Origin of the sequence: [Erwinia] mediterraneensis, assembly GCF_900604315.1 — a bacterium.
GTDB lineage: Bacteria > Pseudomonadota > Gammaproteobacteria > Enterobacterales > Enterobacteriaceae > Pantoea > Pantoea mediterraneensis_A.
Window position 1 is genome coordinate 1 of sequence record NZ_LR026979.1, and the last position, 57,671, is coordinate 57,671.

43 protein-coding genes and 3 pseudogenes (1 of these 46 running past the window's edge) are annotated in these 57,671 nt (G+C 51.8%); 29 read left to right on the forward strand and 17 right to left on the reverse strand.

Annotation, left to right across the window (positions count from 1 at the left end):
* The first annotated feature begins 168 nt into the window (after positions 1-168).
* The 6 genes from E0E17_RS18300 (at position 169) to E0E17_RS18325 (ending at position 4,807) form a co-directional block, all read left to right on the forward strand.
* Positions 169-804 (forward strand): hypothetical protein, encoded by a 636-nt coding sequence (locus E0E17_RS18300; RefSeq protein WP_130835611.1) that lies wholly within the window; start codon positions 169-171, stop codon positions 802-804.
* 45 nt (positions 805-849) lie between these two features.
* A complete protein-coding gene (locus tag E0E17_RS18305) occupies positions 850-1,686 on the forward strand; it encodes a cytochrome b/b6 domain-containing protein (RefSeq protein WP_130835612.1) in 837 nt (278 codons plus the stop codon).
* Positions 1,683-2,459 carry a molybdopterin-binding protein gene (locus E0E17_RS18310; protein WP_130835613.1) on the forward strand — a complete coding sequence of 259 codons (777 nt, stop codon included), beginning with the start codon at positions 1,683-1,685 and terminating at the stop codon, positions 2,457-2,459. Before E0E17_RS18305 ends, E0E17_RS18310 begins: the two co-directional genes overlap by 4 nt.
* A 94-nt stretch (positions 2,460-2,553) precedes the next feature.
* Entirely contained in the window at positions 2,554-3,090 is a 537-nt protein-coding gene (locus E0E17_RS18315; RefSeq protein WP_130835614.1) for a nuclear transport factor 2 family protein, read from the forward strand.
* An 11-nt stretch (positions 3,091-3,101) separates the two neighbouring features.
* Positions 3,102-3,425 (forward strand): hypothetical protein, encoded by a 324-nt coding sequence (locus E0E17_RS18320; RefSeq protein ID WP_130835615.1) that lies wholly within the window; start codon positions 3,102-3,104, stop codon positions 3,423-3,425.
* A 224-nt stretch (positions 3,426-3,649) separates the two neighbouring features.
* Complete coding sequence (locus E0E17_RS18325; protein ID WP_130835616.1) at positions 3,650-4,807, forward strand: epoxide hydrolase family protein; 1,158 nt, start codon at positions 3,650-3,652, stop codon at positions 4,805-4,807.
* Positions 4,808-4,846: 39 nt separating this feature from the next.
* Here E0E17_RS18325 and E0E17_RS18330 read toward each other — a convergent pair whose 3' ends face one another.
* A complete protein-coding gene (locus E0E17_RS18330) occupies positions 4,847-5,587 on the reverse strand; it encodes an SDR family NAD(P)-dependent oxidoreductase (RefSeq protein ID WP_130835617.1) in 741 nt (246 codons plus the stop codon).
* 216 nt (positions 5,588-5,803) lie between these two features.
* Here E0E17_RS18330 and E0E17_RS18335 point away from each other — a divergent pair, with 216 nt between their 5' ends.
* On the forward strand, positions 5,804-6,457 hold the full coding sequence (locus E0E17_RS18335; protein ID WP_130835618.1) for a TetR/AcrR family transcriptional regulator: 654 nt from the start codon (positions 5,804-5,806) through the stop codon (positions 6,455-6,457).
* On the opposite strand, the gene E0E17_RS18340 is transcribed toward E0E17_RS18335, so the two are convergent.
* Together E0E17_RS18340 and E0E17_RS18345 are read right to left on the reverse strand one after the other, a co-directional pair.
* On the reverse strand, positions 6,454-6,795 hold the full coding sequence (locus tag E0E17_RS18340; RefSeq protein ID WP_130835619.1) for a Rossmann-fold NAD(P)-binding domain-containing protein: 342 nt from the start codon (positions 6,793-6,795) through the stop codon (positions 6,454-6,456). The genes E0E17_RS18335 and E0E17_RS18340 overlap by 4 nt on opposite strands.
* Positions 6,796-6,934: 139 nt before the next feature.
* The gene (locus E0E17_RS18345) at positions 6,935-7,237 is read right to left on the reverse strand and encodes a hypothetical protein (protein WP_130835620.1); all 303 of its coding nucleotides are present in this window, start codon (positions 7,235-7,237) and stop codon (positions 6,935-6,937) included.
* A gap of 125 nt (positions 7,238-7,362) precedes the next feature.
* On the opposite strand from E0E17_RS18345, the gene E0E17_RS18350 reads away from it, so the two are divergent.
* The 8 genes and pseudogenes from E0E17_RS18350 to E0E17_RS18385 all read left to right on the forward strand — a co-directional run bounded on the left by E0E17_RS18350 (position 7,363) and on the right by E0E17_RS18385 (position 19,608).
* On the forward strand, positions 7,363-7,668 hold the full coding sequence (locus tag E0E17_RS18350) for a hypothetical protein (protein WP_130835621.1): 306 nt from the start codon (positions 7,363-7,365) through the stop codon (positions 7,666-7,668).
* A gap of 479 nt (positions 7,669-8,147) precedes the next feature.
* Entirely contained in the window at positions 8,148-8,360 is a 213-nt protein-coding gene (cspE, locus tag E0E17_RS18355) for a transcription antiterminator/RNA stability regulator CspE (protein ID WP_130835622.1), read from the forward strand.
* A gap of 275 nt (positions 8,361-8,635) precedes the next feature.
* Positions 8,636-9,652 carry a zinc-dependent alcohol dehydrogenase family protein gene (locus E0E17_RS18360; protein ID WP_130835623.1) on the forward strand — a complete coding sequence of 339 codons (1,017 nt, stop codon included), beginning with the start codon at positions 8,636-8,638 and terminating at the stop codon, positions 9,650-9,652.
* Positions 9,653-9,834: 182 nt separating this feature from the next.
* A pseudogene (locus tag E0E17_RS18365) lies at positions 9,835-10,742 on the forward strand (Rpn family recombination-promoting nuclease/putative transposase); the annotation flags it as partial.
* Positions 10,743-11,122: 380 nt separating this feature from the next.
* Positions 11,123-12,910, forward strand: coding sequence for a malto-oligosyltrehalose trehalohydrolase (treZ, locus tag E0E17_RS18370; protein WP_130835624.1), 1,788 nt, complete (start codon positions 11,123-11,125; stop codon positions 12,908-12,910).
* Positions 12,907-15,441 carry a malto-oligosyltrehalose synthase gene (gene treY / locus E0E17_RS18375; RefSeq protein WP_130835625.1) on the forward strand — a complete coding sequence of 845 codons (2,535 nt, stop codon included), beginning with the start codon at positions 12,907-12,909 and terminating at the stop codon, positions 15,439-15,441. Before treZ ends, treY begins: the two co-directional genes overlap by 4 nt.
* A 71-nt stretch (positions 15,442-15,512) precedes the next feature.
* Positions 15,513-17,588: a glycogen debranching protein GlgX gene (glgX, locus tag E0E17_RS18380; protein ID WP_130835626.1), complete on the forward strand. Its 2,076-nt coding sequence runs from the start codon at positions 15,513-15,515 to the stop codon at positions 17,586-17,588.
* Positions 17,589-18,003: 415 nt separating this feature from the next.
* Positions 18,004-19,608 carry a methyl-accepting chemotaxis protein gene (locus E0E17_RS18385; RefSeq protein ID WP_237680840.1) on the forward strand — a complete coding sequence of 535 codons (1,605 nt, stop codon included), beginning with the start codon at positions 18,004-18,006 and terminating at the stop codon, positions 19,606-19,608.
* A gap of 118 nt (positions 19,609-19,726) precedes the next feature.
* On the opposite strand, the gene E0E17_RS18390 is transcribed toward E0E17_RS18385, so the two are convergent.
* Positions 19,727-20,641 (reverse strand): AraC family transcriptional regulator, encoded by a 915-nt coding sequence (locus E0E17_RS18390; RefSeq protein WP_130835627.1) that lies wholly within the window; start codon positions 20,639-20,641, stop codon positions 19,727-19,729.
* Between the two features lie 123 nt (positions 20,642-20,764).
* Here E0E17_RS18390 and E0E17_RS18395 point away from each other — a divergent pair, with 123 nt between their 5' ends.
* On the forward strand, positions 20,765-21,652 hold the full coding sequence (locus E0E17_RS18395; RefSeq protein ID WP_130835628.1) for an SDR family oxidoreductase: 888 nt from the start codon (positions 20,765-20,767) through the stop codon (positions 21,650-21,652).
* Positions 21,653-21,708: 56 nt separating this feature from the next.
* Here E0E17_RS18395 and E0E17_RS20655 read toward each other — a convergent pair whose 3' ends face one another.
* From E0E17_RS20655 to E0E17_RS18430, 7 genes are all read right to left on the reverse strand, one after another.
* Positions 21,709-21,930 carry a hypothetical protein gene (locus E0E17_RS20655; protein WP_439654642.1) on the reverse strand — a complete coding sequence of 74 codons (222 nt, stop codon included), beginning with the start codon at positions 21,928-21,930 and terminating at the stop codon, positions 21,709-21,711.
* A 184-nt stretch (positions 21,931-22,114) separates the two neighbouring features.
* Positions 22,115-22,930 (reverse strand): N-formylglutamate deformylase, encoded by an 816-nt coding sequence (gene hutG, locus E0E17_RS18405; RefSeq protein ID WP_130835629.1) that lies wholly within the window; start codon positions 22,928-22,930, stop codon positions 22,115-22,117.
* 2 nt (positions 22,931-22,932) lie between these two features.
* The gene (locus E0E17_RS18410) at positions 22,933-24,324 is read right to left on the reverse strand and encodes a formimidoylglutamate deiminase (RefSeq protein ID WP_130835630.1); all 1,392 of its coding nucleotides are present in this window, start codon (positions 24,322-24,324) and stop codon (positions 22,933-22,935) included.
* A 27-nt stretch (positions 24,325-24,351) separates the two neighbouring features.
* Positions 24,352-25,128 carry an amino acid ABC transporter ATP-binding protein gene (locus E0E17_RS18415; protein WP_130835631.1) on the reverse strand — a complete coding sequence of 259 codons (777 nt, stop codon included), beginning with the start codon at positions 25,126-25,128 and terminating at the stop codon, positions 24,352-24,354.
* A complete protein-coding gene (locus E0E17_RS18420) occupies positions 25,128-25,802 on the reverse strand; it encodes an amino acid ABC transporter permease (RefSeq protein WP_207302101.1) in 675 nt (224 codons plus the stop codon). Before E0E17_RS18420 ends, E0E17_RS18415 begins: the two co-directional genes overlap by 1 nt.
* 31 nt (positions 25,803-25,833) lie before the next feature.
* Positions 25,834-26,589: a transporter substrate-binding domain-containing protein gene (locus tag E0E17_RS18425; RefSeq protein WP_207302102.1), complete on the reverse strand. Its 756-nt coding sequence runs from the start codon at positions 26,587-26,589 to the stop codon at positions 25,834-25,836.
* 21 nt (positions 26,590-26,610) lie between these two features.
* A complete protein-coding gene (locus tag E0E17_RS18430) occupies positions 26,611-27,402 on the reverse strand; it encodes an IclR family transcriptional regulator (RefSeq protein WP_130835632.1) in 792 nt (263 codons plus the stop codon).
* A 687-nt stretch (positions 27,403-28,089) separates the two neighbouring features.
* Between E0E17_RS18430 and E0E17_RS18435 the strand changes: the two genes are divergently transcribed.
* Positions 28,090-28,950: a DMT family transporter gene (locus E0E17_RS18435; protein WP_130835633.1), complete on the forward strand. Its 861-nt coding sequence runs from the start codon at positions 28,090-28,092 to the stop codon at positions 28,948-28,950.
* Positions 28,951-29,010: 60 nt separating this feature from the next.
* Here E0E17_RS18435 and E0E17_RS18440 read toward each other — a convergent pair whose 3' ends face one another.
* Positions 29,011-30,354 carry an MFS transporter gene (locus E0E17_RS18440; RefSeq protein WP_130835634.1) on the reverse strand — a complete coding sequence of 448 codons (1,344 nt, stop codon included), beginning with the start codon at positions 30,352-30,354 and terminating at the stop codon, positions 29,011-29,013.
* Positions 30,355-30,994: 640 nt separating this feature from the next.
* Here E0E17_RS18440 and E0E17_RS18445 point away from each other — a divergent pair.
* The gene (locus tag E0E17_RS18445; RefSeq protein ID WP_130835635.1) at positions 30,995-33,019 is read left to right on the forward strand and encodes an acyltransferase family protein; all 2,025 of its coding nucleotides are present in this window, start codon (positions 30,995-30,997) and stop codon (positions 33,017-33,019) included.
* A gap of 197 nt (positions 33,020-33,216) precedes the next feature.
* Positions 33,217-34,044, forward strand: coding sequence for an MBL fold metallo-hydrolase (locus E0E17_RS18450; RefSeq protein ID WP_130835636.1), 828 nt, complete (start codon positions 33,217-33,219; stop codon positions 34,042-34,044).
* 35 nt (positions 34,045-34,079) lie between these two features.
* On the opposite strand, the gene E0E17_RS18455 is transcribed toward E0E17_RS18450, so the two are convergent.
* A complete protein-coding gene (locus E0E17_RS18455) occupies positions 34,080-36,623 on the reverse strand; it encodes a putative bifunctional diguanylate cyclase/phosphodiesterase (protein ID WP_272940802.1) in 2,544 nt (847 codons plus the stop codon).
* A gap of 651 nt (positions 36,624-37,274) precedes the next feature.
* On the opposite strand from E0E17_RS18455, the gene bla reads away from it, so the two are divergent.
* The 4 genes from bla (at position 37,275) to E0E17_RS18475 (ending at position 43,533) form a co-directional block, all read left to right on the forward strand.
* A complete protein-coding gene (bla, locus tag E0E17_RS18460) occupies positions 37,275-38,168 on the forward strand; it encodes a class A beta-lactamase (RefSeq protein ID WP_237680841.1) in 894 nt (297 codons plus the stop codon).
* Between the two features lie 854 nt (positions 38,169-39,022).
* Positions 39,023-40,144, forward strand: coding sequence for a lactonase family protein (locus tag E0E17_RS18465; RefSeq protein WP_130835637.1), 1,122 nt, complete (start codon positions 39,023-39,025; stop codon positions 40,142-40,144).
* Between the two features lie 2,482 nt (positions 40,145-42,626).
* Positions 42,627-43,247, forward strand: coding sequence for a ParA family partition ATPase (parA, locus tag E0E17_RS18470; RefSeq protein ID WP_130835638.1), 621 nt, complete (start codon positions 42,627-42,629; stop codon positions 43,245-43,247).
* A gap of 52 nt (positions 43,248-43,299) precedes the next feature.
* Complete coding sequence (locus E0E17_RS18475; protein WP_130835639.1) at positions 43,300-43,533, forward strand: plasmid partition protein ParG; 234 nt, start codon at positions 43,300-43,302, stop codon at positions 43,531-43,533.
* 1,006 nt (positions 43,534-44,539) lie between these two features.
* Here E0E17_RS18475 and E0E17_RS18480 read toward each other — a convergent pair.
* Complete coding sequence (locus E0E17_RS18480) at positions 44,540-45,520, reverse strand: RepB family plasmid replication initiator protein (RefSeq protein WP_130835743.1); 981 nt, start codon at positions 45,518-45,520, stop codon at positions 44,540-44,542.
* Positions 45,521-46,539: 1,019 nt separating this feature from the next.
* Between E0E17_RS18480 and E0E17_RS18485 the strand changes: the two genes are divergently transcribed.
* Both E0E17_RS18485 and E0E17_RS18490 read left to right on the forward strand, forming a co-directional pair.
* Complete coding sequence (locus tag E0E17_RS18485) at positions 46,540-46,749, forward strand: hypothetical protein (protein WP_130835640.1); 210 nt, start codon at positions 46,540-46,542, stop codon at positions 46,747-46,749.
* A 1,008-nt stretch (positions 46,750-47,757) separates the two neighbouring features.
* Positions 47,758-48,783, forward strand: a complete 1,026-nt coding sequence (locus tag E0E17_RS18490) for a RepB family plasmid replication initiator protein (RefSeq protein ID WP_130835641.1) — start codon at positions 47,758-47,760, stop codon at positions 48,781-48,783.
* A gap of 439 nt (positions 48,784-49,222) precedes the next feature.
* On the opposite strand, the gene E0E17_RS18495 is transcribed toward E0E17_RS18490, so the two are convergent.
* Both E0E17_RS18495 and katG read right to left on the reverse strand, forming a co-directional pair.
* On the reverse strand, positions 49,223-50,086 hold the full coding sequence (locus E0E17_RS18495) for an alpha/beta fold hydrolase (RefSeq protein ID WP_130835642.1): 864 nt from the start codon (positions 50,084-50,086) through the stop codon (positions 49,223-49,225).
* Positions 50,087-50,576: 490 nt separating this feature from the next.
* On the reverse strand, positions 50,577-52,757 hold the full coding sequence (katG, locus tag E0E17_RS18500; RefSeq protein WP_130835643.1) for a catalase/peroxidase HPI: 2,181 nt from the start codon (positions 52,755-52,757) through the stop codon (positions 50,577-50,579).
* A gap of 462 nt (positions 52,758-53,219) precedes the next feature.
* Between katG and E0E17_RS18505 the strand changes: the two are divergent.
* The 3 genes and pseudogenes from E0E17_RS18505 to E0E17_RS18515 all read left to right on the forward strand — a co-directional run.
* Positions 53,220-53,519 (forward strand): annotated as a pseudogene (locus E0E17_RS18505) (SDR family oxidoreductase); the annotation flags it as partial.
* Entirely contained in the window at positions 53,516-53,866 is a 351-nt protein-coding gene (locus tag E0E17_RS18510; protein ID WP_130835644.1) for an L-rhamnose mutarotase, read from the forward strand. The pseudogene E0E17_RS18505 and the gene E0E17_RS18510, both read left to right, overlap by 4 nt.
* A gap of 13 nt (positions 53,867-53,879) precedes the next feature.
* A pseudogene (locus E0E17_RS18515) lies at positions 53,880-55,128 on the forward strand (sugar MFS transporter).
* 55 nt (positions 55,129-55,183) lie between these two features.
* Here the strand turns inward: E0E17_RS18515 and E0E17_RS18520 are convergent.
* Positions 55,184-56,200, reverse strand: a complete 1,017-nt coding sequence (locus tag E0E17_RS18520) for a LacI family DNA-binding transcriptional regulator (protein WP_130835645.1) — start codon at positions 56,198-56,200, stop codon at positions 55,184-55,186.
* A 330-nt stretch (positions 56,201-56,530) separates the two neighbouring features.
* Here E0E17_RS18520 and ascF point away from each other — a divergent pair, with 330 nt between their 5' ends.
* Positions 56,531-57,671 carry the 5' portion of a PTS cellobiose/arbutin/salicin transporter subunit IIBC gene (gene ascF, locus E0E17_RS18525; RefSeq protein WP_130835646.1) on the forward strand. 311 nt of this gene lie beyond the right edge of the window, so the window shows 1,141 of its 1,452 coding nt (coding positions 1-1,141); its start codon is at positions 56,531-56,533; its stop codon lies beyond the right edge, outside the window.

Consider the following 57,671-nt stretch of genomic DNA (forward strand, 5'->3'; position numbering starts at 1 on the left):
AACCTACCAACTAATAGGTAGATATGCCAGGATACAAAAACGTGCTGAAAAGATGAGCTGTTTTTCAGCCATAGCGAGATTGAGCCTGGGGTTTTCCGGGGCAGCACTGTCCGGAAACCTCACTGACCCCCTGTAACCCCGCCGTAAGGCGATAAAGAGGAAGTTGCTATGTCTATGTTATCCCGTTCCCGTCTGCTTTCCTGCGCTCTGACCGGTTCGTTACTGCTGGCCGGAAGCCTGAATTATGCGCTTGCTGATGATGCCATGTCACAAAGAGTGCAGGTGCGCGGCACCGTTGATTCTCTCAATGGCGATCAACTTACCGTTCAGTCGCGCGAGGGCAATAAGGTCAGGATTCAAATGAAACAAGGATCGATGGTTTCTGGCGTCGCGAAAGCCAGCTTTAACGATATCAAACAGGGAGATTATGTGGGTATCGCTTCTCTGCCCAAATCAGGTGGAGGTGACGGCGCGCTGGAAGTGCTGATCTTTCCTGCCCAGCTCAAAGGAGCCAACGAAGGCAGCTTTGGCTGGGATCTGAAACCTGGCAGTTCCATGACCAACGCGACAGTTGCCAATACCGTGAAGTCGGTGAATAACCGCATGGTTACCGTTACGTACCATGGCCACGAGAAGAAAATCGCTGTTCCTGAAGGCACCCCAGTAGTGACACTGTCACCGGCCACCATGGACGATGTTAAACCGGGCGCTACCGTCTTTGTTCCGGCCCAAAAAGGCGAAGGAGATACGCTGATGGCCAATACGCTGATTGTCGGCAAAAACGGCGTGGTTCCGCCGATGTAATCCGGTGCCAGCCGGTCTCGCTTCCGGCTGGCCATGGAGGTCACGATGAAAAATCGCCAAAAGCCTGAACGCCAGCTGATCTATCGCCACTCGCTGGTGGTGCGGCTGACGCACTGGATTAACGTGCTTTGTCTCTCCTTCCTGCTGATGAGTGGCTTACAGATTTTCAATGCGCACCCCCGCCTCTACTGGGGAGAGTATGGGGCTGACACGGATCGGCCAGTGATAGTGATTGGCAGTGAGCAGCAGCATCAGGACCTGCGCGGCTATGTGCAGGTTGGGCCGCTACGTCTCGCGACCACCGGCGTGCTGGGGGCTTCAAAAGAGGAGGGCGAAATGCGCGCACGCGCTTTTCCCGCCTGGCTGACCCTGCCTTCCTGGCAGGATCTGGGGGCGGGTCGCCACTGGCATTTCTTCTTTGCCTGGCTGCTGGTGCTGAATGGGCTGATTTATTTGCTGCATGGCGTCTGGCGCGGCCATTTCCGTCGCGATCTGCTGCCTGAGCGTCGTCAGCTCAGGCTGCGTCATTTATGGCAGGAGATCATTAATCACGCCCGCCTGCGTTTCGCCAGGGGGGAAGAAGTTCGCCACTACAATGCCCTGCAGAAAATCACCTATCTGCTGGTGATCTTTATTCTGCTACCGCTGATGGTGCTGACCGGGCTGACCATGTCGCCAGCCCTCGACGCGGCCTTTCCCTTGCTGCCCGATCTGTTTGGAGGGCGCCCTTCGGCACGCACGCTGCATTTTATTGTCGCCAGCCTGCTGGTGCTGTTCGTACTGGTACATCTGGCGATGGTTCTGGCTTCCGGCGTCTGGAATAACCTGCAAGCCATGATCAGCGGTCGCTACGCCATCGAAGAGGAAGGAGATAAGCGATGAAATATGCCCTCTCACGCCGTCGCCTGCTGGCAGGCCTGCTGGCCGGAACCGGCGCGTCGCTGCTTTCAGGATGCGATCAGCTGACGCAAAACGAGAGCGTCACGACATGGCTGGATCAGACGGAAAAGCTGACACTGCTTAGCCAGCGCTGGCTATCAGGGCGGCACGCTATGGCTCGCGAATACAGCGAAGCCGACTTATCACCCGTTTTTCGTGCCAATGGCACCGTTATGCCCGATTCCGCAGAGTACGCGCGACTGCTGGCAGGAGGATTCAGTGACTGGCGCCTGCGGGTAGAAGGACTGGTACAACGTCCGCTCAGCCTGTCGCTTACCGATCTCAAAGGCTTCCCCGCCCGAACGCAAATTACCCGCCATGATTGTGTGGAGGGCTGGAGCGCGATTGGCAAATGGCAAGGGGTGCCGCTGGGCCTGGTGCTTGATGCTGCAGGGCTGAAACCCGGCGCGCGCTTTGTGGTTTTTCACTGTGCCGATGAACTGGAGCAGACCCTGGATGGCAGCGGACGCTACTACGAAAGCATCGATCTGAATGATGCGTACCACCCACAAACCCTGCTGGCTTATGGCATGAACGGCCGGGATCTCCCGGTGGCGCACGGCGCGCCGCTCCGGCTGCGGGTTGAAAGACAGCTGGGTTATAAGCATGCCAAATATCTGATGCAGATTAAGGTGGTGAGTAGTTTTGACGATCTCTGGGGCGGCAAAGGCGGCTACTGGGAAGATCGTGGCTATGAGTGGTATGGCGGTATCTGACTACGCTTTATCTGTGAATTCAGGTAAGCCCACAGATAAAGTGAAGAGGACTTCACCACTATTTTTTGTAACCCTGTACCTGTGGAGTAAACACATGAATACAACGACCTCACCCGATCTGGAAACCCGGCTACGCATCATTGAAGACAAGCTGGCTATTTATGAACTGATTGCCGCCCATCCTCCCAGTGCTGACAGCGGACATGACGACTATACCTTGTCCGTTTACCAGGAAAATGGCATTTTTGATCGCGGTCCGACACTGGATGGCGCACAGGGCGCACAGGCCATCGCCGCATTTATCAAAAGACCGGAGCACGATGAAGCGATTCGCGGCGGTCCCGCGCATTTTACCGGATTGCCGCTGGTGAATCTGCGCGGGGATAGCGCCGTGGTCACCTCCTATCTGATGATTGTTCATCTGGATCATCAGGGAGAGCCGCGCGATCTGCCTAACCATGGCATCTCAACCGGTTATCGCATTCACCGCACCGTGGTGAATCGCTGGGAACTTGAACGACACCAGGGACGCTGGAAAATTGTAAAACGCACCCTGTTGCCGGTAGATGGTTCAGTGCACCATCAGAACCTGCTGCGTTCGGGGCTGAACGCGCTGTTTTTTCCTGACTGACAGGCAGGCTGATGCGTACCACCCCTGCAGACGCAGATCCCCGTCTGGTCAGACGCAGGATTTTCGCTGCGGGAGGCGCTGATCAGCATCATCACCACTTTATCGACGAGCAAGGGGGCAGTCTGATTAAGCTCAGCATCTCTGAAGATTTTTTCTGCTATCCGCAGGGCAAAACGGCGTACAGCGTCGTTTTCGCCCGTGAGTGCAGACTGAACGCCAGGCACCGGCTGTACGTAACCAACAAGTTTAATTACCGTCATGCCGCCTTCCTCTGTCTGCCCGGCTTGCCAGCACGCGGCATCCACCATGCATGTCTGACAAGCAATACTGAGTGATAGCTGTTGACAACAGGTGTCACAGCATTTATTGAACTGCAATCAACCTACCAGTAGATAGGATTATTGTCAAATAAACAACACGCTTGTCCGGAAAAGCGTGGGTCTTTGTAGCGGGTACTGCCGTGCGGTCCCGACAAAGGTGCAAGCGCGGAGAATGCTGTACCGCGCCTTGCGTTGCAGGTACCGGTTGTTTTCCGGCACCATCTGTATGGGGGAAGATAATGACCATCGCGCGTTTTACAATTGATATTCCACAAGCCCGGCTTGACGATCTTCATCGCCGACTGGAAAACATTCGCTGGCCCGCTGAGCCAGGCGGGACGAACTGGAACAAAGGGGTGCCAGCGGATTTTCTGCAACCGCTCATTGCATACTGGCAGAAAGAGTATGACTGGCGTACACAGGAAACTGCACTCAACCAGTTTGACCACTATCGCAGCGAGATCGATGGATATCATATCCATTTTATTCATATGCGCGGCCAGGGCCCCTCTCCTCTGCCGCTGATTCTCACCCATGGCTGGCCCGACTCTTTTCTGCGTTACCTGAAAGTGATCCCTTACCTGACCGATCCCGCCCGCTTTGGTGGCGATCCTGCTGACGCCTTCGATGTAATCATTCCCTCTGTTCCGGGATTTGGCTTCTCGTCAGCGCCTCAGACGGCGGGACTTAACAACGCCCGGGTCGCCAGGCTGTGGTTCGAACTGATGCATCACACTCTGGGCTATACCCGTTTCGCCGCCGCAGGCGGAGATTTAGGTTCAGGCATTACCCGCTTTCTGGCCGCGCTGTATCCGCAACAGGTTGCGGCAATACATCTTACCGACGTGGGTATTCTGCGGGACCTGATGATGCACAGCCAGCCAGAAGCGCTGACAGAAGAAGAACGGCTGTATCGCCAGACGGCGGCCCGCTGGATCAATGAGGAAGGCGGCTACATGGCGATTCAGGCAACAAAGCCGCACACCCTCGCGTGGGGGCTAAATGACTCCCCGGTCGGACTGGCTGCATGGATCGGTGAAAAATTCCGGGCATGGAGCGACTGTGGCGGGGATTTATTCAGCCGTTTCAGTCGGGATGAGGTGCTGACCAACATTATGCTGTACTGGCTGACAGAATCGGCAGACAGCGCTGCCAGCATTTATTATGAAAATACTCACTCCCTTCCTCAGCTGCCCAAAATCAAGGTACCAACGGGTGTGGCCTGTTTCCCTGCGGATATTCTGTTACCTCCACGCAGCTGGGCAGAAAAAAATTACCCCATCAGCCACTGGCGTGAAATGCCCGCTGGCGGCCATTTTACGGCGATGGAAGAGCCCGAACATTATGCTGCAGATATTCGGGCCTTCTTCCGCTCTTACCGGCACGCAGAACAGTAAAGAACTGGCCCCTCACGCCACCACGCGAGGGGCCGCTCATCAGGCGTTAAAACCGCCATCGGCAGTGATCATCGAGCCGGTCATAAAGCTGGCTGCCGGGCTGGCAAGGAATGCCACGATGGCGCCCATTTCTTCTGTCGTGCCATAACGACCCAGCGCCGTCAGCTGGCGAATGCTGTCTGCAAATTCGCCACTGTCCGGGTTCATATCCGTATCAACCGGGCCTGGCTGCAGCAGGTTAACGGTAATATCCCGAGACCCCAGATCGCGCGCCAGTCCGCGAGTAAAAGAGAGCAGCGCCGATTTGGTTAACGCATACATTGTCAGCCCGGCCAACGGAACACGCTCAGCGGTATTCGAACCAGTCGTAATAATGCGCCCCCCTTTCCCAAGATGGGGAATGGCCGCCTGCGAGGTCAGTATCACCCCCCGGATATTAACATTCAGCAGCGCATCGATATCCGCAAGACTCATTTCCCCGAAGTTGCCCTGCCGGGCGATCCCCGCATTGTTCACCAGAATGTCCAGCCCCCCGAGCTGACTCACCGCTTTTTCAACGGCATCTTTTACCGCTGCCGCATCAGCGCTGTCCGCCTGGATAGCAAAACCACGCTGGCCTTTATTCTCGATCTCTCTGACCACTTCCGCTGCACGATCAGCGGAATGTTCATAAGTAATGGCAACGTCAGCCCCCTTTGCCGCCAGTGCCAGTGCGATACCGGCACCTATACCACGCGACGCGCCAGTGACCAGCGCACGTTTACCTTGCAGCTCACTCATTGTTCAACCCTCATCTGTTTTGACCCGGCCATGGCCGTTTCAGCCCGTTCTGACGATCGGTTTGCCATGATGACGGTCTTTAGATAACCGCAGAAGCGTCGTTCACCGCAGCGCCAGCCACTTCACCAGCTCCGATACGCATAGGTATTTCTGTGTCGATCGATACAAAAACTAGAGAGCTTGCAGAGAAGAGTCAATGGGTTTATATAACGATCCATGCAGAATTCAGAAGATAAGGCACACGCCGTTAAAAACTCGCCCGCCCGTACACGTGGACGTCCCCGTGCATTTGACCGCGAAGCCGCACTGGCCAAAGCAACGCGTCTGTTCTGGCAAAAAGGGTACGAAGCCACCTCTGTTTCCGAACTGACTGAGGCGATGGGCATCAATTCACCCAGCCTTTATGCCGCGTTCGGTTCAAAAGAGGCGCTGTATGCTGAGGCGTTACGCTATTACTGCGAGAATTATGAGTCGCTGGTCTGGGCCAACTTCTTTGCGGCCCGCTCGGCACGCGAAGCCGTGCAGGCATTTCTGCTCGATTCCGCCCGCTCACTCACCGGCAACGCCGGCAACATCCCCTGCGGTTGTATGATCACGCTCTCCGCAGTGGGAAGTGAAGGGCATGTGGAACTGGGAGAAAATGTGCAGGCCATCCGGGCGGTGACTTTTGAGCGCATGAAAAGTTGCCTGCAGCAGGCTGTCGACAAAGGCGAGCTTCCGGCAGCGACCAATGTCTCTGCCCTGGCACGCTTTGTACAGAGCGTGCAGAATGGCATGTCGATTCTGGCGCGTGATGGCGTCAGCTATGATGAGCTGGAGGCGATGGTGCAGGTCACCATGGCGGGCTGGGATGCCAGAACGCGCGGTTAAATATTGCCGGGTGTATGAGCTCTGCCAGCAATAACGCTCGCGCTCAATAAAGCTTCCAGCGATCCCGGCGGCATGCCTGTCGACGCCTGCGGATCTTCGCTGCCTGAGGCAATATCGCCATCAAGAGAGGCAAACACAGAAACATACTCTTTATCTGTCCCCGACTGCTGTAGCTGATGAGTAAGTTCATCGATTGTCAGATTGAGATGGCGAATTTTCCGGCCCACAGTGTGGCTTAATCGCGCTGCCACTTCACCATAGCTCAGGGCTTCAGGGCCGGTAAGAATGAAATCTTTATTCAGATGCTGCTCTGCCAGAGTGGTGAATGCGGATAGCACAGCGCGTGCTGGAAAAGTGGCGATCTATCGCAGGTGGCCTTCAAAGCTGGCATTTGCGGCGGAAGCGCTGGAAACCATGCCGCTCAGACTGACGGGTACCTCAGACTAGGGTGCGTTGCCGGAAGATATACAGAGCTTTTTAATGATGCTGCGTCGTGTCCTTCGCCATCCTCTGGTAAAGCGCATACTGCCTGATCTCTTTGCCGAACAGGCCCGGGCGGGCGAAAGCGCTCCCCTGCTGTAACGCATGGCTTATGTGCGTCGGCAACAGGCGCTCGCCATACGGGATCGCGCTGTCGCCTGCGGGGAATTGCCAGCAAACAGGCATCGCGAACTGGCACTGGATATTATTCCCTCTGCCCTCTACTGGCGTACGGCGATACGAATAAGCCGCTGAGCAGAGAAGATATCGGCATTCAGGCACATGCTGTTGTTGCGGCATTAAAAACCCTTTGATTAGATGTTGTCTGCCAAAACACAACAGTTGCCGGACGCGCCTGTTGATTCTGACAGGCGTTGTAAACTTCAGGCTGGTGATTTTTTTAACGAGTGATATCAGGAGTCAAAATGCATTTCACAAAAATAGCGATCTTCTTTTGCGTCCTGGCTTTCAGCACAGCATCCGGGGCTGAGGTAAAAATTGTGCAAGGCGATGACGGCAATAAGCAGATGACTCTCTCTTTAACCGGCAGTGATGCTAAAAAAGCCTGGGATTTTTTGGCTGAATCACAAACCTACGAAGGATATGTGGTTTCATCTGGCGCAGCAGGCACATTATATCGTTCAAGCCCGGTAATAACCTGTAAGAAAAACCAGAACGACTACCGTTGTGAAGTAAAAGTCGGCATTAATGGTTTGCCGGTTAATCCCTGAATTAACAGTACGCCTCAGTGAACAATTTTCTCTCAGAATGCTGTTTTATAAAATAAAACCTGGCCTGACCCTCACAAATGTGAGTTATTTTGTTATATTAAACAACGGGTTATAATTTATTTATTTTTCAAGCGCATTTCAGCCACCATAGTTCTTCCCTTCTGCGCCATTACGGCTTCGTTTATCCATAACAGAAAAAGACGAACAACGTTCAACAGAAAAAAGCAGCCGCAGGCGCGGGCGGAAAATAATTTCATAAATAAAGGTTGCTATACTCACTGTGGTATGTCTTAATGTCGTCAGCGGTTTGAAAACAGACCTTATGAAAGCAATTTTAGTAAAGCAGTCCTCAGTTCAAGGTTATCCCCAGATATTCTTCTTCGTGAGCTCCTCCTAAGTGCCGGGTAAGTTATCCTCTGTTCCACAGGCCTCCTTCGCCGCATTTAGTGGCTCATCAATTAAGAATTAAGGAAATATCTATGTCTGTTAAAATGACTGGTTTAGTAAAATGGTTTGACGCGGGTAAAGGTTTTGGTTTTATCACGCCTCAGGATGGCAGTAAGGACGTCTTCGTCCATTTCTCTGCGATTCAGAGCAGCGCTTATAAAACACTCGACGAAGGTCAGCACGTTGAGTTCACCATTGAAAATGGTGCGAAAGGCCCGGCAGCTGCTAACGTGACTGCACTGTAATCCGCGATCGCTGCGCTGATGTTTACAATAGCGATGATGGCAAAAGCCTGAGCAGTTAAACAACAGCGATATCGCCCAAAACCCGCCCTGTGCGGGTTTTTGCTTTTCTGCGTACATCACCACGTCATCGGACATTATCTGTCATCACCCTTCAGTAAAATCTGCTAATTTGCCATTTTGTGTGTCCGGCTTGAGTGAACGCTGGCTGGCATCCACACTTAGATGCTCTGTTTCAGCAATCGCACCTCCACTTACAGAACAGGACATAATTCACCATGAAAGCAATGACGTTAGCCGCTCCGGGCGGACTGGATAATCTTCAGCTTACCGATCTGCCTGATCCGGGCGACCCTGGCTATGGCGAAATCCGGGTTGCCATTCACGCTACTTCACTTAATTTTCATGATTTGCTGGTGGCTAACGGCACGATGCCGACCGCCGATCAGCGCATTATGATGGCCGATGGCGCTGGCGTGGTTGAAGCCGTGGGCAACGGCGTGACGGAGTTTCAGGTGGGCGACCATGTGGTCTCCTGTTTTTTCCCACAATGGCAGGATGGACAGCCCTCTGACACCGTGGGGGATTTCGCCATGACGCCCGGTGATGGGACACACGGGTTCGCTGCCGAATATGTTGTACGCCCCGCCAGCCATTTTACCCTGGCGCCTGCAGGCTGGAGTCATGCCGAGGCTGCCACCATCACGACGGCGGGCCTGACCGCCTGGCGCGCACTGGTCGGTGACGCCAGCCTTAAAGCGGGGGATACGGTACTGACGCTGGGTACTGGCGGAGTGTCTGTTACCGCCCTGCAGATTGCCAAAGCGATGGGGGTCCGGGTCATTATCACCTCCTCCTCTGACGAGAAACTGGCGCGCGCAAAACAGCTGGGTGCGGATGAGATCATTAATTATCGGGCGCAGCCCGACTGGGGCAAAACCGTTCGGGATCTGACTAACGGCAGAGGCGCGGATATTGTGATTGAAGTGGGCGGCCCCGGTACGCTGACGCAATCCATTGATGCCGTTCGGGTCGGTGGTCATATTGCGCTGATTGGCGTACTGACGGGGGTTGAGGGGAATATTCCGACCTCCGCGCTGATGGCTAAACAGGCGCGTCTGCAGGGTTTGATCGTTGGCAGCCGCCGTCAGCAACGCGATTTTGTCAACGCGCTGAATCAAACCGGTATCCGTCCGGTCATTAGCGACCGTTTTGTCTCGCTGGCCGAACTGCCGCGTGCATTCCGCCATCAGCAGGACGGGGCGCACTTCGGCAAGATCACCGTTGAATGGTGATGATATCACCCGGATGACCTGTTAATCAGCCACATTCATGTGGCTGAAACTGCGGATTATCCATTCCCCGAATAATTTATCCCTTTTCGGGATCTTTCCTGTACCCTCTCCACTCTTTTGTATGAAAAAGTTCTGCTGTCGGATAAGGCATCGCCAGGGAGGCAGCATGAAGCGCAGCAGCACCCACATCGCATGATGCGGTTTTCAAAACCTTTCTTTCTCACCCCCATACGGTGCGCGACTTTATGGCATTACATCTGCCGCCTGTCCTGTTGGCGATTTGCGATCTCGCCACCCTGCAGCTGGAGTCCGGCAGTTTTGTTGAAGAAGATCTGCGTCCTTACTACAGCCATATGCTCTATTCCCTGAAAACTACGTCAGGAGAAGGGTATATCCACGTACTGATTGAACACCAGAGTTCAGTCGACCGCTATATGGCCTTTCGGCTGATGCGCTACGCCATTGACGCCATGCAGCGCCATCTGAACGCTGGCCATAAAAGCTTACCGCTGGTGATACCGGTTCTGTTCTATCAGGGCAAGCGCAGCCCCTATCCCTATTCGCTGACTGGCTGCAGTTATTCAGCGAGCCGGAGCAGGCCGCTGCGCTTTATAGCGATGGCTTTCCGCTGGTGGATATTACCGTTATCCCGGACGAAGAGATTATGCAACACCGCAGCATGGCTGCCCTGACGTTGTTGCAAAAACAGATTCACCATCGCGATCTGAATGAACTGCTGGAAGCGCTGGTAACGCTGATGCTGAACGAGTTTATGACCGGACAGCAGGTACTGTCGCTGGTAAACTATATGCTGCAGGCAGGAGAAACGCCGAATGCAGACGCCTTTATTCGCAAGCTGGTCCGGCGGGTGCCACAGCATGAGGTCAAACTGATGACCATTGCACAGCAATTAGAGCAAAAAGGCTTAGAAATGGGCAATAAGCGCGGACGTCAGGAAGGAATAGCGCCTGGTGAGCGGGAAACTCGTCTGGAAATTGCCCGCACCATGCTGGAAAACGGTATGGACAGCAGCACGGTCATAGAGATCACCGGTCTGCCAGAAGAGGATTTGCTGCAGCTTCGCCACTGAAAGGCGCTTTCTCGTTCGCTTCTTCAGCAAAATCATCGGCGGCTGACCCGCGCCCTTATCCGCCGATTATTAATCTAATAAGCCCATAGCAATATAAAACCTCCTCGCTCCCATTGCGGCTCATTGGACATGCCGGACAGCAGAACGCTAAGCCTCCCTTGCAGCTCACGTAACAGCCACACATCAACTTCTGCCACATAGTCTATGATTGTTCATGGTATGCCGCCTGAATACAGGCACCTTCATGGCTACCCGAGGAGCGCCGATCCCTTACGGCATCCCTTTCACGCTTACAGATTTATGTTATTGAAGCTCGCATCCCCGGCACGCGACCGGGGGTGCGGTCGATTGCTGATTTCCGGGATAAACGAGGCCATTGAATGGAGTCCACATCATTTCATAAAAGTTGGGGTGCCGAATACGTAGACGACGGCACCGTTCGCTTTCGTCTCTGGGCAACGGGTCAGGAAAGCGTGAAGCTCCGTCTTTCTGGCGAAGAAAAAGAGATGATCCCGAGCGGCGACGGGTGGTTTGAACTGCTGGCAACCGGCGTTTCACCCGGTACGGAATACAATTTTGTCCTTGCCGACGGCACGGTCGTACCGGATCCCGCTTCCCGTGCCCAGAAAGCGGACGTTAACGGCCCCTCTCTGGTAATCAATCCAGACGATTACACCTGGCAGAACCGCGCCTGGCAGGGCCGTCCATGGACCGAGACGGTCGTCTATGAGATGCATATCGGTACTTTCACGCCGGAAGGCACCTTCCGCGCGGCGATTGAAAAACTGCCCGGGCTGGCAGAACTCGGCATCACCATGCTTGAGGTGCTGCCGCTTTCACAATTCGGCGGTAACCGTGGCTGGGGCTATGATGGCGTACTGCTCTATGCGCCACATTCCGCCTATGGTACGCCGGACGATTTCCGCGCCTTTGTCGATGCGGCTCACGGCCATGGCCTGTCGGTCGTACTCGATATCGTGCTCAACCATTTCGGCCCGGAGGGCAACTATTTGCCGCTGCTGGCCCCTGACTTCTTCCATAAGGAGCGAATGACGCCCTGGGGCGCAGGTATTGCTTATGATATTGATGCTGCCCGGCGTTATATTGTGGAAGCTCCGCTCTACTGGCTGAAAGAGTTCAATCTTGACGGCCTGCGTTTCGACGCCATCGATCAGATAGAAGACAGCGCCGACAAGCACGTTCTGATTGAGATCGCCGGGCGTATCCGTGCCGAAATTACCGACCGCCCCATTCATCTGACCACCGAAGACAGTCGTAATGTCATCTTCCTCCATCCACGTACGGAAACGGGTGACGTGCCGCTCTTTACCGGTGAATGGAACGATGACTTTCACAACGCCATCCATGTCCTCGCCACTGGCGAAACCCACGCCTACTATCAGGACTTTGCCCATGAGCCGGAAAAGCTCGTCGCCCGGATTCTGACCGAAGGGTTTGCTTATCAGGGTGAGGTGTCGCCGCAATCCGGAGAGAAACGCGGCGTAAAAAGCGCCGGACAGCCGCCGGTCGCCTTTGTGGATTTTATTCAGAATCACGACCAGGTAGGCAACCGCGCGCAGGGAGAAAGGCTGATTACCCTGGCGGGTGCTGACCGGACGCGGGTACTGCTCGCCACCCTGCTGCTTTCGCCCCATATTCCGCTGCTGTTTATGGGTGAGGAGTATGGCGAAACAAATCCCTTCCTGTTCTTCACCGATTTCCATGGCGATCTCGCCCGTGCGGTACGTGAGGGACGTGCGAAAGAGTTTGCCGGTCATGCCGGGCATGAAGGTGAAAGCGTGCCCGATCCCAACGCCCCGGAAACCTTTGAGATGTCAAAACTGGACTGGCAGAAACCAGACAGTCAGGAAGGTGCGGCCTGGCTGGCGCTAACCCGTCAGCTGCTGGCGCTGCGTCAGCAATATATCGTGCCCTTACTGACTACGGCCGGCGGCAACGCAGGAAAAGTGATAAAAACTGCGCAAGGGTTCCTTGCCGTCAGCTGGACGTTCCCGCAGGGCACCCTGTCAATGGCGCTGAATGTGGGTGAGCAATCACAGCCGCTGCCCGATCTGCCTGGCGAAACCCTTTTTGCCTGGCCGCAGGCGGCAGAGACGCTGGGGCAGAATGCCATTGTGGTGCGTCTGGACGCGGGGGAGACAAAATGAATATCCCAACTGCGACTTACCGTATTCAGTTCCGTAACGGCATGACTTTCGATCGTGCGGCTGCGCTGGTGCCCTATCTGAAGCAGCTCGGCATCAGTCATCTTTATGCCTCGCCGATCTTCACCGCCACCGCGGGCTCGACACACGGCTACGATGTTACCGACGCCAATGAAATCGATCCCTCTATCGGCGGACGCGCAGGCTTTGATCGCATGGCGGCAGCGCTGAAGCAAGCGGGGCTTAGCCTGATCCTCGACATCGTTCCCAATCATATGGCTGCTTCGCTGGAAAACGCCTGGTGGCGCGATGTCATTGAGCATGGCGAAAACAGCCGCTACGCCCGCTATTTCGATATCGACTGGACGCGCCGCCTGACACTGCCTTTCCTTGGCGATACGTTTGAAAATGAGCTGGAAAAGGGCGAAATCAGCGTTAAGCCTGACCCGAAAACTGGCCAACCTGCTCTCGTCTGTTACGAAAATTATTACCCGCTCACCCCGAAAAGCTGGCAGGGGCGCGAGACAGAGGTGCTGAACCTGCGCGACAACGCGCAGATCGCCGCACTCCACGATCGTCAGCCCTGGCAACTGATGTGCTGGCGCGAGGCGGCGCGCAATCTCTCTTATCGCCGTTTCTTCGAGATAACCGGTCTTGTCGGGGTTCGGGTCGAAGATAAAGCCGTTTTTGATGCCACCCACCGCCTGATCCTTGAACTGGTTCATTCTGGTGTGGTCGACGGGCTGCGCATTGATCATGTCGACGGGCTGGCCGATCCGAAAGGCTATCTGGAGCAACTGCGTCAGCAGGCCGGGCCGGAGTGCTATATCACCGTCGAAAAAATTCTCGGCAAAGGCGAGCATATTTCGACGGACTGGCCGATTTCCGGCACTACCGGTTATGAATTTATCGCCTCGCTCTCCAGCGCGCTGGTGGATGGCAAGAAGATCGGGGCACTACATAAAGCGTATGAAGCAGTGACGGGCAAAGCGGTTGATGTGGAAGCTGAACTGCGTGCTGCCAAGATGCTGATGGCAACCCGTAACTTTGCCGGAGAGTTTTCTTCACTGCTGAAGCTGATCATGCGTCTGGCCCAGGCGGAGAAGGTAACGCTGGACGAGGAAACGGCGCGTACCACGCTGCGCGAGCTGCTGGTCGCCTTCCCGGTCTACCGCACCTATGGCACTCCTGCGGGCATGCCGCCAGCCGGCAGGGAGATGCTGCAACAGGTTGTTGAAAATGTCAGAAACAGCGCTCATGCGCCTGATTCTGCCACGCTGGATTTCCTTACCCGCGTGCTCACTGGTGAGGTCGCTGAATCTGCTGCCCATGATGCGGCCACCTTCCGTACCCGCTTCCAGCAGCTGACCGGACCGCTGATGGCAAAATCGGTGGAAGATACGCTGTTTTTCCGCCTGAATATGGCACTGGCGCTGAATGAAGTCGGTGCCGAGCCGGTGCCGCCCGCTTTCTCGCCCGACAGCTTCCATCAGGAGATGCAGACGCGCCTTGAACGGCAACCGGATGCGCTTTCGGGCACCTCGACGCATGATACCAAACGCGGCGAAGATGCCCGCGCCCGGCTCTATGCCATCACCGAAGCGCCGGAACTCTGGGCCGCCTGCGTTAACCGCTGGCGTGGGATGAACAAAGCCAGGATTGCGCAACTTGATGATGGCCCGGCACCGGAACCGGCTGTGGAGTGGATGCTCTATCAGGCGCTGGCCGGCGTCTGGCCTACGACGCAACAACCCCAGGACGCTGCTGGCCTGCAGGCGCTGGAAGCGCGTTTTTTGCCCTATGTGGAAAAAGCGCTGCGCGAAGCGAAACAACGCACCGACTGGGCCGACAGCAACGCGGATTATGAAAATGCCGTGCTTGATTATGTGCGTCATCTGCTGTCACCCGATAATCAGGCTTTTCTGCGCGATTTTATCACTGCCCTGCAGCCCTTTATTCGTGCCGGTCTGGTGAACAGCCTGACACAGACGGTCGTGAAGCTGACGGCCCCTGGCGTGCCGGATATTTATCAGGGCAGCGAGGCGCTGGATTTTAGCCTGGTGGATCCTGACAACCGACGTGAACCCGATTTTACCCTGCTTGAAACCATGCTGTCTGGCGACGAAAAGCCGGATTTTAACAATGAAACGCACTGGCTGAGCGGACGACTGAAGCAGCACGTTATCGCGCAGCTGCTGCAGGTGCGACAGCAGCAGCCGACGCTGTTTCGCCATGGCGACTACCTGCCACTCGCCGCCACAGGGAAGCGCGCGGAAAATATCCTCGCCTTCGCCCGGGCAGATCAGGATGCGGCTCTGATCGTTATCCTGCCGCGTCTTGTCTCCCACGCACTGCATGGCAACCTGCCCCTGCCGCAGGCGGAACTCTGGGAAGAGACGGCTATCGCCCTGCCTGATCAGCTTGCTAACCGTCGTTATCGCGACGTACTGACAGGAGAAGAGATAAGCCTGTCCGGGGAGATCAATGGAGGATCAGTCAAGAGTTATCTGTCTGTGATAATCCTGAGTGGTTGAGTGCTCTGTAGCTGAAAAGGTCATAAACCACTTTATTGCGTGAAATCTGAACTTTTGATGAAGAGGGATCAATGTCAAACGGTAAACCTTTTGAAATTACGGCGGGGTATAGCCATCTTCTGGGTGCGAATTTTGATGGCGAAGGGGTTAACTTCGCCCTCTTTTCTGCGCATGCGGAACGCGTTGAGCTTTGCCTTTACGACCCGAGCGGCCAGCACGAGATCGCCAGACTGGATCTGCCGGAATATACCCACGAAGTCTGGCATGGTTACGTGCCAGGCCTGTTGCCCGGCGCACTGTACGGTTTTCGCGTGCACGGCCCCTATGATCCGGAAAACGGTCATCGTTTCAATCCCAATAAACTGCTGATTGACCCCTATGCGCGTGAGCTGGCAGGCGATATCGACTGGAACGAGGCGCACTTTGCTTACGACCTGCTGCATGAAGATAAAGATCTGACTTTCGACACCCGCGACAGCGCACCTTTTACGCCAAAGTGTCGGGTGATCGATCCTTATGAATATGACTGGCAGGACAAAAACCGCCCGGAGATTCCGTGGCCGAATACGGTGATCTATGAAACCCATGTCAAAGGGTTTACCCAGCTCAATTCCGCCCTGCCTCCGGAGCTACGCGGCACCTTTGACGGCATGGGTCACAAGGCAACCGTAGATTATATCAAGAGCCTGGGCATCACTTCGGTGGAACTGCTGCCGGTGCACTGGTTCCCGGACGATCAGCATCTGCTTGATAAGGGGCTGAAAAATTTCTGGGGTTATAACACGCTCGGCTTCTTCGCGCCCGCTTCACGCTATTACGGCCCGCGCGGTATTCAGGGCTTTCGTGACATGGTGCGGGCATTTCATAATGCGGGCATTGAGGTCATCCTCGACGTGGTTTACAACCACACGGCGGAAGGTAATGAGCTTGGCCCGACGCTCTCCTTCAAAGGCATCGATAACTTTTCCTATTACCGCACCATGCCGGGCCAACACCGTTATTACATCAACGATACCGGTACCGGCAACACCGTGAATACCTCGCATCCGCGGGTCCTGCAGATGATCATGGATTCGCTGCGTTACTGGGCCGAGTCGATGCATATCGATGGCTTCCGTTTCGACCTTGGCACCATTCTGGGACGCGAGCCACAGGGCTTCGATCAGCGCGGCGGCTTTTTCGATGCGATGATGCAGGATCCCCTGCTTTCGCGCCTGAAGCTGATCGGCGAACCCTGGGATATCGGTCCGGGAGGCTATCAGGTAGGCGGCTTCCCGCCCGGCTGGGCGGAGTGGAACGACCAGTATCGCGACACGGTGCGTGAATACTGGAAGGGCAACAACGTTTCCACCGATTTTGCTGCCCGCCTGCTCGGTTCCGGCGATCTGTACGATCTGCGTGGCCGCCGCCCCTGGGCCAGCGTCAACTTTATCACTGCCCATGACGGCTTCACGCTCAACGATCTGGTCTCGTACAATGAGAAACATAACGAGGCCAACGGCGAAGATAATAACGACGGCCATAACGATAACCGCTCTTACAACTATGGTGCTGAAGGCCCCACCGAAGATGAAGGCATTAATGCGGTACGTGAGCGGCAGAAACGTAACTTCCTCGCGACTATCCTCTTTTCCCACGGTACGCCAATGCTGCTGGCGGGCGATGAATTTGGCCGCAGCCAGATGGGTAACAACAACGGTTATTGTCAGGATAGCGAGATCTCCTGGATTCACTGGGACGATCTGCCCGCCTCCAGCGAGGCGCTGCGTGAGTTTACCCGGCAGGTTATCCGGTTACGCGCTGAACAACCGCTCCTGCGGCGTGAAAGCTGGCGCGATGGCATGGATATCAAGTGGTTTAATGCTGGCGGCGGCTTCCAGCAACCGGAGCAGTGGGATGAGGGCTCAACGCTGGGCGTTTACCTGAGCCGTGCGGATCTTCAACAGGAAGAAGGCGTCTGGCACGATGTACTGATCCTGTTTAATCCGTTCGAGGGCAATGTGCCGTTCCGCATTCCGCAGTTTGGCGAAGGGGGCTGGGTACTTGAGCTCACCACCTCGGATACTGCTAACCAGGGTATCGTCATTACGCGGGAAAAAGATTTCGATCTGGAGGGTCGCAGTATTGCCCTGTTCCGGAGACCCTGAGCGCAAAAAAGAGAAGTTAAGATTGATATTTTAATAACCTAAATCACGCGTCGCTTTTTATATATTGAAAAAGCGACGCGTTATTCCTACCCTGGGGTGACATTTTTGCAAATTGATTACCTGGAGGTATTTAACCGCATTGCATTTGTTCATTTACGTAACTTTCATGGTCATTTTATTTTTTATTTTATATTACACCAGAAAGACTCATGTATGCAGTGTTATCCACCGATACATTTCACTCGCCCGCAATTTAAATACCACACTAAAATATTAAAAAATCATTAAAACCTGCATTGTTGAATTTCTTTTAATTAGCATACAGAAAACCGTTAATTCTCCGACATTACTCTTCGTGAGGAGAAATCGCTTATCCCATAACGTGCCTGTAATTTTCACCTGCATATCCTGTGGCATGTCAGAAGATTCTTTAGGAGTAATAATAAAAATAAATAATCTGAGTGTTGGATCACGGTTGGGCGCCGGGTTCGCACTCGTTCTGCTACTGCTTGTGATGATGGGAAGCAGTGCATTCTGGTTAACCCGGGGTAATGAACAAAGCGTTGATGATATGATCACCTGGCAGCTCAAAAAGGAACGCCTGGCCGGAGAATGGAGCAGTATCATTGATAAAAATAATGGTCTTGCTATGAGCACCACTGACCCACAGCTTCGCGCTGAAGTTATTACGGTCATGGATCAGGAGACGGCAAAAGCGACAGAAGTCTTTGAAAAACTCAGCCCTTTATTGCAGCTTGCCGAGGGTAAACGTTTGTTGAACGCTGCACTGGCAGCTCGTCAGAAATATCGCGCATTACGGACGGAAGGTCTGGAACTGGCGAAAAAGGGAATGTATGAACAGACAGGGAATTTCCTGCAGGGAAAATTTTATCCGGCTACCGGCGAATACAGCAAAACCCTTCAGGCGATGGCTGATTATCAAATGAAACTTATTGATGAAAAATACAAAAAAGTCAGTAAGGATTCATACACCTCACAAATGATAATTATCATCTTCATTATTACCAGTATTGTGCCGGGCACCCTGATCGCCTGGTTTATTACGCGCAGCATTACTCAGCCAAAGGCCAGAACTGTTGATGTTGCAGGAAAAGTTTCCGCTGGCGACCTGAGGGTCGATGTGCAAGTACATTCCCGCGATGAACTCGGCCAGTTGATGCACTCCCTGAAAGAGATGGTGCGTGCGCTGGGCACCACGGTCAGCAAGGTGCACAGCGGCGCGGAGAGCATCGCCTTCGCTTCTGATGATATCGATGCCGGGAACCGCGACCTGGCTTCCCGCACCGAAGAGCAGGCCGCCAGCGTGGAAGAAACCGCCGCCACCCTGGAGCAGCTGACGTCGACCATTAAAAACACGGCCCAGAACGCCCATCGTGTGAACGATCTGTTCAGCGAAGCCGGTGAAGTGATCAGCAGTAACAGCCGACGCATGCACGATGTATCTTCCCGCATGCAGGACATTAATGCGGCAGCGCAGAAGATGACCGATATCATCACCGTGATTGAAGGTATCGCCTTCCAGACCAATATCCTGGCGCTCAACGCCGCCGTGGAAGCGGCCCGTGCTGGCGAGCAGGGTCGTGACTTTGCGGTAGTGGCCGGTGAGGTGCGCACCCTGGCGCAGCGCAGTTCCACCTCAGCAAAAGAGATCCGCGACATTACTGGCACCACTATCAATAAAATCACCGGTGGTCGTCAAGTGGTGAACGATGCGGACAAAGAGATGCAGGATATTGTTGAAAAAGTCGCTCAGGTACAGCAGCTGGTGGATGAGATCGCCCGCGCCAGCACCGAGCAGAGTGACGGCATCAGCCAGATCAATGTGGCGATGGGCCAGATTGACACCACCACTCAGCAGAACGCCTCGCTGGTGAAAGAGTCCTCCGCCGCTACCGGCTCGCTGAAAGAGCAGGTACGCATTCTTCTGGAAAGCATCAAGACCTTCACGCTGCTGGATACCCATGACCTGCCCCAGGCAGAGAAAAAGCGGAGCCCGTAAAGGCGCCGCGGACAGCGAAAAAAGCGGACCTCGTCCTGACGACAACCAGTAACGCCAACCGGGAAACCTTTTAACCCCGTGTCCCGCGCACTGCGCGGGACACTGCTCCCTGCAAACGTTATGGCCGGTTATCAGGGACGCGTTTTGATCTGCGGCCATACTGACCCGGCGTAGTGCCGGTAACACGTTTAAACGCCTTGCCAAAGGCGCTCTCAGATTCATAACCCAGAGTAGTTGCTATCTGTGAGAGAGAATCGGCGGTATTTTCCAGCCGCTCTTTTGCCAGCAACATGCGCCAGCGCGTCAGATATTCCACAGGCGGCATACCCACAATCTGCCGAAAGCGCAGCGCAAAGATCGAGCGTGACATGCCGGCATATTTCGCCAGTGATGCCAGCGTCCAGGGATAACCGGGATCGCTCTGCATAGCGCTGATTGCGCAGCTTAACTGTTTATCAGCCAGGGCGAAGAGCCATCCTTTACCACTGTTATCCTGATCGCTGATATACAGGCGCAGCGCCTGTACCAGCAACATATAAGCCAGCTGCTGAATAATCAGCGTGCTGCCCGGCTGGGGATTGCGCACCTCTTCCGCCATGCGCTCCAGCGACCAGCGCATAATCCTCTTATCTGCCATCTTCTGGATATGAACCACCGGCGGCAGCGAATCCAGCAGAAGATCGGCAGGATACCCGGTCAGCATAAAGTGGCCGCCGACCAGAAAACAGCCCGCATTGTCTTTGTCACTGGCCAGGCGGTCACGCAGCTGCGTGAAGTCCTCTGGCGCTGCCTGCAAATCTGTCGCCAGACAGAAGGCGGGTCCCGGCGGCAGCAGATAACACTCGCCTGCGGTCAGCAGCAGCGGCTGCTCAATACCTGACACCGTTAGCCAGCATTGCCCGTTGACTACGGCATAACATTTAATGCCCGCATGTTGTGGCCACTGAATCGCCCTGTGGTGTGCGATAGCAACGCCGCCAGAGACATAACTCTGCGGTTTCAGTAATGCCAGTACGCCTGAGAGTGGATCCATAGCATTTCCAGACGAATGAACCAGAAAACGCGACTATAGAACATTGTTCGTCTCACTGACAGTGTTTACAGTCCCCGACAACAGGCAGCAAAAGCTGTCTCTTACTGTAACGGGGGCCATATCATGCGTATTTTTGTTACCGGCGCGACCGGGTTTGTCGGTTCCGCGGTTGTACGTGAGCTTATCAACGCCGGGCATCAGGTGGTGGGACTTGCCCGTACGCAAGCCAGTGCGCAACAGCTGATCTCTTCTGGCGCCGCTGTCCATCAGGGTGATCTGACGGATATTGCCAGCCTGCAACGTGGTGCAGCGCTGGCGGATGGCATAATTCATACCGGCTTCAATCATGACTTCTCCCGCTTCCGGGAAAGTTGTGAGCAGGACCGGCAGGCGATCGAGGCGATGGGCGCAGCGCTTGAGGGATCGGACCGTCCTTTCATTGTGACGTCGGGCGTGATACTCGGGTCACGCGGCAACGGCGCGCCTGCTACGGAAGCGTATTTTAATGCTGACAGCTTAATCCCGCGTAAAGCGACAGAATTAGCCGCTGACGCGGTGGCGCAACGCGGCGTCAGGGTATCGGTGGTGCGCCTGCCGCAGGTGCATAATACGCTGAAACAGGGACTCATCAGTGAACTGATCCAGCTGGCCAGACAAACCGGCATTTCCGCTTACCGGGAGGACGGGCTTAACCGCTGGTCAGCAGTACATATCAGTGATGCGGCGCGTCTTTATCGCCTGGCGCTGGAGCAGTCGGACCCGGGCAGGCGCTATCATGCGGTGGCGGAAGAAGGTATTGCGCTGCGTGCCCTGGCTGAAGTAACCGGTCGCGGACTGGGTATCCCTGCGGTTAGCCTGACGGCGGAACAGGCAACGGCACATTTTGGCTGGCTTAACAGCTTTATCAGCCATGATATGTCCGCCAGCAGTTTGCTGACGCAGCAACTGCTGGGCTGGCAACCGCAGGGACCTTCGCTGATTGCCGATCTTGAGCAGATGCGCTACCGCTAACCGGCAGACCATAAACCAAAAACCCGGCGCGAGGCCGGGTTTCTGTTTCGTTTTCTTTATGCAGCTTTTAACGTACTCCGTTGTTTTTCATAGCTAATTTTACGCTCTTCCACTACCGCAACAATCGCCATCAGGCTGATACAGCTGATTGCGGCCGTATCCAGAGCGGCGATAATGCCCACCCAACCGGTCAGGTCAAATCCCTGGCGGCTGTATTCGCCCGCTAAACCACAGCCGTTGTCAGTGATAATACCTGCAGGCTCTCCTCTTGTTGCCATCCGCGCATCACCACCCGGCTCGCGTTGGCATGTCTGATGATATTATTGAATCCCTCCTGACAGAGTCGAAACAGGGTGTCGCGTAAACCTTCGCTCAGGCTATCTTCATCAATTTCCCACAGGAGGAGAGCAGGTGGCTGTGCAGATGTTTCCGCACATCCTTTTGTCTGCCGTCAGGGGGTAGTTAGCCGCGTTCTGACTGTTGTTCGGCAAATGCCAGCGCGCACTCTAACATCGCCGTCAGGGGTTTCTGCAGATCGGCTGCCTGACTGGCGCTCCACGGCCAGGGGGGCGCTTCTGTCATATAGGCGCTTTGTGTCAGCTCCATCTGAATCGCATGGATACCCTGTGCGGGCGCACCGTAATGACGGGTGATGTAACCACCTTTATATCTGCCGTTTTCGACCGCTGTGAAGGGCGCACTGGCGCGTGCAATATCAGCGATGCGTTTCTGGAATTCAGGGCTGCAGCTGCCCCCCTTGTTGGTACCGATACTGAAATCCGGTAGTTTCCCCTCAAAGAATTGCGGCAGTACTGAACGGATCGAATGCGCGTCCCACAGAACCACGGCGGGAAACTGCTGACGCAGCTCGACCAGCGTGGCTGCCAGTTTGTCATGCCAGGGTTGCCAGTAACGCTCACGGCGCGCCGCTATTTCTGCCGCAGAGGGCTCAGCGCCCGCCAGATAGACGGCCCCGCCATCAAAGCGCGTCACCGGGCATAAACCGGTGGTGGCCTGTCCCGGATAAAGGGATTGATCGTCCGGCGGGCGGTTTAAATCCACCACATAACGCGACCAGGTAGCCTGCAGCACCGACGCCCCCATGGCATGAGCAAAAGCATACAGCTTTTCAATATGCCAGTCGGTATCAGGTACACCCTGCGCTTCCGGTGTCAGCCGTTGCGCAATATCTGGCGGTACGGCGGTTCCCGTATGCGGCATGGTGATCAACAGCGGCTTTGTGCCACGGGAGAAAATATAATCACTGGATTCAGACATGGTTACTCCTGAGTCAGGGTCGAAAGCACCCTTTTACGCACGGCGGCGATGCCTGTGCTGTTTGCATCTTGTGCGGCCACACCGGCGTCTTTACGCAGCTTGCCTGCCGTCCAGACGCGACGGATGGCAGACTGGCGTGAACTGGCAAACAGATGCGCCGCAAGAATTGCCTGTGGATTCAGGCCGGCAAGCACGGGGTGGTTGCCATCCAGCTCCACAAAATCGGCACGCTGCTGGCACTGGATCCCGGCAATTGGTCGTCCTGAAGCCTGTGCGCCTCCCTGTAACGCCTGGCGATAAAGATAGCTGGCGACATCGGGCTCCTGCGCATCGCAGCAGAGATTACGTTGACGATGCAGTAAGCGCTGAGAATATTCGAGTTGCAGTAACTCCTCAGCCGCATTCACCGCAATATGGCTGTCCGAGCCAATGCCCCAGCGCCCGTTGTGGCGTTGCCACTGTACGAAGTCGAAGATGCCATCGCCCAGGTTGGCTTCCGTCGTCGGGCACAAACCAATCACGGCGCCGCTGGCTGCGGCACGTTGATATTCACGATCATCCATATGGGTGGCATGGATCAGACACCAGCGGGCATCCACTGCAAAGTTATCCAGTAACCACGCGACCGGTCTTTTGCCGCTCCAGGCCAGGCAATCTTCCACCTCTTTTATCTGCTCGGAGACATGAATGTGTACCGGTGCGCTGGGATCGATGGCATGGATCTGCGCCAGCAGCTGATGCAGATCCGCAGGAGTCACGGCACGAAGGGAATGCGGCGCGATGCCCAGCTTCACACCAGCGGCACGACATAAGGGATAGAGTTGTTGCCACAGCGCGAGAAACGCGTCTGCCGAGTGGGTAAAGCGACGCTGGTGTTCCTCGGGCGGCAGGCTGCCAAAGCCGCTGTTTTGATACAGCACCGGTAACAGCGTCATCCCCATACCCGTTTTTTGCGCTGCGCGCAGCAACGCCTGGCTCATGGCCATGGGATCAGGATAAAACTGACCGTCCGGTTGATGGTGCACATAATGGAATTCACAGACGGAGGTATAGCCTGCTTCCAGCATTTCCTGATAAAGCTGACAGGCAATCACTTCCAGCTGTTCCGGAGTGATTTGGCGGGCAAAGGCATACATCAGCTTGCGCCAGCTCCAGAAGCTGTCGGCCTGGTGCTGACGAAACTCCGTTAATCCGGCAAATACGCGCTGAAAAGCGTGTGAATGCAGATTTGGCATTCCCGGCAGCAGCCAGTCAGCACAGGCTACGTCCGCAGCTGGCTGTTGGCCACTGGAGACGTCGGTGATCATCCCTTCCTCATTCCAGGTAATCAGCACATCCGCTTGCCATCCCTGTTCAAGCCACACCTGCCGGGCAAAAAGCTGGTTAGTTGTCATAAATAGTTCTCTGTTTGGCCACTGGCACTATTGTCGGGTTAATACGGCGTTCAGAAACTGACGGGTACGTTCGCTTTGCGGCGCGCTGAAGATCTGTTGCGGCGGGCCCGCTTCAACAATACCGCCGCCATCCATTACCACCACTACATCAGCCACTTCTCGCGCAAACCCCATTTCATGCGTTACCACCATCATGGTCATCCCTTCGCGCGCCAGCATTTTCATCACCTGCAGCACCTCGCCGACCAGCTCCGGATCGAGCGCTGAGGTCGGTTCATCAAATAACATCACCGAAGGCGACATCGCCAGAGCACGGCTGATGGCAACACGTTGCTTCTGGCCGCCAGAGAGGTTTCCCGGCATAGCATGAGCCTTGCTGCTTAAACCGACCTTTTCCAGCAGTGACAGAGCGTTGCGTTGTGCGCTGGCTTTATCGATGTTGCGCAGCATTACCGGCGCCACGCACAGGTTTTCCAGCACCGAAAGATGGGGAAACAGGTTAAATGACTGAAAAACCATGCCCACTTCTTTACGTAATTCATTAAGCTGCTTTTCAGGCAGCGGTTTACCGTCACGGATTAAAGGCTTTCCACACAGGGTAATATCGCCGCGTTCGGGAAGCTCCAGGCCATTACAGCAGCGTAAGAAAGTGCTTTTTCCTGAGCCGCTGGGACCAATGACAACAATGACCTGACCAGGCAGCACATCAAAGTCGATGCCATCGAGGACTTTGTTGCTGCCAAAGCTTTTATGTAAATCACGGATACTGATCCGGGGAAGGATGTGCGTATCGGGCTGTGTCATTACTGGACTCCCCGCTGATGATGACGTTTTTCAAAATGACGTAGCGCAAACACGGTGATCCCGGTGAGGACAAAATAGATCACTGCAATAACCAGGTAGGTTTCCAGATCACGATAGGTGTTGCTGATAATGGTATTGCCCTGCTGCATCACATCGTGAATAGTGATCAGTGATACCAGCGCAGAGTTTTTAATCAGCGCGATAAACTCGTTGCCCAGCGGCGGCAGCATTCTCACCAGCGCCTGCGGCAGAATGATTTTCACCATTGCCTGCCGGGACGACATACCCAGCGAGCGCGCGGCCTCATTCTGTCCGCGTTCGACCGAGAGAATGGCGCCGCGCACGATCTCAGAGATGTAAGCGGATGAGTAAAGCCCCAGCCCGATCACGCCACAAAAAAAGGAAGGCAGCATCACCCCTAAGCGCGGCAGGCCGTAATACCAGATGAAGAGCTGCACCAGCAGGGGCGTACCCCGGATCAGCGCCACGTAAGCATTAAACAGCGTGTAAACCACGCGTCGCTGCGGGTTAATCCTTGCGACCCCAATTCCCAGGCCCAGCAGACAACCCAGCAGCAACGCCAGCAGCGTAATTTCTATCGTCACCAGCGTTCCCGCCAGCAGCGCATCGCTGCTGGCCAGCACCGGCGCAAAATCGAGATCAAAACTCATCATATGTCCTGTAATAACCCACGATAATCAGGGATCAGTTCGCCTGGGTCGGGAACCACTTATCAACCAGTTGCTGCCAGGTGCCGTCTGCTTTGAGCTGTTCCAGCGCCGTGTTCATCTCCGTGACCAGAGAGGACTGATCTTTGCGCACCGCAATACCGTATTCCTCAGTGGTCAGCGACTCCGGCAGGATTTTCACCCCACCGCGCGTTCTGGCGTACTGGAAAGCCGCCGGCTTTCCAGTGACGGCAGCGTCAACACGACCAATACTGACCAGGTTGAACATCTGCTGGTTTTTCTCGACCTCAACCCTTTGCACCTCTGGCATGTTAGTGCGCAACCATTCCACCGATTTCGTACCTGTTTGCACGCTCACTTTCTTGCCGCTTAAGTCAGCAGGGGCATTGATGCTGTTATTCCCTTCTTTCACCATCGCCACCAGGCCACCCGCCAGATACGGCTGCGTAAAATTGACCACCTGAGCGCGTTCCGGCGTGATATAGATGCCTGAGACCGCAATGTCGGCGCGCCCTGCCGTCAGGCTGGGGATAAGGCCTTTAAAATCGACATTGGTCCATTGCACCGGGCGATCCAGTTTCTTTGCAATCGCTTCAGTCAGTTCAATATCAAATCCGACCATCTTCTGGTTTTCGATAAATTCCATCGGCGGAAAAGTGGCGTCAGTAACGGCTCTGATAGGGGCTCCGGCGGCAATACCCATCGCTGGCAGTGTCAATAAACTCATCAGAAACAACGCGTTTTTAGCGGTAGATTTAATAGCTGACTTCATGCTCAGTTCCTCTGGTCAAAATTAACAATGGAAAGCCGGGCTGGCGGATAAAAAGGTGGTGTTCAGACTGTTATGAATATGTTCAGCGGCTGCCCTGGTCGCCTCGATCAGCGCCTGTTGGCGGTTTGCCGCACGTAACGAAGGTGCCATCAGACTCAGCGCACCCAGTAAATAACGCTCCCGGGTCAACAAAGGTACGCTGACGCCCCAGACGCCTTCATCCACTTCGCTGTCACTGCAGGCGTAGCCCTGCTGCCGGATGGTTTCCAGCTCCTGCTGGCGTTCGGCACGGACAAACATATCCGGGTAGGTTGAGGTCAGGATTTGCTGACTGATCGCAGGCGCAAGGTGTGCTAATAAACATTTGGCGGTAGCGCCACGGTGTAAAGGCAGGCTGCGTCCTTTTTCAAAAGAACAGCGTAAAGACTGACGCGGTTCAAGCATGCTAATGCAAACCGCTTCACGCTGCATCGCCACCGTTACCGCAACGGTTTCGTTGGTCTGCTCAAGCAACATCTGCATCGCCTCCTGGGCGTGTTGCGCCAGCAGCGTCACGGCGTCGAAATTAAGGGACAACTGTAAACAGGCCGGTCCCGGCGCGTAGAGTTTGTCAACTTCCAGAATAAATCCCCAGCGCCGTAATGAGGCCAACAGACGATAGAGCGTACTTTTGGTCAGGCCTGACGCGGCCATCAGCTCACTGGCACTGACCGGATGGCCGTAGCTGGCCACTAAACGCAGCACCAGGAGGACACGTTCTGAGGTCGCCACGGGTTCTACCGCATCATGCTTTTCATGTTTGCTGTGAGTCATGCTGAGCTCATTTTTGTCGCACCGTTATATTTTTATACAAGCAGCGACTGTGCCATGTCACAGGAAATTTATTCCCATTCTGCGGGAATATTTTTAAAAACAAACATATGCGCCCATTTTTTTATCTGTGGTGAAAAAATGTGCGGGTTATCGGGCTCTATTCCGGTGCCCTTTCAGGGTGCAGAAACGTCAAAACGGTGCATAAAATGCACAATGATGGCTCAGGAGGGAGTCTTCAGGGATGACAGGCCTCTGTTCTGACCCCGGCGTTAAGCGGGTAAGATCAGTGGAAATAAAAAAGACGCTAAATGGCCCTCTGCGGGTGGTTCTGAGCGTCAGCAAGGGCACTACGGGTTCTCGTCAGCAATTAACAACCTCAGCGCTAAAATGCAACGAAACAGCTGACAACCTCTGGCCAGTTTGATAAGTTAATTTATCTGATTAAAAACACAGACGAAAAGCGCGATGACCATTGTGACTGATGTGCAGTTTAATTCTGATGTCCTTTTCCGGGCAGAGGGTACTGCGCAGCCAATATATCGCTTTTTCGCCATACATTGTCCCCCGCCCCCTTCTCCCGAAATCGCGTCCTGCTGACAGGGCGCCGTTTAAACCGCTGGCGCGCAATAAATAACGTGGTGCGTACCGTGCCAGTGAATCACTGATTCAGGATTTCCGGAGATTTTCATGCGTCTCAATACCACTACGCTCGCTTCGCAGGGCGCAACATCAGTTTTTGTTCTGCTCTGGGGCAGCGCAGCTATTTTTTCCCGTCTTGGTCTGGACAATGCTTCGCCTTTTGCCCTGCTTGTTTTCCGGTTTGCCATCGCGTTAAGTGCCCTGCTCCTGATCGGCTGTTTCCGCAGTCGCTGGTTACCACAGAAGGGAACCCGAAAACAGGTTGCACTGACGGGGTTGATGTTAATCGGGGGATATTCCGTCTGCTATTTCCAGGCAATGGCGTATGGCGTTATGCCTGGTCTTATCGCCACCATCATGGGAATACAGCCCATTCTGACACTCTGTCTCGTTGAGCGCAGAATGCAGGGTTCCCGGTTGCCGGGTTTGCTGCTCGCCCTTTCAGGTCTGATATTACTGGTCTGGCGCAGCCTGTCAGCATCACACTTGCCTGCCGCAGGCATTTTATTTGCCCTTGCCGCACTGCTTTTCATGACCTTCGGCGCTATCATGCAGAAGAAAAATCAGCAAACCCCTGCCGACGTGCTCCCGTTGCAGTACGGTGTCAGCCTGGTGTTGTGCCTGTTGTTTTTTCCTCTCGGGTCTTTTCACGTTAATATTAACGCCGGGTTTATTATCTCGGTGCTGTTTCTTGGCTTACTGATTTCTGTGGTCGCCCAGTTGCTGCTTTACCGATTGCTCAGCGCTGGCAGTATCGTTAACGTGACCAGCCTGTTTTATCTGGTTCCGGTGATTACTGCCGTCCTGGATTATCTGTTGCTGGGGAACCGACTTCCCTGGTCAGGTATTGCCGGTATGGTGATGATCCTGCTTGGCATTATGATGGTGTTTCGTACGCCACGTCGCTAAGCCAGGAAGGCCCCAACAGAGGTGCGTTGGGGCGTGTCAGCCGCTGATTTCAGGCAAGGCTTAGTGCCGCTGCCATTGCTGGTACTCCTCCTGTCGGCGTTGCGGTGCCGTTTCCGGCAGCAACAACAACCCGACCACAGAGATCACGCCAAGGACGGCAACATAGATCGCCAGGCCATACCAGTGCCCGTCAGTGGCCTGAAGAATTTTAACCGCAACCAGTCCCAGAATGCCGCTGCCAATCAGAGAACCGATTTGCCAGATAACGGCAATACCGCTGCAGCGAATATGCGTCGGGAACAGCTCCGGGAACCAGGCGGCCTGAGGCGCATAACACATGCTGTGACCGAGCGTCAGGGCGACGATCATCGCAATCTGCGTCAGCCAGTAGCTATTTTGTGAAAGGGCAAGAAAGAAAGGAATAATGGCGAGAACAAGCAGTAACGTTCCCATCAGATAGACCGGCTTGCGCCCTATCCGGTCAGAAAGCGCCCCCATCAACGGGATTGCAAGCACTTCCAGGATCACTGCGACAATCATGCTGTTCATCAGAATGGATGAATCGAGCTGATTCGCCTTGCCCCAGGCCAGAATAATCACGGTAAATAAGGCAAAGGCGCAGGCTTCGATCAGTTTCGCCGCGATGCCACTCATCACAATGCGCGGATGTGCCTGAATAACTTCTTTTAAAGGACGGGATTCTGCGGCTTTAGTGGCGCGAATTTCGGCAAAAACCGGCGACTCATCCACCCGCAGGCGGATAAACAGCCCCACAATAACAAGCAATGCACTGAGCAGGAAAGGGATACGCCAGCCCCACCCCATCATCTCTTCAGGTGAAAGCAACATATTCAGCAAGGCGAACAGCGCAAGCGGCAGCAGGAAGCCCACGGGTGCCCCGATCTGTACCCAGCTGGCAAAAAAGCCGCGCCGTGCTGGTTGAGCATACTCCGCCGTCATTAATACCGCCCCCGCCTGTTCGCCACCCACACCAAAGCCCTGCAACAGGCGGATAGCGATCAGCAAGATCGGTGCCCAGATACCGATTTTTTCATAGGTGGGCAGCAGACCGATACAAAATGTGCCCAGCCCGACAATCAGTATCGTGGCGACAAGGGCTTTTTTACGGCCTACTTTATCGCCAATATGACCGAAAATAATACCGCCCACCGGACGCGCCAGAAAACCCACGGCATAGGTGGCAAACGCGGCCAGCGTACTGATTAAAGGATTATCGCTGGGGAAAAACAGATGGCCAAAAAACAGCACGGCCGCCGTTCCATAAGCGAAAAAATCGTAATATTCCGCCGCTGTGCCTATGGCAGAAGCACTGGCAACCCGTTTAATCACCGAAGTATTTTCTGTTTCAGCCCGGGCTGAAAGGGTACTGGAAGTCAGGGTCATAACGTCAATCCATCCTGGTTTAATCCTACTACCATACAAGTAAGCTTAACATTTTGTTGCGAAGAGGATCACAGGGTAGTTAAAAACTGGCAGAGGAAACTTTTTTGTCTTCAAAATAGAATTGGCAAAGCCTTATAAGACGGGACATTGAAAGCTTCATGTTGAAGCTAATCAGAAAGCCCCGGAATGAGGATCTACCAGTTTGAAGAGGTTTAAAGTAAGATATCATAAAGCGTTAATCGTTGGACGCTGACCTCTTAAGGAGAACGGCAGCTGCATATAGTTGTGAATTTATGCTGACTATAAACGTATTGTCATTCAACGATGAATTTCCGGGATACTGCTGATGCTTGCAATGAGAAAATAGCCCTGGGTTTAGCATGCGTATTGCACCTTAAATTATCACGTCTGTCTTTACACTACTGCAACCTGCCAGCCACAAATTAGCAGTCACCTTACTTTTTCGGCAACTGCCGTATTAAGCCGCCATTATCAAGTTAAAGGTAAAAACAGCGTAAGCGACACAACTATAAACCTTAAAAACAGAGAATTGACAAAGTATGTAAGAAAAAATCAAAATTAAATTTACATTATAGTCATTGTAATTATAATGCAATTTTAAGCTAATTCATATCTTCTTATGCTATCAAAAAACTCTTCAATCCCTTACCGAAAGGATATCGATGGGCTCCGCGCCCTGGCTGTCATAGCCGTTATTATTTTCCATGCAGGAATCTCGCTTCTACCATCTGGATTTATTGGTGTAGATATTTTCTTCGTAATCTCTGGCTATTTAATGACCAGTATAACGAACAATCAGATTAAAAAAAATAAATTTTCTCTCACTGCCTTTTTCGTACATCGTTTATGGCGTATTCAGCCCGCTTTAATTGTGATGTCAACTTTTACTTTGATATTGGCGGCTTTTTACTTTTTGCCTCAAGATTTTATTACTTTCTTGCACAGCGCAAAATACAATGCAATTTTCCTCTCTAACCAATATTTCTCGCGACAAACGGCGACTTACGCATCACCAGAAAGCGATTTATTCCTATTGTTACATACCTGGTCCCTGGCAATTGAGTGGCAATGGTATTTTATCATTTCACTGACTGTCTATATTGGTTATAAAGCATCCTCTTATATCAAATCAAATCACAAAATCACAGTAAAACAAACATCCTTTATATCATCCCTGTTTGTAATCACTATTATTTTCGGAGTGATATCACTGATGATAGCCCAGAAAAAACCAGGAGAAGCTTACTACTTTCTTACAACTCGTCTGTTTGAATTTTTGGCAGGCGGAACAACTTTTTTTCTTAGTCGTTTATTCTGCCGACCAAATATGGCAATATTAAGCACGCTAAGCACGTTGTCGCTCTGCCTGTTAGCTGCTATCTCTATGCAACATGCTGTCATTGAAACCTACCCAGACCTTTTGACTGTGTTAGTTGTGGTAGCCTCTGCAGTAATCTTGTTTTCTGGCAGCCATAAAGAAAGAATTATTACTTCCTTATTATCCCAGAGAATTTTGGTGTTTATTGGCAAAATTTCTTATTCGCTTTACTTATGGCACTGGCCTGTTTTTTCCTTCTGCCGTTATATGGATTATACACTTGAAGGTAAACCTCTCTATATGGCATTCCTTGCAGTAATCTCATTATCGCTTTTGAGTTACTATCTCATCGAAAAGCCAATGCGTCGAGTACGTTATCCATTGAAGTATTCAGTGATGCTATTAATATTTTTACCTGCTATTATTTTTAGCTTCACTTATCCTTTCGTTAAGAAAAATGCTGGCTTTCCACAACGCATCAGCGAACAATACAATGAAAACTATTTAACCCTGAAAAAATATGAAGAAAGGGCAAAAGATCGCGAGCAATGCCTGGGTGATATTCAGGATCCAAACAAATGCCAGCTTGGTGATTTATCTGCCAAAAAGTCGTCGTTATTGATTGGTGATTCTAACTCTAATCATTTTTGGGGTTTCTTTGATGTTTTGGGAAAGGATGCTCATATCCGAATTACTGCATTGAGCACACCGTCTTGCCTGGCTTTGCCAGGAATTTACCAGTTTGATTGGTGGACCTATAAAAATATCGCTTACAGGCGCTGTCATGACAATGCAAAACATTATTATGAATTAATTACCCAGAATCATTATGATTATGTCATTCTGGGAGAAGTATGGTCTCAATATGCCAGAGGGCCACACCTTATTAATAAACTATCTGACGAGCGATCAGACATTTTGTCAAAAAAACGTATGCAAAAAGCAATGAGGGATGCTTTGGACATTATTGAAGCATCAGGGGCTCGCCCAGTCATAATAAAAACCATCTCAACTATGCCTCCAGGTTATCAGGGATGCTTACGCCATATGGCAATTACTCAAACACCTGTTAAGGAAAGCACCTGCGGTATACCAGTATTACAAGAGGCAGAAGACAAATGGACTTATGCATTTTTTGAAAAATTACAACAAGAGTATCCAACCCTGCTCTACATTGATCCTAAAGATGTACAATGCACACGGAAACACTGTGAAACTATGATTGGCACTCTACCAGTTTATCGTGATGTTGGGCATATCACTGATTATGCCTCTTACAACTACGGTTATAGTTATCTGGAGAAGTTTGGAAACCCACTCCGTTAAAGGCAGAAAGCAAGAAGAAAAAACGGGTAAGAAACTTCAGTTTCTTTCAGTTTTGGCCTTCAAAAGAAGGCCTTTTAATGTGGCTACAATAAAATTGGTATGATTTCTTTTAGCAGCTACTGTTCTTATATCAGTCAATGACAGTACTAATAGATAGCGATATATTCCGCAAGATACTATCCCTTTCAGGAGCGATCATGGCAGACTCCTTACATTATCGGGTTGGTCATTGCGAGGTGTTTAAAATCACCGAGCAGGAAGCAACGTTGCCAGCCTCTGTACTTTATCCCCATCAGCCGCTGAACGAAGCCGTACCGGCACAGATTGCTTTATCAATGCACAGCTGGATTGTGCGCACGTCAGATAAATTAATCGTAATTGATACCGCAACCGGCAATGGGCGCGATCGGCCAGGAGCTCCGCTGTTTCACCAGCTGAACACGCCTTATGAGCAGCGTCTACATGAAGTGGGTGTTAATCCCGCTGAGGTTGATCTGGTACTGATGACCCACTTACATGGCGATCATGTTGGCTGGAATACCCACTGGCATGAAGGGCAGTGGCAACCGCTGTTTCCACGAGCCCGTTATTACTGTTCCGATATCGGGCTGGCGCGCTGGCAGCAGGATCCGGCACGCGCCACCATTATGGCCGACAGCCTGACGCCGGTCATAAAAGCGGGTCAACTGGAAACTATCGATATATACAGCGAACCGGTGTTCGCTGGCGTGCTGCGCTATGTGCCAACGCCAGGGCACAGTCATGACCATGCCTCTGTTATTTTGCACAGCGGCGGAGAATATGCTCTCTTTAGCGGCGACCTGATGCACCATGAAATTCAGATCAGTCAGCCACAGCTGGCATCTTGCTTCTGTGAAAACCCCCGGCAGGCTGAAGGGCAAAGACGCTGGGCGCTGGAGTGGGCCGCCAGCCATCAGGCGCTGTGGTTCAGCTCCCATTTTGCTGGCAGCTCAGCCGGATACGTTATCCGTCACGGCGAGGGTTTTGAATGGCGTTTCACCTGAAGCCCAACGCCAGAGGGGCGACTCCCTCTCCCTTTTCAGCCATATACGCCTTCTGACAAGGCCAGCTGCTTACGGAACTCCGCCAGCGCTAGCGGTCGCCCCATCAGATATCCCTGTATTTCATCGCATCCCAGCGCTTTGAGTTTTTGCCGCTGCGCCTGGGTTTCTACCCCTTCAGCCGTAATGCTCATGGAGAAAATTTTGCCGAGGCCGATGATATTTTCCACAATAGCATTGGCATCTTCGCTGGCGGGCATGGCATCAATAAAAGTTTTATCCAGCTTAATGCCATCAAAAGGATAATTGCGCAGATAGCTCAGTGAGGAATAGCCAGTGCCAAAATCATCCATCAGCAGGCGCACGCCAAGCTTTTTCAATCCTTTCATTAATATCAGGCTCTGTTTAGGCTGTCTGAAAGCGGCACTCTCCGTGATTTCGATTTCGAGGCGATTTGCTGCCAGCCGGGATTCATCCAGTGCGGCCTTCACGCGCGTCAGCAGAGTTTCAGATTCAAATTCAACGGCGGAAATATTCACGGAAACTGCAAGCCCGTCGGGCCACTGTGCAGCATCATGACACGCGCTTTTCAACACCCATTCACTGATGGATGTAATCAGCCCCGTCTCTTCAGCCAGCATAATAAACTGATCGGGCATAATCAGGCCCAGGTGCGGATGTTGCCAGCGGATCAGCGCTTCTGCCGCCACGATCTTACCCGTATCCAGACTGTAGCGAGGCTGATAGACCAGACGGAACTGCTGCAGTTTTATGGCTTCCCGCAGGCTGTTTTCCATCTCCCGCCGCTGCACAATATGTTGTTCCATTTCTGGCGTATAAAACTTCCAGCCGTTGCGCCCGGCATTTTTGGCTTCGTAAAGCGCGATATTGGATAATCGCAGCAACTCGCCAGCTTCCAGTGCATCCTGGGGGGCAAAAGCGATGCCCATACTGGCACCAATAAACATTTCATGATCATGAATATAAAAGGGTTGTCGCAGCTCAGACAGAATTCGCGCGCAAAGCTTTTCAATATCCTCCTGCCTGGCAATGCTCGGCATGATAAGAATAAATTCGTCACCCCCCTGGCGGGCGACCAGATCATAATCACGCAGACAACGGCGTAAGCGCGTCGAGACTTCATGCAGCACGGCATCCCCTGCCGTATGGCCAAAAAGATCGTTCACCGGCTTAAATTTATCCAGTCCCAGGCTGATCATCGCCAGAGGATGATTAGTGTCAGGCAGCGCCTGCAGCTTACCATCCAGGAATTCACGCATCCGGGTGCGGTTTGGTAAACCGGTCAGTTCATCGTGCAGTGACAAATATTGTACGCGCGCCTGGGCTTCAACCTCCAGCGTCACATCTGTTGCCGTTCCCCGGTAACCGGTAACGCCTTCTTCCGTGTCAATGGGTTTCAGCGCAATATGGCAGTAACGCAGGTGGCCCTGTGCGGAAAAATAGTGACAATGCAGCAGACGACGATGCCCCGCCGATCCCGTTTCAGTGATCCAGGTTTCGAGAGAGTGTTTTTCCGTTTTGATAAATCCGGTGATCGGTTTGCCAAGCCAGGCGGAGATGCGGTGGCCGGTAATGCCGGGGAAACGTTCTGAAAGCCAGGTAATATTCAGATCACGATCAATTTCCCAGATCCAGTCTGAGGTCGCTTCCGCCACATCACGGAAACGGCGTTCACTGACGCTCAGTGCAAGGCGATTCTGCTCCAGAACATCATACAACCGCGCTTTACTGAGTGCGCTACGCATCAGATAGAGCGCGAGAATCGCGGTGAACAGACCCGGAACAATCAGTAACGGCAGGATATAAAGTAAAATTTTATCCCCTGGCCTGTGATTTTCCCACTGCAGCATGAGCGTTCCGTTGTGCAGAGGAAGTGTAAAGGTTGCCTGATGCGCCTGATGGTGTGCGGGCACGACGCTAAGTTGCCGTATACCATAGGCTTCGCCTGTCTGGCGTAGCTCTGCCGGCCCGATTTTGTCTACCATTACCAGGTGCAAAGTAGGGCCCGGTATTCCCTCACGTTCCGCAGAGAAAGAGAGTGACGCCACCAGCGCCGGATAACCGTTTACTGCTATTAACGTACGGGTTAACCCCTGCTGGCTGGCGTTAAAATCTCCACTACCCAGCCACTGCTGCAGTGACTGGCTGGCAGGCTGGCCCTCGCTCAACCCATAAAGCGTGTGTCCCTGCTCATCTGTAACAAAAAGGCCTTCCGGGCCATCAGCATCAGCGCGTAAAAGGTCCCGGACCGCCCGCAGATGCTGCGCAGCGGCCTTATCTGACACCAGACTGACTATCTCATTCTGGACAGCTTCATTTTTGACCTGCCAGACCAGTCGATGCATACGGTCATCCAGCGCTTTTTGCAAGAGCTGATGATTTTCCTGCGCAGAAGTCTGATTAAGATTTTTGGCAAGCGCTGTCAGTGCAATGATGGTGGTAATTAACAACAAAGCCAGTAAAGCGGTCATGCACCACAGGGCACGCTTTACGACTTTTGTGGTGCTTCGGTACTCGCTCTCCGGAAACCCAAACGTTTTCCTGAGAATTGATTCTTTCATTCTTTAAGTTCCGGGGCGTTGCAAAGGCGGGATTCAGTTTCGTAAAACCTTGTGTAGTAAAATCGCGTCCCTTTTGACATTATATAAGAGTAATCTGCTTGTAATAGTCGTGTATATAACAATTAATGTTGATAGAGCGCAGTTATTATCAATTAGTGTTTGATTAGACAGCTAATTCTTTTGCGGGTCAAGTTTTTTACCCGCCAGCAATAAAGCAGCCCAGTTCATGACTTCTTATCAAAATAATCATCAACATCGCGATATTTTTTTACAAACAGGTTAAGCAGGACTTTATACGTGTTTATCTGCAGCATTATTTAAGCAAAACGGATAAACAAAACGCAGTCAGTAAAAAAGCAGAAACTGCCTGTTTAAAGGGGATGCAGGAAAACGTTTCATCTTCCCTGTGAGACAGAGCGTTGGTTTGCGCGATGAAAAGATAAGAAAGCAAGCGCGGAAAATACCTTTCATATACTTCAGGTTAATAGCGAGACAGCGCCCGAAACTTAATTTAACACAAATCAGTTTTAGCCATTTTCGTCGCCGTGATGTCTGGTCAGAGAAACCCGTTTCACAAAATCGTCATCTGAATGCACGATAACTGCACAGCCTGATATATTCACAGCTCTTTGTATCAACCTGAGCCGGAATATGATCGCTAAACGCACTGTAAACGTAATGATGTTTATCACCTGCTTGCTGATTGCTGCTTGCGCAACTGGCGCTGAGACCCTGGACAATGCACTGCTTAAAGCTGTTGTCTTACAGGAAGAAAAAGCGCTGAAGGCGCGTATTGGTGTAGCCGTTATGGATACGGCCAGTGGTCAGACCCTGAGCTATCGTGGCCATGAGCGATTCCCGCTGAACAGCACACATAAACCCTTACTGTGCGGCCTGTTATTAAGCAAGGTTGATGCGGGAGAGTTGTCGCTGACAGACAGCATCCGGTTTAAAAAAGAGACGCTTGTCGACTACTCTCCTGTCACCGAAAAATTTGTCGCCCCCCGGACCATGAACTGGCAGGAAGTATGCCAGGCAGCGGTCGCATACAGTGACAATACCGCCGCGAACCTTATAGCAAAAAGCGTGGGCGGGCCACCTGCCGTGAACCACTTTTTAGCGGCAATCGGCGATAACATTACCCGTAGCGATCGCTTTGAACCCGAATTAAATACATCTCAGCCTGGTGACCTACGGGATACCACGACGCCGGTGGCTATCAGCCAGACCTTATATGCCCTGACTCTCGGTAAGGTGCTTCAGCCAGCTTCACGCCAGCAACTGCTGCAATGGATGTTCGATGACAAGGTCGCTGATGCACTGCTGCGTTCTGTACTGCCGCCGCACTGGAAAATTGCCGATAAAAGCGGCGCAGGCGCTTACGGCTCCCGTTCAATTATCAGTGTTGTCTGGCCGGAGAAACGAGAGCCTTTGATCGTTGTTGTTTATATTACGCAAACAGAAGCAACGATGGCACAAAGTAATGCAGCCATTGCCAGAATCGGTAAAACAATATTTGCAGCAACAGAAGCGAAAAAGAATTGATGTGTTATTCTGCCGCCTTGCCCGTCAGGACTCGCAGACAAGGCGGCAGAACGACATGCTTAATGCTTTAAATCACTACCCGAGCGGTGATACTCCTGACCCGCAGAAAATCGCTACGACGAGGCGGTTACAGTTGCCTTAAATATTTTCTCGGATCGTCAAAACATTCCGGGCAGGGAGCAGCGGCCGGATGCCTTGCCCGCGATACTCTTACCGCGTCGCGCTCGTGATAAAACGTCCCCAGAAACTCACGCCTTCTTCTTTCTGGCAGGCAGGCACACTCTTCCGAATGGATACGACAGCTGCTGGTGTGTCGTGACAATTTCGTAACGTAATAATATTTTGGCATTTTTTTATTCTCAAAAACATTCAGCCAAATAAGCGTAGTCACAAAATAAAAAGTGGCCCTAAAATCTTACCTATTGAATCAATAGGTCATACCTGTCAAAGTATGATCTTGTTCACATTGCTGCAGGGAAAATGTTAATCCGCGCGTCATCTATGCATTTCCAAGCCCAAATGCTGTCCCGTTTCTTTTCCTGACAGGTTTAAGCGGCAACCCAAAAATCACTAAAGGTTGTTTATCCATCAGGTGATACAGATCACGGTTTCCATTCACCCCGTTAGCGGGTAGAACCCGCAATCCATTGATAAAACTAACTCTTTTTTTCAATGCCCAACTCGCCTCTGGCAGGCCCACATTACCTGCTGCGCTGCGTATCTGTAACCTATACCGGAATAAAATGTATGGCGGATCATCGCTCACCTGTTAAAGCTGAGATCGCAGTGGCGCAGTGCCGGACGCTATGCACTTTTTCTTTATTGCCGGCATGCTTTAGTAACGGAGAAATATCATGAAAAGCTTATTGCGCCCTGCGCATAGCGTCCTGCTGTTGGGTCTGACTTTTGCAGAACCGCTCAGTGCCCAGACCTTTGTTTATGTATCAGAAGCAAACAGCGGTAACGTTGCCCGCTATACACTGAATGAGAAAACAGGCGCGCTGAAACTGTTGGGTAAAACACCGGCGGACGGCAAAGTCATGCCTATGGCGCTCAGCGCCGACCAGCGACACCTTTACGCGGCTATCCGTAGTCAGCCCCTGCGTCTGGTGAGCTGGAATATCAATGCGAAAACCGGCGCCCTGACAAACGCATCGGAAGTTGCGGCCGCCGCCAGTTATCCTTATATCAGTACGGACAAACAGGGGCGTTTTCTGCTGGCAGCCTCTTATGATGGCGGAGTGGCGCACGTTTACCGCCTCGACAGCAAAGGTCAGGTGACCTCACCGCAGGTGGCGGCATATCAGACAGGCCATGCCGCTCATTCAGTGATTACCGATACGACAGGTCATTCCCTCTATGTGGGTGTACTGGGAACCGATCGCGTACTGCAGCTGAATCTCGGTTCAGAAGGTAGCCTGACGCCAGTGGGAAGTGGCTATGCGCAAACGGAAGCGGGTAATGGAGCCCGTCATTCAGTGATCTCTCCGGACAATCGCTTCCTTTATAACATCGGAGAGATGGGCGGCATTATTACACAGTTCCGTCGCCACGATGATGGCGCTCTGGAGAAAGTAGCAGAATGGCCCTGCGCCGTAGCGAAAAAGTATAACCTTCAGCCAGGTCGTGAACGCCAGGCAGGTTCCAACGATCCGACGCCACGCATCTGGGCAGCCGATATTAAAATCACGCCAGATAGCAAATTTCTGTATGTCACAGAGCGCACCAGCAGTACGGTCACAGGTTATCGCGTTAATGAGAAGGATGGCAACCTGACGCTTATCGACAGCTGGCCAGTAGAAAAGCAACCGCGCGGCATTAATGTTACTGCTGATAGCCGCTGGTTAATCGTCAGCGGTGAGAAGAGTCGTACGATCGGCAGCTATGCTATCGACACGCAAAGCGGCACACTGAAGCTTGCCGGTGAAGCCCCGATTGGCCCAGGCGCAAACTGGGTAACGTTGGTCAGTTACTGATAAGCGGCATTTTCTCAGAAGCTGAGGCGCGGAGAGTTTCCTGCCAGCATAGAGAGCAGAAGTGCTGGCAGCATTTCTGCTGTTCGCGCTTCAATTCGGATACCGGCTCTGCTGTCTCTCAGCGCATTCTCCCCTGTTCAGTCTGCGTATTTCTGTGCCAGGTTAGAGTGGTCGCTCTGGTGTAGTAAACCGGGATTTAACAACAACGCTCATTGCGGGACGATTTCTTCACCTGGACTCGTGTAATCTTTCTCCTTATTTCAGTTTTCTCTTTTTCACCGCAGCCAGGAACAGGGGTGCTCTGTCTTTTCATTACTACAACTGTGCTCTGCATTGCCATACTCATAAACCCAATTACTCAAAAACTCAAATAACCAAATGAGTTATTAAAGGTGTCGGAATGGCACCAGCTGTCCCCTGCCCATCTCATGCATTTTTGGTAGCAGTTGCCTCTTCGAAATTTCCAGTCCCTGAACCTCGGGTTTTGACGATGTCACAAAAGTGATTTTTCGTGCATCAGCATCAGTCTGGAGCTAACGCCCTGAGGGCACCGAAACCTACATAATATTTCGGGTGAATCCCCATACTCATTTCACTGTCAGCCAGAGCACCCTTTATCGCTGTCACGGTACCTGGTAGCAGTACCCTGACTCCCTACCTGGCTTTTATAATGACTCGCGGCACCCAATGCTTTCACTGCCGAATCACTCATTTACTCACATACTCAAAAACTGCTATGCTCGTCTACTCATAAACTTATCCACGCATTTACTCTTTCACTCATAAAAATGAGTCATTGAATTTCAGCTTTTGCACCCATCGATTTAAAACAAATCGGTGCAGCGATTTCCGCTATACCTCAGCCTGTAATAATACTCATTAACTCATCTGAGTAAGTAGTGTGTGGGGTTGTTTCTGCTAACCGGACTTCCCCGGCAAGCTCAAATGAGTAAATGAAAAATTACTCATTTTCTGAGTCTGAATGTCTTTTTACAAAGTCAGGCTGCTTCCGAATCTCACAAACATAATTGCGCAAAAACACATATACTTTTGTCATCCAGATTTAACGCACTCCGGCGGGCTTCAGGGACAGGCAGCCCAGCGCTCAACTCATTTACTCATAAACGTTTTTGTGTAAACAATATGTACCATTCAGGGCCCAAACTGACAGCCCCGAACAGAGCAGATACTTTCTTTAACCATAGCCGCTATGGGGCTGCAGGCGCATTTACTCAAAAACACATTTGAGCTACAACACAGGTTCTGAAGATTCGCATGAATTTTCAGACGGTCAGCCAGCGTGCAACCTCATTTGAGTTGAGGCAGCTTCACTCAAATGAGTATATTTTAGTTCCAGCTCTTTTTTGACGCGGATTATTGACTGCATAACAAGTAAAACACAAAGGCAAAGCGCACAAATACCCTTTTACTCATTTATTCTTTTATCAGAGACCTCCTCAGACTGGAGGTTAGCCTGCTTACCCACTTAAGTGTTTAAGTGTTTGAATATTTGAGTGTTTGAATATTTGAGTGTTTGAGTGTTTGAGTGTTTGAGTGTTTGAGTGTTTGCATTTACGCACATATACACCACAGACACTAAAACTTTTCAGTCACATGCCCTACTTTAATTTTCTCGTGAAAAGGGCGAGTCAATTCATCGGCTGTACGAGATTAAAACAAACTTTCTGATCGGTATAAGGTAATAGCGATGCGCTGGGTTTGATCACTGTAACACCAGTAGCCTGTTGAAGTGGACAGAAGGAATAAGCGTTTTTACTCACTTACTCATTTACACTTAACCTCAGGCACTCATGCAGCTGATGCCCAAAACTCAAATAAGCAAAAACACATTTACACAAAGAGGAGTTCTGATACCCGGACAAAGTTGCCGTTACGGCCGATGACCATTCAAAACATTTGCAGCCTGCTTTGTAATCCTTGCTTACTACTGAGGTTAAAGGCCGCAGGGACGCTGTTGAAAACCAAGAGACAGGAGCACCAGAATGTACTCATTCACTCATTCACTCATTCACTCATTCACTCATTTACTGATTTACTCTTATCCTTTCACACTTTATTGCCAGTAGATCATAACCCCCTCAGGCCATCGTCCGTAGAACCACCGCGCTGTTGAAAACAGCGCCAAAGCATCATGACACAGAAAGGCATATATCTGTCGTCAGCAGGTACATTAGATTGATGAGAAAAGCTGAGCAATCCTCTGGCAGTGGTTCCGGTCGCTAAAGCAATCAAATACTCACTCATTTACACCAAAACTCATGTGAGTACCAATATCTGAGTGAAAGCATTCTGGCTATAAATAGTAACTTCAACATGCTCAACACCTCTGCGGTCGAGCTTAAATGTGTATACACTCATGTGAGTATATAATGATATATGTTTTTACTCACTGGCTGACTTGTTTTATCATACACATACAAACAAAAAGATAATGAGTTTATACACATTTGAGGGTATGAGTATGAAAGTGATCTCTTTTCTGAATCCAAAAGGCGGTTCAGGTAAAACCACAGCGGTCATCAATATCAGCACCAGTCTGGCCCGAAGTGGAAAAAGTATCGCCGTGGTCGATACTGACCCTCAAATGAGTCTCACTAACTGGAGTAAGTCAGGCAAAGCCGCCTTTGATGTTTTTACCGCAGCTTCAGAAAAAGATGTTTATGAAATCCGTAAGGGACTGGGCGACTACGATTTTGTCATCGTGGATGGTGCCGGTTCTCTTTCCGTTATTACCTCTGCCGCAGTAATGGTAAGTGACCTGGTTATTATTCCTGTGACTCCCAGCCCGCTAGATTTTTCAGCAGCTGGCAGTGTGGTAACTGTGCTGGAAGCTCAGGCCTATAACCGCAAGGTAGAGTCGCGTTTTCTTATTACCCGCAAAATCGATCAGGCACTGATGCTCAATGTCCTGAAAGAAAGTATCAAAGACACGGGCGTGAAATTGCTCAGGACGGCCATTACGCAGCGTCAGGTGTATGTAAAATCTATCCTTGATGGCAATAGCGTATTCGAAAGCTCAGACAGTTCTGCGAAGGGTGAAATCGAAGTGCTGGCAAACGAAATCATAAGTTCATTTAAGTAAAAACTCATTTACTCATAAACTTCTTTGAGCTTATTTTACGGAGAGAGAAACAATGGCACTGGAAAAACAGCATGCTGGTGTTAAAAAGATGCAGTTTGGCGAAAACCGGGATTTGGATCGGGTAATCCCTGCTCAGGCAGCCACATCAGGTAAGACAAAGCGGGTGAACGTCAATTTTGATGAAGAGATGCATCAGCGTTTCAAAGTTGCCTGCGCCAGGAAGGGAATATCCATCTCAGATGTGATTAAAGAACTTGTTGACGACTGGCTGAAGAAAAATGACTGAACCGGTATTTGTCCAGTAAGCCATCGCCAGATAAAAGCGTTATACAGACAGCAACTGACGGTTTCGCTTTTCTGATGGGGGAGGGCGGCGTCCTGACACAAAAGCAGGGTTCTCACTGTCGGGGATAAAGCCCGAGCCATTACCGTTAAAACATAATAGCAATTGTCTGTAACTGCCCGCCGCATAGCCAACCCTCAGTTTTCTGTCCGAGGCGGGCAGAGCAACAAAATAACCGGTTTCCCCTTTCGCCCGTTTTGTAAGCCGTCTGACTGCTGCCGATGCAAAGCAGCATTACTGCTTAGCTTCTTTCAACAGTCATCGCTTAAAAATGAAGTGTTACCTGCAATCACAGCCTGTGCAGGCAAACTGCATGTTTGTTATGCCATTTAAGGTAGATAAGAAAGGATGGTTTCAACATAAGCTATAGAGAGCAGATGACTCCCTATAGCTTATGCTACTCACTGCAGCTTATGTCATAAACTATAGTGAGTAGACAGCTATCCGGGGTACGTACATAAGCTGTAGTAAGTGAGGCAGGTTCCGCAGGATGAGTGCAACCGGGTATATTAGCGACAGACAGGCCTGTAACATAAGGGCTTAAGTACAAACAGCGTACCTGTCCGGCCGCCGCTGCTTCTGTCTGACAAAGCCTGCGCTTTCGGGGCCTTCACCATCAGAGAATAACTCTGCATCAGGTACACTTGTGAGAAACAGATTCTGTCACAGGTATAAGCTGTAGTGAGTACGTTACTCACTACAGCTTATGTAGCATCTGTTCTTGTTGGCTGACAACCCGAGAGCTAGATAGCCCTCATTTGATTATGTTTATGAGAGAAAAGCGAAAACTTACGGACCCGAACTAATATGTACCCTGACTGCAGAAAAGGCATGAGCTGGGGCTCAGAGCAGAGAAAGAGTGACTCACCGCAGACTATATAAGCTGTAGTGGGCATTTTAACGGGAAAGACGGTGTCGTTTACTCCACTACTCACTACAGCTTATGCGCTTACTTCATCTTAAAGAGCTTTTCCAGATCATCCATGGTGATACCAAGCTTCTCAAGCATCTGTAATTTTCTGGTTAATTCAGGATCTGCTTTACCTGTGGCAGGGGTAGTGGTTGGAATAACTTCTTCGCTCTCATTCTTCGGCGCTTTCAGTTTTGGTCGGCGATAATGCACGTTAAAAAAGACCGCACGCCCTCTCTGCACCTCGGTATAGTCCAGATAGCCGATCTCTTTCAGCTGCTCCATCGCGCGACGCACGGTCTGGTTCTGCGAAAAGACCGGAGATTTCAGGTTTAACCTGGCGCGCAGCCTGGCAAGTGATATGGGAGCCGGATTTTTGGGTAAGCTTTCAATGAAAGTATAAATTGCCTGTGCCGACTCGCGGCGCTTCAGAACGTTGATCGCCTTCAGCTGTAAAAGCACTTTACGATCAAACTGATAGAGCTCGAATAAGCGGGGATCCGCCTGCAGGATCACAATATCTTTTGCTGTATCATAATACGCTGACTGGACGAGATGGGTAACATACTCTTTTGAATGCTCTTTGGTATTCGCTGTGAAAGAGATAACTGTCCCCGCAATACGTTTGAGAGACGGGCTGATGCGTTCCCGGAGCTTCTTTGAAGAGCGGTTAGAGGGAATGCCGCATAGCTTGGCGAACTCCACAAAGGGGAGCTGAACCTTGTCACCAATGACTTTATGTTTGGCAAAGGAGTGAATGATCCCTACCCAGGTTTTAAAATCATTATCCATATCCAGACGCGGGCCGACGATTTCGACTTTATCGAAGCCTTCAGCCTTAGCCAGCGACAGGCGAGACAGCTCTTCAGTCGCGTCTGTGACGGACATGGTATTCTTTTTACTGTTTTTCAGGGACTTTAATGTAGGAACAAACACACCCAGTCTCATTAATGCGACGGGTTGTACGGTATTGTTCGCATTTGGGGTGAGCGTAACTAACTCGCCAGTGGATTTGTCCATTTCCTGAAACAGGTTATCAAGATCTATGCTTTCGTTATCCAAATCAGGCTCCGGATCTCACTCATAATCTATATAAACAGTTAATTTGATTACAAAAATACCCATTTACCGGGCTTAACGGCCCTTTGCGCCATAAACAGCAACCCTGTGGATAAAACGTGATAACAGCAGGTAAAACAAACAAAAATCCACTGACGGATTGAAAAGCAAGGCAAAAATTGCCCACAGGAAAAGTGAGCAAACATGCTGTTTACTCACTATAGCTTATCTCTTTAACTGATTACAGCTTAGATATTACCACTTATAGCTTATATTAAGCTGACTGCAGTTTATGTTTTACTTATTACAGCTTATATGATCACCCTTTCAGGCCAGAGCTGGCGCGGGTTACAGCGATCGGGGATCTCTTTAGGATCTAACAGGGATCATATAAGGATCGGCTTATTAGGATCTGAGCGGTGGATAAGTAAAGCAACTGAAGAACTTTTTAGCAGCGATGTAGCGGTCAGACTGAATGCCAAAAAATCAACTCATTAAGCTATGAGCTGGTACTTTTTTCTGTCAAACCATAAGTCTGGCTCTGCGCTGGTAAGTGGGCTGTAGCAAGTTCATCGCACTGTTACCTGTCAAAGTGCTCCTGTTAACAGCGGAAAGGGAGGTCCGTTCCATCAGCAAAGCATAACTGCCTGCATACAAGCCTGCGAGTTCATCACCACAGCATGTGCGCAAAGAGTATCTGATCAGGAAATCTGGCTTAATGATAAAATTTTACGTCCGCTTATCTGAGGAATATATGAATCAGCGTACGAAAGTGCATGCAGAAAGTATTAATGCTTGATGGCCTCCTGACTAAGATCGGATATAAATTACTCTGTTGTTCCGAAAATTACACGACAAAGCAGGATTAATAAAAATGAGTTGCAGTTAACAAAACAGTACCGAAATAATTGATGTCTTTGTGGATAAATTTTATAAGAGCTGTGGTGTTTAATAAAGTGTATCTGACTAAGGAAGGTTAAATGTCATTAAGTGATCATGAATATGTCAATTTTTCTGAAGATTATGAGATGGACTACCATTTACGTAAGGCAGGAAAACAGCAGTCAGCAGCCAATCGGGCCACGCTACGTAAGCTGGGGCCTGAACTCAAGGCCAGTCTGGGTGTTACCTATCTTACTCATGCGCAGCTCCATGGTTATATACTGGAAAATCTTCAACTTTTTAACTGAAATCTGGCCGCCTTACAGGCGGCCTTTTTGTTTATCACCTTGTCCTTTCAAATATTTACTGATGAGCTGTTTAAAGCAGTTTTTCCTGTCTATCGGTTATGTTTTGACAATTGACTATTAATTATGAAAATAAAATTTATCAAATAAATAGCAAATTTTATATTTAACCAGAAATAATAAAAATTTTTATATAAAAAACTGTTAAAAATGATACAGCTTTATCCATAACTTCGGTTCACTGGCTGAACAACATCATGCCGTCACTTAATCCCTTTCCCGTTATTTGTTGTTGTCACCGTGCCTGTTTTGTAGTGGTTGCAGGTATGGCACACAGCTCAGCCTGATTTCTGGCAGGGCAGGGAACCTGTTTCTCGTGGCTTTCCGCAGAGGCTTTTCCCCGTTATTCACAGGCCAGATCCAATGGTTCGATCCCAGAGAGATCATTTAATAGATCCTTAAAAGATCCCCGCACCCGGCAATCCCTTGCTGTATCTGGCCTGATCAGGGATCGTTATCCACTGTGGAGAGAGAAACAACCGCTATAGCGAGTGTAATAACCGCTGTGGTGAGTACGGTTAACCACGCTGGCGAGAGATATAAAACCACTGTAGTGAGAAGACGCGGTTTCAGGGTGTGATTAACTTTTTTACCCGGCCGGGTCTGCAGACCTGATAACACGGGCTAACTGGCTGATAAGCCATGTTATCCGGGCAGAACAGACACAGCTTTTCCACTGGCTGAACAGATTGATTCTGAGGAGCTTTCTCCCTTGCGCGGTTCATTACAAGTTCATAAGAAGAACCTGAACGAGTCTGCAGCTCTTCGTACCCCGTCGGCCCTTGCGCTGCATGGCTTCTCCGCTGTTGAGTAACCACTGTAGTGAGCAGCCTAACCACTATAGCGAGTAAAAAACCGCTATAGCGAGTAGCCTGCCCGCTGAAGGGAGTGATAACATCCACTGTAACCAGTAACGGCGATTATCGCTTGTTCAGTGCACGGAATACTTAAATGCCGGAAAAAGAGCAAGAAATCAAAATGATAGCTGACGCTTTTAGCGAGACAGACAGAAAGACAGGTGAAGTGGTTAGCTTAACGCCTAACAGCAACAATACCGTTCAGCCAGTGGCATTGATGCGACTTGGCCTGTTTGTGCCAACACTGAAGTCCACCAGTCGCGGCAGAAAAAACCAGATGTCATCGATGGATGTGACGGATGAGCTGAAGCAGTTGTCGATCGTCAAATCTGAAGGCTACGAGAACATTAAAATTACTGGCGCTCGTCTGGACATGGATAATGACTTCAAAACCTGGGTAGGTATTATCCATGCCTTTGCGAAATACAAAGTGCTGGGAGACAGCGTCACGCTGCCGTTCATTGATTTTGCCAAACTTTGCGGCATACCCTCAGTACGCTCCTCTGCGAAGCTCAGAAGCCGTCTGGATGCGTCTCTGACCCGTATTGCGACTAATACCATCGCGTTCAGTAACAAAGAGGGTGAGTATTACGTTACGCACCTTGTGCAGTCAGCGAAGTACAGCGCCAAAAATGACACCGTCACACTGCAGGCCGATCCCAAAATTTTTGAGCTCTATCAGTTTGATAAAAAAGTGCTCCTGCAACTGAGAGCGATTAATGAGCTTTCACGTAAGGAGTCAGCTCAGGCACTTTATACCTTTATTGAAAGCCTTCCTCCCTCGCCAGCCCCTATCTCGATGGCGCGCCTGCGCGCCAGACTCAACCTGACTTCGCGTACCATCACGCAGAATGCCACCGTCAGAAAGGCGATGGAGCAGTTAAAAGAGATTGGTTATCTCGACTACACGGAAATCAAACGCGGCAAGATTGTCTATTTTGTTATTCACTATCGGCGCCCCAAATTGCGACCCGCAGAACTTCCCCTCAGTCTGCCGGATCTGCCCGATGATGACCTCGATAATGCCATTGATTCTGAAGAACAAAATGGCGAGATGGTGATGCTTTCCCGGGAGGAACTGGAACTGCTGGAGAAGATCAGGAAAGGAAAACTTAAATAACCACTGTAGTGAGAGATATTGCGTTCTTCTATCCACTGTAGTGAGTGCTTTTATCTTTCCTGTCCCACGAAACCACTGAAGCGAGAAGAATATCCACTGTAATAAGTGATCAGGCTCACTATAGTGGTTAGAAGAGAAGACCATGTGCATCAGACGGTCTTAGCCCATGACCCCAGATGGCAGTTACTCTCTACAGTGGTTAGTCCGGACAGTGTATTTTCCCTGTAATTACTCTCTACAGTGGATACTTATTTCGCGCAGCGGTAGGTACTCACTACAGTGGCTATCACTCTCTTTAGTGGATAGCACTGGCAATAGTGGTTATTCCTCGCCGTAGCGGTTAATTTTCTGACAGACACTCACTACAGTGGTTATCACTACGCGCTGTACGTCCTGGCGATCAGGCAGAAACGACCAGTAAGAGGCATAAACCGGAACATTAACCGTTGTCTGAAAAGAAATGTCTGAGCTCATGCGCCAGCGCTTCAGGCGCCTCTTCAGCCATATGATGTCCGCTGTTTATTGACTTACCCCTGACATTCTCTGCCCAGTTTTTCCAGACAGCAGGGATATCACCATATAACTGCTCCAGATCATCCCGTTCAGACCACAGGCAGAGGAGTGGACACACAATTTTCCGGCCCAGGTCGCGATCTTCTGCTTCATGACGACGGTCTATGGTTAAACCAGCCCGGTAATCCTCAAGCATGCCATGTACGGTATCAGGATCGTGTATAGCCTGGCGGAATGCGTTATATTCCTCATCACCCATGGTTTCAGGTCTGCAGCCGTACCAGGCATCAGGATCCGCCAGAATGGCCCGTTCAGGTTTTTCTGGCTGGGCAAAGAAAAACCAGTGATACCACAGCCGTGCGAACTGTTCATTGCAACGCTCAAGCGCCTCCAGGATAGGCACGCAATCCAGTACGGCCAGACGGGTTATCTTCTGCGGATAATCCAGCGCTGCGCGGTAAGCGGTATATGCGCCCCTGTCATGCCCGGCCACCGCAAACCGTTCAAAGCCCAGAAAATGCATCAGCTCTACACAATCCTGCGCTTTAGCGCGCTTAGAAGAACCGGCATGATCAGGCAGGTCCGGCGGTTTGGACGACAGGCCAAAACCGCGAAGATCGGGGCAGACAACGGTAAACGAGGTAGCCAGCAGTGGAGCGACTCTCGACCAGGTAACATGCGTACGAGGATGTCCATGCAGTAGCAGTACAGGGGGACCCTGGCCGCCATAACGCACATTCAGCACTGCGTCTGAAAGCTTCACTTGTTCCAGCCTGAACCCGTCAAACATGAGCCTCTCCTGATTACCGCCTGAACTCAAAGTATAAGGGGAGAAGAGGCAGTTGCGCCTGCACAGGGCGGCAATATAACGTCTGTACGGCTACCAGATGACTGGCCAAAGTAGGCTGAAAAGGGCTTTTGATTACAGGGGCATGGCTGGACTTTCCGCTTAACCGGAAAGAATACGGAAACTACTGCAGGCGTCTTAATTCTTTTTCCGTAAGGCCTGTAATAGCGGAAATTGCCTGAAGGGATAGTCCCATCTGGTAAAGATTTTTTGCCCGAAGGCGTTCGCCACTATTACCGCAGAAGACTCTTGCGACATTATCTTCTCTCGGGCTGGAGGTATCCTGATCCTCGCCAGGCTGGCTGAAGTCATTTTTTCGTTCGGATAACATTATGCTGTCACTCGGTCTGTTTTTATCCTGATATTGACCTGTTTGACACAGTCATATCGGCAAAAAAAGGAAGGGTAAACACCCTTCCCGCAAGATAAAAAATTAACGCAGATCGAAGCGATCCAGGTGCATCACTTTCGTCCATGCTGCGACGAAGTCTTTAACAAACTTTTCTCTGGCATCAGCGCTGGCATAAACCTCGGCAACAGAACGCAGAATAGCGTTTGAACCAAACACCAGGTCTGCACGGGTTGCGGTGAAGCGTACTTCGCCGTTCAGGCGATCACGGCCTTCAAACAGCTCGGCAGTTGCATCAGTGGCTTTCCACTCGTTGCGCATATCCAGCAGATTCACGAAGAAGTCGTTGCTGAGTACGCCTACACGATCGGTGAAGACACCGTGCTGGCTACCGTCGAAGTTGGCACCCAGTACGCGCAGGCCGCCTACCAGTACGGTGAGTTCCGGCGCTGTCAGCGTCAACTGCTGCGCTTTATCAATCAGCAGCGCCTCAGTAGAAGTACCGTTACGAACGCCGCGATAATTGCGGAATCCGTCAGCGGCCGGTTTCAGCAGTTCGAAGGAATCTACATCCGTCTGATCCTGGCGCGCATCAACACGACCCGGAATGAAAGGTACCTCTACATTGACTTCAGCAGCTTTCGCGGCCTGTTCAATACCCACAACACCCGCCAGCACGATAACATCAGCCAGCGATGCTTTACTGGATGCCTGCTGGATAGCTTCCAGTACCGGCAGAGCACGGGCCGCCATGGCGTTCACGTCCCATTCGCGCTGCGGTGCCAGCGCCAGACGCGCACCGTTAGCACCACCGCGTTTGTCACCACCGCGGAAGGTGGAAGCAGAAGCCCAGGCAACAGAAACCAGTTCACCAACAGAGAGACCGGAGCTGGCAATGGCTGCTTTCAGGCTGTCGATGTCGGCAGCGGTCGGGTTATAAACCGGCTGCGGCAGCGGGTCCTGCCAGATCAAATCTTCTTTAGGCACTTCCGGGCCGATGTAACGCGCTTTGGGCCCCATATCTCTGTGAGTGAGTTTGAACCAGGCGCGGGCGAAAGCTTCATTGAACGCCTGCGGATCGTTCAGGAAACGACGCGAAATTTTTTCAAATTCCGGATCGAAGCGCAGTGTCAGGTCAGTCACCAGCATGGTTGGCTTACGTTTTTTCTCAGGGTCGAACGGATCAGGGATAATTTCTGGTGCGTCAACTGCTTCAAACTGGATTGCGCCAGCCGGGCTACGTGTCTGCACCCACTCATATTTGAACAGGTTTTCGAAGAAGTAGTTGCTCCACTGGGTCGGCGTCTGCGTCCAGGCCACTTCCAGACCTGAGGTAATGGCATCTGCACCGGAACCCGTACCGTGGCTGCTGAACCAGCCGAGACCCTGATTCTCAATCGGCGCGGCTTCCGGATCGACACCAACATTGCTGGCCGCGGCGGCGCCATGGGTTTTACCCAGCGTATGACCACCGGCGATCAGCGCAACGGTTTCTTCATCGTTCATCCCCATGTTACCAAAGGTGGCACGAATCGCAGGCGCGGCAGAAGCCGGATCGCCGCTGTTTTGTGGTCCTTCCGGGTTAACATAGATCAGACCCATTTCGGTGGCACCTAAAGGCGCCTGAGCCAGTGATTCCGGATGACGATGCTCCAGCCAGGCTTTCTCATCACCCCAGTTCACGTCCATATCCGGTTCCCAGACATCTTCACGTCCGGCACCAAAGCCAAAAGTACGGAAACCGGAGTTTTCCAGCGCCACGTTACCGGCCAGAATAAACAGGTCAGCCCAGGAAATTTTCTGACCATATTTCTGTTTAACCGGCCATAGCAGGCGACGGGCTTTATCCAGGCTGACGTTGTCCGGCCAGGAGTTCAGCGGGGCGAAACGCTGCTGACCACGGCCGGAGCCGCCACGACCATCGATAGCGCGATAGGTACCGGCGCTGTGCCAGGCCATACGGATAAACAGACCGATATAGCTGCCCCAGTCTGCAGGCCACCAGGGCTGAGAGTCGGTTAATAGCGCTTTAAGATCGGCTTTCAGTGCGTAGTAATCTAATTTGCTGAATTCTTTGCGGTAGTCAAAGTCTTCGCCCAGTGGGTTAGAGCGACTGGAGTGCTGGCTCAGCATGTCCACGCGCAACTGATTTGGCCACCAGTCACGATTGTTGGTGCCGCCGCCGGCGCTTTGATTATGGGTTCCCTGATGAAAAGGACATTTTCCCGCAGATAATGCGTTATGTGAATCAGTTGGCGTGCTCATTATTATGCTCCGTTTTTTATTCCGCCGTTACGATAGCTCGCCACATTGATAAGTCATACCTGAATTAAGCTACAGATTTGATAGCTCTTTCCTTGCAAAAAGGATTTTCTCTAACATGATGAATCTGCAGGGAAACAGGCGACAGGGCAGGAAAAAACCGGTGTGGAAAGTCTGATCAGGGCGTGACAGCGGCGAGTCAGCGTGGTTTTTTAGCCTGTTATCATCTGTGGATAAAAGGACAGGGCGAGACAGCATGTATTGCGCAAAATGCTTTCTCGCCCGGTAAATCAGGATTGAGTGGCTTTCTGGCAGGATTTACGGGCACCGGCGCCTGAGAATGAGGTTCCGTCTATGGTATCTTCCATCAACAAGGCTGAAGCGCCGATGCCTGGCACGCCGGTGTTATTCCGCCCGACCAAAAATGCGAATAACCTGATCAAGATGCGTTTTATCGCCTGACCGATTCTGGCGCTGACCCGTGCATGGGCGGTTTCCCTGCGCGCAAGCGGCGTGCGGGTGAATGCTGTGGTGCCTGCCGAAGTGATGACTCCGCTCTATGAAAAGTGGATCGCCACTTTCCCGGACCCGGAAAAAGCGCTGGCGCATATCAATGCGCGCATCCCGCTGGGTAAACGCATGACCACGCCGGATGAGATCGCCAGTACGGTGGTGTTTCTGTTGTCACCGCGCGCGTCGCATACCACCGGCGAATGGCTCAGTGTGGATGGCGGCTATCTGCATCTCGATCGGGCGTTGTCATGACAACGCAAACACGGCGTTTCTGTCAGGCGCTGGACCTGATCGATTCCCCGGACAAGATTGCGGCATACCAGCACCACCACCAGAAGATCTGGCCGGAAGTGGCAGACCATCTGCGACGCCACGGGATAACAGATATGGAAATTTACCAGCTTGGCACGCGTCTTTTCATGATTATGGAGGTAAACAGTGATTTCGATGAACAGCATTTTGCCTGGGCTGCGGCACAGGAGCCCGCCATTCAGCGCTGGGAACAATTGATGTGGCAGTATCAGAAACCCACGCCCTGGACACCTGAGGGCAGCAAGTGGGTCAGAATGGAACGGATATTCTCATTGCAGGATCAATAACAACACTTACCTACTGTACTCTGACGAGGATATAACCATGTTAATCAACAGAACCGAGGCGTCTGCAAACAGAGACGTCGGGGAAGGACTCAGTCTGCGTTGGGCATTTGTGCTCATCACCAGCCTGTTTTTTATGTGGGGTATCTCATACGGCCTGCTGGATGTGCTGAACAAACATTTTCAGGAGACGCTGCATGTCAGCAAAGCGCAATCCGGTCTGCTGCAGGGAGCCTATTTCGGCGCCTATTTTGTGATTGCGCTTCCTGCGGGATATTTTATGAGCCGCCGCGGCTATAAAGCCGGTATCCTGGCGGGGTTGATGCTCTATGCCGTGGGTGCGCTGTTATTTATGCCGGCAGCCATATATAACAGCTTTGCCATGTTTCTGTTTGCCCTGTTTGTCCTGGCCTGCGGCCTCGGCTGCCTGGAAACGGCAGCGAACCCCTACGCGACGGTGCCGGGCAACCCCGCCGGCGCGGAACGGCGGCTGAATCTGGCCCAGTCATTTAACGGGCTGGGACAATTTATCGGCCCGATCATCGGTGGCTCGCTGTTTTTCTCCGGGGGCAGTAGATGAGGGCGGTCAGGATGCTGTAAAAATGACCTATGTCGCGATTGCCGTTGTGGTTATCGCCATTGCACTGCTTTTCAAACGCACCACGTTGCCCGATATCCGCGAAGCGGTTGATGTGAATCCGCAGAAAGCCTCTTTATCGTTGTGGCAGCATAAGCATTTTGTTGGCGGCGTGATTGCGCAATTCTTTTATGTGGCTGCGCAGGTGGGCATCGGTGCCTTCTTTATTAACTATGTCAGCGAGCACTGGCATGGCGTCACTAACCAGAATGCCTCCTATATGCTGTCGGTGGGCATGATCTGTTTTATGCTGGGGCGCTTTTTCTCCACCTGGCTGATGGGACGGGTGCACCCGACGCTGATGCTGGCGGCTTACGCGCTGATTAACATAGTTCTTTGTGGTGTGGTGATGATGGGACTGGGCGATGTTTCCGTCGTGGCGCTGATCGCCGTATTCTTCTTTATGTCTACGATGTTCCCCACCATCTTTGCCATGGGATTAAGAAACCTCGGTCCCGCGACCAAGCAGGGCAGCTCCTGCATGATCATGGCTATCGTGGGCGGCGCAATTATGCCTTATTTTATGGGCGCCATCTCGGATCATGCCTCCACGGCTCTGGCTTACGGGCTGCCGCTGGTCTGTTTTGTGGTGGTGTTGGTCTATGCGCTGAGTCAGCGTCCCCGCTGAGACCGGTTCACAGGGATGTGCGGCCTGCGGCTTCTCCGGCGCAGGCAAGGTTCACTCAGTGATGGAAGGGACCGGGAACCACCGAGTCACGTAAGACCAGCGTGGCCGGGAAGGCTTTGCGGTTGTGAAATTCGCCGCCATCCAGCATGGAAATCAGTCGGTTAATGGTTTCCTTGATCATTTCGGTGACCGGAACTTTCATGCTGGAAAGCGAAGGCAGGGTAAACGGCGCCAGGGGAATATCATCAAATCCGATCACAGATACCTGTGCTGGCACCGGGATATTCCGCTCCGCCAGCAGTTTTATTGCCCCAATCGCCATCTCGTCATTGCTGGCTACCAGCGCCGTAAAGGGCTGGTTTCGCGCGAGTAACGTGCTGACTGCCGCCATCCCGCTTTGTGCCGTCCACTTGCCTTCCACGATCAGTGCGTCGTTCAGCGGGATCTGATGTTCAGCGAGTGCGGCTTTATAACCAGAGAGCCTTTCCAGACCGGTAGGTGAATCCAGTGATCCGGTAATAAAAGCGATATCGCGATGCCCCAGCTCAATCAGTTGGTTCACCGCCAGCATACCGGAAGCCTTTTGATCGGTATAAACGCAATAGCTTTCGTTGAGGCGCAAGCGGCGGTTCAGCACCAGCACCGGCTGTTTATGCTGCGCGATAATCTCATCCATCTCTTCGATAGAGAGAAAGCGTGGATAAATAATAATGCCGTCACAACGCAGGTCTAACAAAAAGCGGATAGCGGCCCGCTCCTCTTCCGCGCTGTGCTTTCCGTCTGCCAGGATCAGCTGGCGTCCATGCTGTTCCATAATGCGGGCGGAGTGTACCAGCAGCTCACTAAAGTAGTTACCGCTGTAGAGGGTGTTGGTGACCACCAGGCCGATGGTCTGGGTTTTTTTGGTCGCCAGACTACGCGCCAGCAGGTTAGGGCGATAATCCGTCTCTGCAATGGCCTGATAGACACGATCTTTCTTTTCCTGACTCACATAGCCATTCCCTGACAATACCCGTGAAACTGTGGCTTTTGATACGCCCGCTTTTTTTGCCACTTCAAGTATGGTTGCCATGCTTTTGCCATCTCATCCTGTTGATTGCCTTCAGTCTACCTGACCCCCCTGAGGTTGGAAATATTTGCTGCGCCACGGGGCCGTTATCTGTAACGATTCATGTTGATCATTATCACAAAAACGAAAAGTGCTGATTTTTTATTCTTGCTCAATGCGATCGGTTTCTTCATGATTTTGTGAAACCGGTTTCTTGTGGCCGTGTTTCATCGCTGTCGTTGCCGACGAATCGCCAGAGGTTCAACCTCTGTATTTTATTTTTCAAACGGTATTCGCGACGACGACAGGCACCGGTTTGAACATCTGCCTACTGTATAAAGAGACGATAAACCCATGCCAAAAAATTACGCCCGGATATCACGCGCCATCGTGGATGCGTTAGGTGGCCTTAGCAATATCGATGCTGTGACCCATTGCATGACCCGTCTGCGTTTTGTGGTGAAAGACACCAGTCTGGTCAATAACGCTGAGCTTAAATCGATTGACGGCGTTATGGGGGTAGTGAATACCGATACCCAGTGCCAGGTCATCATTGGCAATAACGTGTCAACCGCCTATCAGGAAGTCCTGAAGCTCGGTACACCTGGCGGGGAAGGCGCTGCTGCCAGTACGCCGCGTAAGCTGACCCTCAGGGGCATTGGCGCAGGCATTCTGGACGCTATCATTGGCACTATGTCGCCATTGATCCCGGCCATCATCGGCGGTTCCATGGTGAAACTGCTGGCGATGATCCTGGATATGGCGGGCGTGTTTGAGAAAGATTCCTCTACGCTGGTGATTCTGAACGTGATTGGCGACGGGGCGTTCTTCTTCCTGCCGATCATGGTGGCTGCGTCGGCCGCACTGAAATTCAAAACCAATATGTCGCTGGCTATCGCCATTGCGGGCGTGCTGGTTCATCCCAACTTTATTGACCTGATGGCCAAAGCGGCGCAGGGTCAGGCGGTGGAGTTCGCCTTTATTCCCGTCACGGCGGTGAAATATACCTACACCGTTATCCCGGCGCTGTGCATGACCTGGATCCTCTCTCATATCGAAAGAGGCGTTGATCGCATTACGCCAGCGGTGACGAAAAACTTCCTGAAACCGATGCTGATCGTGTTAATCGCCGCGCCCATTGCGATTGTGATAATTGGCCCGGTGGGTATCTGGATCGGCAGCGGCATTTCCGCTCTGGTTTACACCGTTCACAACTATTTAGGCTGGCTCTCTGTAGCTATTATGGGCGCGCTCTGGCCGTTACTGGTGATGACCGGTATGCACCGCGTCTTTACCCCGACCATTATTCAGACCATTGCAGAAACGGGTAAAGAAGGCATGGTAATGCCCTCAGAAATTGGAGCCAACCTCTCTCTGGGCGGCTCGTCGCTGGCGGTAGCTTTCCGTACCAAAAACAGCGAACTGCGTCAGACGGCTCTGGCGGCGGCGGCTTCCGCTATCGTGGCCGGTATTTCCGAGCCGGCATTGTATGGCG

Bases quoted from the DNA above. Each gene is read 5' to 3' on its own strand.
- E0E17_RS18430 (WP_130835632.1), bottom strand. From the start codon at position 27,402: ATGACTCACAGCAAACATGAAAAGCATGATGCGGTAGAACCCGTGGCG.
- parA (WP_130835638.1), top strand. From the start codon at position 42,627: ATGAAAGTGATCTCTTTTCTGAATCCAAAAGGCGGTTCAGGTAAAACC.
- E0E17_RS18335 (WP_130835618.1), top strand. From the start codon at position 5,804: ATGCAGAATTCAGAAGATAAGGCACACGCCGTTAAAAACTCGCCCGCC.
- E0E17_RS18395 (WP_130835628.1), top strand. From the start codon at position 20,765: ATGCGTATTTTTGTTACCGGCGCGACCGGGTTTGTCGGTTCCGCGGTT.
- E0E17_RS18445 (WP_130835635.1), top strand. From the start codon at position 30,995: ATGCTATCAAAAAACTCTTCAATCCCTTACCGAAAGGATATCGATGGG.
- E0E17_RS18320 (WP_130835615.1), top strand. From the start codon at position 3,102: ATGCGTACCACCCCTGCAGACGCAGATCCCCGTCTGGTCAGACGCAGG.
- E0E17_RS18390 (WP_130835627.1), bottom strand. From the start codon at position 20,641: ATGGATCCACTCTCAGGCGTACTGGCATTACTGAAACCGCAGAGTTAT.
- treY (WP_130835625.1), top strand. From the start codon at position 12,907: ATGAATATCCCAACTGCGACTTACCGTATTCAGTTCCGTAACGGCATG.
- E0E17_RS18325 (WP_130835616.1), top strand. From the start codon at position 3,650: ATGACCATCGCGCGTTTTACAATTGATATTCCACAAGCCCGGCTTGAC.
- E0E17_RS18330 (WP_130835617.1), bottom strand. From the start codon at position 5,587: ATGAGTGAGCTGCAAGGTAAACGTGCGCTGGTCACTGGCGCGTCGCGT.
- E0E17_RS18360 (WP_130835623.1), top strand. From the start codon at position 8,636: ATGAAAGCAATGACGTTAGCCGCTCCGGGCGGACTGGATAATCTTCAG.
- E0E17_RS18345 (WP_130835620.1), bottom strand. From the start codon at position 7,237: ATGCCGCAACAACAGCATGTGCCTGAATGCCGATATCTTCTCTGCTCA.
- E0E17_RS18520 (WP_130835645.1), bottom strand. From the start codon at position 56,200: ATGGCAACCATACTTGAAGTGGCAAAAAAAGCGGGCGTATCAAAAGCC.
- E0E17_RS18495 (WP_130835642.1), bottom strand. From the start codon at position 50,086: ATGTTTGACGGGTTCAGGCTGGAACAAGTGAAGCTTTCAGACGCAGTG.
- E0E17_RS18310 (WP_130835613.1), top strand. From the start codon at position 1,683: ATGAAATATGCCCTCTCACGCCGTCGCCTGCTGGCAGGCCTGCTGGCC.
- glgX (WP_130835626.1), top strand. From the start codon at position 15,513: ATGTCAAACGGTAAACCTTTTGAAATTACGGCGGGGTATAGCCATCTT.
- E0E17_RS18415 (WP_130835631.1), bottom strand. From the start codon at position 25,128: ATGACACAGCCCGATACGCACATCCTTCCCCGGATCAGTATCCGTGAT.
- E0E17_RS18485 (WP_130835640.1), top strand. From the start codon at position 46,540: ATGTCATTAAGTGATCATGAATATGTCAATTTTTCTGAAGATTATGAG.
- E0E17_RS18450 (WP_130835636.1), top strand. From the start codon at position 33,217: ATGGCAGACTCCTTACATTATCGGGTTGGTCATTGCGAGGTGTTTAAA.
- E0E17_RS18455 (WP_272940802.1), bottom strand. From the start codon at position 36,623: ATGAAAGAATCAATTCTCAGGAAAACGTTTGGGTTTCCGGAGAGCGAG.
- hutG (WP_130835629.1), bottom strand. From the start codon at position 22,930: ATGTCTGAATCCAGTGATTATATTTTCTCCCGTGGCACAAAGCCGCTG.
- E0E17_RS18315 (WP_130835614.1), top strand. From the start codon at position 2,554: ATGAATACAACGACCTCACCCGATCTGGAAACCCGGCTACGCATCATT.
- E0E17_RS18425 (WP_207302102.1), bottom strand. From the start codon at position 26,589: ATGAAGTCAGCTATTAAATCTACCGCTAAAAACGCGTTGTTTCTGATG.
- cspE (WP_130835622.1), top strand. From the start codon at position 8,148: ATGTCTGTTAAAATGACTGGTTTAGTAAAATGGTTTGACGCGGGTAAA.
- E0E17_RS18510 (WP_130835644.1), top strand. From the start codon at position 53,516: ATGACAACGCAAACACGGCGTTTCTGTCAGGCGCTGGACCTGATCGAT.
- bla (WP_237680841.1), top strand. From the start codon at position 37,275: ATGATCGCTAAACGCACTGTAAACGTAATGATGTTTATCACCTGCTTG.
- E0E17_RS18435 (WP_130835633.1), top strand. From the start codon at position 28,090: ATGCGTCTCAATACCACTACGCTCGCTTCGCAGGGCGCAACATCAGTT.
- E0E17_RS18300 (WP_130835611.1), top strand. From the start codon at position 169: ATGTCTATGTTATCCCGTTCCCGTCTGCTTTCCTGCGCTCTGACCGGT.
- E0E17_RS18465 (WP_130835637.1), top strand. From the start codon at position 39,023: ATGAAAAGCTTATTGCGCCCTGCGCATAGCGTCCTGCTGTTGGGTCTG.
- E0E17_RS20655 (WP_439654642.1), bottom strand. From the start codon at position 21,930: ATGGCAACAAGAGGAGAGCCTGCAGGTATTATCACTGACAACGGCTGT.
- treZ (WP_130835624.1), top strand. From the start codon at position 11,123: ATGGAGTCCACATCATTTCATAAAAGTTGGGGTGCCGAATACGTAGAC.
- E0E17_RS18490 (WP_130835641.1), top strand. From the start codon at position 47,758: ATGCCGGAAAAAGAGCAAGAAATCAAAATGATAGCTGACGCTTTTAGC.
- E0E17_RS18475 (WP_130835639.1), top strand. From the start codon at position 43,300: ATGGCACTGGAAAAACAGCATGCTGGTGTTAAAAAGATGCAGTTTGGC.
- katG (WP_130835643.1), bottom strand. From the start codon at position 52,757: ATGAGCACGCCAACTGATTCACATAACGCATTATCTGCGGGAAAATGT.
- E0E17_RS18420 (WP_207302101.1), bottom strand. From the start codon at position 25,802: ATGATGAGTTTTGATCTCGATTTTGCGCCGGTGCTGGCCAGCAGCGAT.
- E0E17_RS18480 (WP_130835743.1), bottom strand. From the start codon at position 45,520: ATGGACAAATCCACTGGCGAGTTAGTTACGCTCACCCCAAATGCGAAC.
- E0E17_RS18440 (WP_130835634.1), bottom strand. From the start codon at position 30,354: ATGACCCTGACTTCCAGTACCCTTTCAGCCCGGGCTGAAACAGAAAAT.
- E0E17_RS18305 (WP_130835612.1), top strand. From the start codon at position 850: ATGAAAAATCGCCAAAAGCCTGAACGCCAGCTGATCTATCGCCACTCG.
- E0E17_RS18385 (WP_237680840.1), top strand. From the start codon at position 18,004: ATGTCAGAAGATTCTTTAGGAGTAATAATAAAAATAAATAATCTGAGT.
- E0E17_RS18410 (WP_130835630.1), bottom strand. From the start codon at position 24,324: ATGACAACTAACCAGCTTTTTGCCCGGCAGGTGTGGCTTGAACAGGGA.
- E0E17_RS18350 (WP_130835621.1), top strand. From the start codon at position 7,363: ATGCATTTCACAAAAATAGCGATCTTCTTTTGCGTCCTGGCTTTCAGC.